At 49.7% G+C, this 46,108-nt stretch carries 44 protein-coding genes and 1 riboswitch; of the genes, 17 read left to right on the forward strand and 27 right to left on the reverse strand.

Translation table 11 applies throughout. The features are described 5' to 3' along the window. Nucleotides 1-28: 28 nt before the first annotated feature. The 4 genes from VJY99_RS00565 to VJY99_RS00580 form a co-directional block, all read right to left on the reverse strand. Nucleotides 29-1,387, reverse strand: a complete 1,359-nt coding sequence (locus VJY99_RS00565) for an 8-oxoguanine deaminase (protein WP_324115326.1) — start codon at nt 1,385-1,387, stop codon at nt 29-31. Between the two features lie 239 nt (nt 1,388-1,626). Then, on the reverse strand, nt 1,627-2,157 hold the full coding sequence (locus tag VJY99_RS00570) for a hypothetical protein (protein WP_324115327.1): 531 nt from the start codon (nt 2,155-2,157) through the stop codon (nt 1,627-1,629). 176 nt (nt 2,158-2,333) lie between these two features. Next, a complete protein-coding gene (locus VJY99_RS00575; RefSeq protein ID WP_324115329.1) occupies nt 2,334-2,894 on the reverse strand; it encodes an NlpC/P60 family protein in 561 nt (186 codons plus the stop codon). Nucleotides 2,895-3,091: 197 nt separating this feature from the next. After that, the gene (locus tag VJY99_RS00580) at nt 3,092-3,595 is read right to left on the reverse strand and encodes an ESA_00282 family adhesion-associated protein (protein WP_324115330.1); all 504 of its coding nucleotides are present in this window, start codon (nt 3,593-3,595) and stop codon (nt 3,092-3,094) included. 102 nt (nt 3,596-3,697) lie between these two features. Between VJY99_RS00580 and VJY99_RS00585 the strand changes: the two genes are divergently transcribed. Both VJY99_RS00585 and VJY99_RS00590 read left to right on the forward strand, forming a co-directional pair. Then, a complete protein-coding gene (locus VJY99_RS00585) occupies nt 3,698-4,096 on the forward strand; it encodes a hypothetical protein (RefSeq protein ID WP_324115332.1) in 399 nt (132 codons plus the stop codon). A 5-nt stretch (nt 4,097-4,101) separates the two neighbouring features. Then, the gene (locus tag VJY99_RS00590; RefSeq protein ID WP_324115334.1) at nt 4,102-4,488 is read left to right on the forward strand and encodes a cytoplasmic protein; all 387 of its coding nucleotides are present in this window, start codon (nt 4,102-4,104) and stop codon (nt 4,486-4,488) included. 4 nt (nt 4,489-4,492) lie between these two features. Here VJY99_RS00590 and fucR read toward each other — a convergent pair whose 3' ends face one another. The 3 genes from fucR to exbB all read right to left on the reverse strand — a co-directional run bounded on the left by fucR (nt 4,493) and on the right by exbB (nt 6,574). Then, nucleotides 4,493-5,224 carry an L-fucose operon activator gene (gene fucR / locus VJY99_RS00595; RefSeq protein ID WP_324115337.1) on the reverse strand — a complete coding sequence of 244 codons (732 nt, stop codon included), beginning with the start codon at nt 5,222-5,224 and terminating at the stop codon, nt 4,493-4,495. Between the two features lie 185 nt (nt 5,225-5,409). Next, nucleotides 5,410-5,835, reverse strand: coding sequence for a TonB system transport protein ExbD (exbD, locus tag VJY99_RS00600; protein ID WP_324115339.1), 426 nt, complete (start codon nt 5,833-5,835; stop codon nt 5,410-5,412). Nucleotides 5,836-5,839: 4 nt separating this feature from the next. Next, nucleotides 5,840-6,574 carry a tol-pal system-associated acyl-CoA thioesterase gene (gene exbB / locus VJY99_RS00605; RefSeq protein ID WP_324115341.1) on the reverse strand — a complete coding sequence of 245 codons (735 nt, stop codon included), beginning with the start codon at nt 6,572-6,574 and terminating at the stop codon, nt 5,840-5,842. 188 nt (nt 6,575-6,762) lie between these two features. On the opposite strand from exbB, the gene metC reads away from it, so the two are divergent. After that, nucleotides 6,763-7,950 carry a cystathionine beta-lyase gene (gene metC, locus VJY99_RS00610; protein WP_324115343.1) on the forward strand — a complete coding sequence of 396 codons (1,188 nt, stop codon included), beginning with the start codon at nt 6,763-6,765 and terminating at the stop codon, nt 7,948-7,950. A 199-nt stretch (nt 7,951-8,149) separates the two neighbouring features. Further along, nucleotides 8,150-8,809, forward strand: coding sequence for a DedA family protein (locus VJY99_RS00615; RefSeq protein ID WP_324115346.1), 660 nt, complete (start codon nt 8,150-8,152; stop codon nt 8,807-8,809). A 46-nt stretch (nt 8,810-8,855) separates the two neighbouring features. On the opposite strand, the gene VJY99_RS00620 is transcribed toward VJY99_RS00615, so the two are convergent. Then, nucleotides 8,856-9,746, reverse strand: a complete 891-nt coding sequence (locus tag VJY99_RS00620) for an AraC family transcriptional regulator (protein ID WP_324115348.1) — start codon at nt 9,744-9,746, stop codon at nt 8,856-8,858. 191 nt (nt 9,747-9,937) lie between these two features. Here VJY99_RS00620 and yqhD point away from each other — a divergent pair, with 191 nt between their 5' ends. Both yqhD and dkgA read left to right on the forward strand, forming a co-directional pair. Continuing rightward, nucleotides 9,938-11,101, forward strand: a complete 1,164-nt coding sequence (gene yqhD, locus VJY99_RS00625) for an alcohol dehydrogenase (RefSeq protein WP_324115349.1) — start codon at nt 9,938-9,940, stop codon at nt 11,099-11,101. A gap of 129 nt (nt 11,102-11,230) precedes the next feature. Continuing rightward, the gene (dkgA, locus tag VJY99_RS00630) at nt 11,231-12,058 is read left to right on the forward strand and encodes a 2,5-didehydrogluconate reductase DkgA (RefSeq protein ID WP_324115351.1); all 828 of its coding nucleotides are present in this window, start codon (nt 11,231-11,233) and stop codon (nt 12,056-12,058) included. A 102-nt stretch (nt 12,059-12,160) separates the two neighbouring features. On the opposite strand, the gene VJY99_RS00635 is transcribed toward dkgA, so the two are convergent. From VJY99_RS00635 to VJY99_RS00655, 5 genes are all read right to left on the reverse strand, one after another. Then, the gene (locus tag VJY99_RS00635) at nt 12,161-14,452 is read right to left on the reverse strand and encodes a YgiQ family radical SAM protein (RefSeq protein ID WP_414641549.1); all 2,292 of its coding nucleotides are present in this window, start codon (nt 14,450-14,452) and stop codon (nt 12,161-12,163) included. Between the two features lie 259 nt (nt 14,453-14,711). Beyond that, complete coding sequence (gene ftsP, locus VJY99_RS00640) at nt 14,712-16,124, reverse strand: cell division protein FtsP (RefSeq protein ID WP_324115353.1); 1,413 nt, start codon at nt 16,122-16,124, stop codon at nt 14,712-14,714. A gap of 120 nt (nt 16,125-16,244) precedes the next feature. Further along, entirely contained in the window at nt 16,245-17,000 is a 756-nt protein-coding gene (locus tag VJY99_RS00645) for a 1-acylglycerol-3-phosphate O-acyltransferase (protein ID WP_324115355.1), read from the reverse strand. A gap of 83 nt (nt 17,001-17,083) precedes the next feature. Continuing rightward, entirely contained in the window at nt 17,084-19,354 is a 2,271-nt protein-coding gene (parC, locus tag VJY99_RS00650) for a DNA topoisomerase IV subunit A (protein ID WP_324115357.1), read from the reverse strand. 284 nt (nt 19,355-19,638) lie between these two features. After that, on the reverse strand, nt 19,639-20,049 hold the full coding sequence (locus VJY99_RS00655) for a YgiW/YdeI family stress tolerance OB fold protein (RefSeq protein WP_324115359.1): 411 nt from the start codon (nt 20,047-20,049) through the stop codon (nt 19,639-19,641). Between the two features lie 193 nt (nt 20,050-20,242). Between VJY99_RS00655 and qseB the strand changes: the two genes are divergently transcribed. The 4 genes from qseB to VJY99_RS00675 all read left to right on the forward strand — a co-directional run bounded on the left by qseB (nt 20,243) and on the right by VJY99_RS00675 (nt 23,302). Further along, a complete protein-coding gene (gene qseB / locus VJY99_RS00660; protein WP_324115360.1) occupies nt 20,243-20,902 on the forward strand; it encodes a quorum sensing response regulator transcription factor QseB in 660 nt (219 codons plus the stop codon). Continuing rightward, complete coding sequence (qseC, locus tag VJY99_RS00665; protein WP_324115362.1) at nt 20,899-22,254, forward strand: quorum sensing histidine kinase QseC; 1,356 nt, start codon at nt 20,899-20,901, stop codon at nt 22,252-22,254. Before qseB ends, qseC begins: the two co-directional genes overlap by 4 nt. Nucleotides 22,255-22,372: 118 nt before the next feature. Next, nucleotides 22,373-22,954, forward strand: coding sequence for an NAD(P)H-dependent oxidoreductase (locus tag VJY99_RS00670; protein ID WP_324115364.1), 582 nt, complete (start codon nt 22,373-22,375; stop codon nt 22,952-22,954). Between the two features lie 30 nt (nt 22,955-22,984). Continuing rightward, nucleotides 22,985-23,302: a putative quinol monooxygenase gene (locus VJY99_RS00675; protein WP_324115366.1), complete on the forward strand. Its 318-nt coding sequence runs from the start codon at nt 22,985-22,987 to the stop codon at nt 23,300-23,302. A 100-nt stretch (nt 23,303-23,402) separates the two neighbouring features. On the opposite strand, the gene VJY99_RS00680 is transcribed toward VJY99_RS00675, so the two are convergent. The 8 genes from VJY99_RS00680 to nudF form a co-directional block, all read right to left on the reverse strand. Next, complete coding sequence (locus VJY99_RS00680; protein ID WP_324115368.1) at nt 23,403-23,687, reverse strand: heavy-metal-associated domain-containing protein; 285 nt, start codon at nt 23,685-23,687, stop codon at nt 23,403-23,405. After that, nucleotides 23,684-24,046: a mercuric transporter MerT family protein gene (locus VJY99_RS00685; protein ID WP_324115370.1), complete on the reverse strand. Its 363-nt coding sequence runs from the start codon at nt 24,044-24,046 to the stop codon at nt 23,684-23,686. Before VJY99_RS00685 ends, VJY99_RS00680 begins: the two co-directional genes overlap by 4 nt. After that, entirely contained in the window at nt 24,018-25,163 is a 1,146-nt protein-coding gene (locus VJY99_RS00690; protein ID WP_324115372.1) for a transglutaminase family protein, read from the reverse strand. The genes VJY99_RS00685 and VJY99_RS00690 overlap by 29 nt, the downstream gene beginning before the upstream one ends. A gap of 316 nt (nt 25,164-25,479) precedes the next feature. Next, nucleotides 25,480-27,375, reverse strand: a complete 1,896-nt coding sequence (parE, locus tag VJY99_RS00695) for a DNA topoisomerase IV subunit B (protein WP_324115373.1) — start codon at nt 27,373-27,375, stop codon at nt 25,480-25,482. Between the two features lie 44 nt (nt 27,376-27,419). Then, entirely contained in the window at nt 27,420-27,995 is a 576-nt protein-coding gene (gene yqiA, locus VJY99_RS00700) for an esterase YqiA (protein WP_324115375.1), read from the reverse strand. Further along, nucleotides 27,995-28,822: a 3',5'-cyclic-AMP phosphodiesterase gene (gene cpdA / locus VJY99_RS00705; protein WP_324115376.1), complete on the reverse strand. Its 828-nt coding sequence runs from the start codon at nt 28,820-28,822 to the stop codon at nt 27,995-27,997. Before cpdA ends, yqiA begins: the two co-directional genes overlap by 1 nt. 25 nt (nt 28,823-28,847) lie before the next feature. Next, nucleotides 28,848-29,270, reverse strand: a complete 423-nt coding sequence (locus tag VJY99_RS00710) for a DUF1249 family protein (RefSeq protein ID WP_324115378.1) — start codon at nt 29,268-29,270, stop codon at nt 28,848-28,850. Between the two features lie 2 nt (nt 29,271-29,272). Then, a complete protein-coding gene (nudF, locus tag VJY99_RS00715; RefSeq protein ID WP_324115379.1) occupies nt 29,273-29,905 on the reverse strand; it encodes an ADP-ribose diphosphatase in 633 nt (210 codons plus the stop codon). A gap of 205 nt (nt 29,906-30,110) precedes the next feature. Here nudF and tolC point away from each other — a divergent pair, with 205 nt between their 5' ends. The 3 genes from tolC to VJY99_RS00730 all read left to right on the forward strand — a co-directional run bounded on the left by tolC (nt 30,111) and on the right by VJY99_RS00730 (nt 33,645). Continuing rightward, nucleotides 30,111-31,619 (forward strand): outer membrane channel protein TolC, encoded by a 1,509-nt coding sequence (gene tolC, locus VJY99_RS00720; protein ID WP_324115380.1) that lies wholly within the window; start codon nt 30,111-30,113, stop codon nt 31,617-31,619. A gap of 169 nt (nt 31,620-31,788) precedes the next feature. Continuing rightward, complete coding sequence (locus tag VJY99_RS00725) at nt 31,789-32,478, forward strand: DUF1190 family protein (RefSeq protein ID WP_324115381.1); 690 nt, start codon at nt 31,789-31,791, stop codon at nt 32,476-32,478. A gap of 6 nt (nt 32,479-32,484) precedes the next feature. Next, nucleotides 32,485-33,645, forward strand: a complete 1,161-nt coding sequence (locus VJY99_RS00730) for a glutathionylspermidine synthase family protein (RefSeq protein WP_324115382.1) — start codon at nt 32,485-32,487, stop codon at nt 33,643-33,645. Between the two features lie 158 nt (nt 33,646-33,803). Here VJY99_RS00730 and ygiD read toward each other — a convergent pair whose 3' ends face one another. Continuing rightward, nucleotides 33,804-34,592, reverse strand: a complete 789-nt coding sequence (gene ygiD, locus VJY99_RS00735; protein ID WP_324115384.1) for a 4,5-DOPA dioxygenase extradiol — start codon at nt 34,590-34,592, stop codon at nt 33,804-33,806. 198 nt (nt 34,593-34,790) lie between these two features. Between ygiD and zupT the strand changes: the two genes are divergently transcribed. Then, nucleotides 34,791-35,558, forward strand: coding sequence for a zinc transporter ZupT (gene zupT, locus VJY99_RS00740; RefSeq protein WP_324115386.1), 768 nt, complete (start codon nt 34,791-34,793; stop codon nt 35,556-35,558). Between the two features lie 112 nt (nt 35,559-35,670). On the opposite strand, the gene ribB is transcribed toward zupT, so the two are convergent. Then, nucleotides 35,671-36,324, reverse strand: a complete 654-nt coding sequence (gene ribB / locus VJY99_RS00745) for a 3,4-dihydroxy-2-butanone-4-phosphate synthase (protein WP_324115388.1) — start codon at nt 36,322-36,324, stop codon at nt 35,671-35,673. Nucleotides 36,325-36,422: 98 nt separating this feature from the next. Then, a riboswitch (FMN riboswitch) is annotated at nt 36,423-36,570 on the reverse strand. Between the two features lie 134 nt (nt 36,571-36,704). On the opposite strand from ribB, the gene ubiK reads away from it, so the two are divergent. Further along, a complete protein-coding gene (ubiK, locus tag VJY99_RS00750; RefSeq protein WP_183272705.1) occupies nt 36,705-36,989 on the forward strand; it encodes a ubiquinone biosynthesis accessory factor UbiK in 285 nt (94 codons plus the stop codon). A gap of 62 nt (nt 36,990-37,051) precedes the next feature. Here ubiK and hldE read toward each other — a convergent pair whose 3' ends face one another. The 3 genes from hldE to VJY99_RS00765 are packed head-to-tail and all read right to left on the reverse strand — an operon-like array spanning nt 37,052 to nt 42,713. Further along, nucleotides 37,052-38,482: a bifunctional D-glycero-beta-D-manno-heptose-7-phosphate kinase/D-glycero-beta-D-manno-heptose 1-phosphate adenylyltransferase HldE gene (gene hldE, locus VJY99_RS00755; protein WP_324115392.1), complete on the reverse strand. Its 1,431-nt coding sequence runs from the start codon at nt 38,480-38,482 to the stop codon at nt 37,052-37,054. A gap of 55 nt (nt 38,483-38,537) precedes the next feature. Next, on the reverse strand, nt 38,538-41,387 hold the full coding sequence (glnE, locus tag VJY99_RS00760; RefSeq protein WP_324115402.1) for a bifunctional [glutamate--ammonia ligase]-adenylyl-L-tyrosine phosphorylase/[glutamate--ammonia-ligase] adenylyltransferase: 2,850 nt from the start codon (nt 41,385-41,387) through the stop codon (nt 38,538-38,540). A gap of 27 nt (nt 41,388-41,414) precedes the next feature. After that, the gene (locus VJY99_RS00765) at nt 41,415-42,713 is read right to left on the reverse strand and encodes an inorganic triphosphatase (RefSeq protein WP_324115394.1); all 1,299 of its coding nucleotides are present in this window, start codon (nt 42,711-42,713) and stop codon (nt 41,415-41,417) included. A gap of 243 nt (nt 42,714-42,956) precedes the next feature. On the opposite strand from VJY99_RS00765, the gene VJY99_RS00770 reads away from it, so the two are divergent. Beyond that, nucleotides 42,957-43,577: a TIGR04211 family SH3 domain-containing protein gene (locus VJY99_RS00770; RefSeq protein WP_324115396.1), complete on the forward strand. Its 621-nt coding sequence runs from the start codon at nt 42,957-42,959 to the stop codon at nt 43,575-43,577. Nucleotides 43,578-43,644: 67 nt separating this feature from the next. After that, nucleotides 43,645-44,907 carry a multifunctional CCA addition/repair protein gene (locus VJY99_RS00775; RefSeq protein ID WP_324115398.1) on the forward strand — a complete coding sequence of 421 codons (1,263 nt, stop codon included), beginning with the start codon at nt 43,645-43,647 and terminating at the stop codon, nt 44,905-44,907. A 63-nt stretch (nt 44,908-44,970) separates the two neighbouring features. Here the strand turns inward: VJY99_RS00775 and VJY99_RS00780 are convergent. Next, nucleotides 44,971-46,108, reverse strand: a 1,138-nt coding sequence (locus VJY99_RS00780; RefSeq protein WP_324115400.1) for a glycosyl hydrolase family 18 protein, incomplete at its 5' end; no start/stop codon positions are given.

Raw genomic sequence — 46,108 nt, forward strand, 5'->3', positions numbered from 1 at the left:
GCGGCGAGGAAGTTACTGAGGATTAATATTAAACATCAGCGACTAATTTCTTCGCCGCACGGCGATGGCGGGAGATCAGATCCGGCACATCCAGCCCGACGATGTTACCGTCGGACACTCGCCACTTACCACCAACCATCACATGCTCAGCCTTTTCCGCACCGCATAACAGCAAGGCTGAAATCGCATCGTGGCTGCCACTAAAGCGGAGCTCGTCCTGGGCAAACAGCGCTAAATCGGCCTGTTTTCCAACGGCAATTTCGCCAATATCGCTACGCCCAATCAGTTTTGCCGAGCCACGTGTCGCCCAGCCCAATACGCGTTGTGGCGTAATCGCTTCAGCGCCATATCGCAGACGTTGCAGATACAGTGCTTGCCGTGCTTCGTACATGATGTTTGACGCATCGTTAGATGCAGAGCCATCAACGCCAAGACCCACTGGTGCGCCCGCATTTTCCAAATCAACCGTTGGGCACATACCTGATGCAAGGCGCATGTTTGAAACCGGACAATGACAGACACCAACGCCCGCACTGCCCAAGCGCTGAATTTCACTCTCATTAAAATGGATACCGTGGGCAAGCCAGGTTCGGTCGTTTAACCAGCCAACACTTTCCAGATAATCCACGGTTCGCAAGCCAAAGCGTTGCAGACAGAAGTTTTCTTCATCAATCGTTTCAGCCAGATGCGTATGCAGCCGCACGTCTTCTTGCTCCGCAAGCAACGCGCTATCGCGCATGATTTCAGTGGTCACAGAAAACGGAGAACACGGAGCAAGCGCTATTTGTAACCACGCCCCATCGCCGCGCTGGTGATAACGTTTAATCAACCGCTCACTGTCACGCAAAATTGTCTCGGCCTTCTGTACGGTGTGGCGTGGAGGTAACCCACCTTCATCTTCACCCAGGCTCATCGAACCACGCGTTAATACGGCACGCATACCGATTTCGCTTACCACATCCACTTGCACATCAATAGCCTCTTCCATGCCCTGCGGGAAAAGGTAGTGATGGTCCGTGGTGGTGGTGCAACCGGAAAGTAGCAATTCGGCCATCGCCACTTTGCTGGCCAAGGCTAATGCTTCTGCATCAAGCCGTGCCCAAACGGGATATAACGTTTTTAACCATGGGAAGAGAGGCACGTTAACCACGGGTGCCCATGCGCGCGTCAAAGTTTGGTAGAAGTGATGATGGGTGTTGATAAGGCCGGGTAACAAGACCAGTTCGCGGGCATCAAACACCTGGTCGCAAGGGATAGTGGGTTCGCCCCCTGCGGGAATTAATTCGCGAATCACCGCACCTTCAATCACCACTCCACCGGTGGCATCCTGGGCATTAGCAGTAAAAACAGCGCGGGGATTTTTGATCCATAAACGTTTTGCAGACATGACTGGCTCCTGTCAAAGAAGATAATAGAAAGCCAGCTCAGTTATGGCCTGTCTGCTGATCCAGGCATTACAAGGGGATAATTTAGCCATTCTACCCAACAATAAAAATGCCCATCATCACGTTTTCTTATGATGTTTTGTTGGGGCTGCAGTTTGGGGGCACAGTAATGAGCATCGCGCTTGTTCAAGCGAAGCTCATCACTGTGGTGAGATTATTGAGATGCCGGTTTCTCAGCCGCTTATTTCGCCGGTTTGGCACTCACTTTAGTGGTAATTTCTGGCAGTTTGCCAAAATCCAGTTTTTCCGTTTTCAATTTAGCGATCAAATCAGCGCTGACATCCAGTTCCGGATCAATAGATAACGCGGTTTGCGTTGGCATGAGGACATCAATTTTCTTCTCAATACGGTAAGAGTCTGACGCTTTTTTCAGTGTATTGAGCACAACATTACGTGCGGCCTGCTGCTGCGCTTTCCATTGTTTTGTAAGTAAATTTTTGTCTGCGATTCGCGCGGCTTCGACTTTATCTGCGGGTAGGCTGGTATAGCTTTTTTCAGCCATTTGCATACCTTTCTGCAACTGTTGGTTGACGGCCATGAGATAATCTTGCTCTTGTTTTACCAGACCGGCATCCACTAAAACCTTTTCTACATTGACAAATTTCATTGTTGTATCTCCTTTCTGTTTATTGTCACAACCTACGAGCATGCTACCCGCAGCCACTACAATCAATACTGCACCCGCCAGATGACGAATAAAATTATGTTTCATATAAAACATTCCTGCCAGGTATAAGAATAGATATTCTTTAGTCAATTAATAATTTAAGAGTATGTATTCCCATTACCACATTAATAAAATATATAAATACAGATGGATATTTCAAAATCGTTCGACACAGTATGGTAAAAGTAGTTCAAACAACAGAACTAAAAACTGAATTATATTTACCCCATCACTTCAAGACGTCGAGCCGTTTCGTAATGTTCAACCCAATAATGATTCGCAAGGGATGACATCGTCACACCGACACTACTTGAAGCATGAATAAACTTATTATCACCTACGTAAACACCCACGTGGCGCATTCCTGGGGAGGTTTTAAAAAACACTAAATCACCAGGCTTGAGCTTTTCTTTGCTGACCTGCTGGCCATCCAGGATTTGTTGTGTCGTGGTTCTGGGCAGTGACTTGCCAAACGAGGCACTGAAAATTTTCTGCATCAACGCTGAACAATCCACCCCTTTGTGCGTTGTTCCGCCGAGATGATAACGCGTTCCTTTCCAGTTGGAATATTGCGACAATATCGCAGAACGAATATTACCAACATCACTACTATTAATTTTGCTTATATCATTTCCTTTATCAGAAAATAAACTTTTATGGGAAATAGATTTCGTTCCCAATGATGCAAATTCCTTTGGCATATTAAAAGCAAAGGAATTGGCACTAATAATTAAAGGTGCCACAAAAAACACCAGAGCTACGAGATTTTTAAAACGAGGCATAAGTAATATCTTTCAGATTTGGGCAAACAGACCATTACCTGATTTATGGTAACGAGGAAGAACAACTCCTTTTTGGTGAGCAAATAATAACCACTGGGTAAATTTTATCCAACCTTAATTGTGTCCACTAATAGACATGCATTTTTTTAATCCTTAAAAACAGCTTGATAGGGATTCAAACTGCATGTGAAAAGTGCTTACACGTTAGCCAGGTCAACCTCGGGACACTGATAATGCGGCCATACCAAAGCGACCAGTTCCGGGTAAGCGTGATGACTGAACTCATTAAAGCACTGACGTAAATTCAGCACTTCAATATCTGCAAACGGCACTTTTTCACCTTCAGCACAGCGTTTGCGCAGATTATCGTAATAACGATAAATGGCGGAGTTTAAGTCACTGCAACGCCGCTGAGCATTAAACAGTTCACGGTTCGCACTAAGCTCATCAATGCTCATATGCTTTATCGTGGTATAGGCGAAATCGACATATTCATGACTGACTCGCCAATAATAGTCGGGGGTAATTTTTGAAATTAACTTCGCAAAGTAATCTTCACGTTCATCAATGTCAGATAAATTTAATTTAGGGGAAGCTTGCGGAATGGGATTCACTGTGGAATGGGATTTTTCACGCATTAGCACTAATATGCCGCACAGCAACAACAGTATTAATACAATTGAATAAAAAACGCTTTGCATGGGAACTCCTGTTTTTTTTATAGTAATTTTGAGGCAAAATATTGTCAACATCATACTTGGTTACGATGAACTTCATTCTGTTGATATAAAAGGACATCTCTAATGCTACCCACCAACCTGGTGCCTGTACCCCTTCCTGCTCTGCAGGTTGCAATGGCTCCATCAACAGACGATAGCGCTCTAACTCTGAATCTTCAGGATAATCTTTTTGATCTAGAGAAAATGATTCTCAGCACCAATCATTACGCTGGGCAGGCAAAAAATACATTGCTTGAAGAAAACGATCGCCATTTGAAAGACCGTTTATTTTGTGCCGTAAAAATTGAAGCCATAGTGACCGTATTAAATGAACTAATAGAACAAGAAAAAATCAGTTCTGCCGATTTGAAAATGCTAATAGAAGATAAAAAATTGCAGATAAGTCGAGATTTGCAAGAAGTCTGGGTCAATCAGTTAACCCAGGAAAAAAGCTGGCCGATGTTTTATTCCCTGGATGAGTAATCTCAATGTCAGATCTACAACAACACCTTCCGCAAGATGCCGTTTCTACCCATGAAACGGCCCCTGATAGCACGTTATTATGTGAGAATATTGCCGCCCTGGTGCTAATAAAAAATGAAAATATTGCTCGTTTCACACAAGGGAAAATTAACATTACCTCGGCGCTGGTTGAGCAAAAATGGCATAACCGCCATCAAATTTATCCTTACCGCGTGAAAGAAGAAATTTACGGGGCGGTGTTCAATGAAATTCTCGCCCACCAGCCGCAGATGAAAAGCGCGATCCTTGCCCGGCTTGAAGCGGTTTATCAGCAACTCAGAAACGAGGAAACACAAACGCTGTCGCGGACTCGTGCGCTGATGGAAAATACCTACAAAACGCCTTATTTATAAGGCGTTACACTTTGCTCGTAGCGACTGAAAAAGCCTCGCCTTCGGTAATAATTTCAGTGATATCAACCCGTTCACCGATCCGCACTTCGCTCACTCGATCAAATTTGCTCTTGTCGATCAACAATAACGACTGGGCTGAACGCTTAAGCAGCATGGTTTTATATTCGGCATTCCAGCTGCGCGTGTCCCATAGCGTCCCGTTGCTATCAACCCCTTCGCAGGAAAACATAAACAGATCGATCTCCAGGGATTTGAGGTGTACTGCAAGCGGGGCTTTGATATAGCAGGCATCTTTGCGTTGCAGCACCCCGCCAGTACTGATGAGCTGAATATGCTCGCGCTTCGCAAGCTCATGGCAAATACGTTCGCTATTGGTAAAAATGGTCAGGGGTATATCGGGGAGCAACCGTGCCAGATACCAGCAGGTTGAGCTGGCATCCAAAGCAATCACCATTCCCGGCACAATCCAGGCCAGCGCACGGTGGGCGATATCCGCTTTACTATTGAGATGGCTTCTCAGGCGTGCAGTAAACGGGTCACCGCTTTCATCTGCCCCCCGATTAATGCGCTTCGCCCTTCCATGCTGACGAACAATTTTTCCCTGCTTTTGTAGCATGCGCAGATCGCGCCGTACCGTTTCCTGGCTCACGTCTAACAATTGAGCCAGTTGCTGTGTCGTCAGGTCGTTGTACTGTTCGACAAGTTGAACCAGTTCCTGATGGCGTTCGACTTTCATGATTGAGTCCCCCGGCAATGCCAGGATATTAGGATGTGATGCTCTTGTTTAACAAGATGATACCTCACTTCGCTCGCTCTCTGTGATGACGATCGCAGAAGTCTACGGGTAGGGAGTATAAAAAAGCGGCCTGCTAGTTTGACTAGCAGGCCGCTCAAAATGGAGTAGATGGGTAAAAGTAAAGCTTATTGGGTCTTCGTGACTTCTTGCCCAACCAGGCCAATCTTCAAATACCCTGCCTGATGCAGCGTATCCATCACGTTCATCATCGTTTCGTAATCAACCGATTTGTCTGCGCGGAAGAAAATCGTGGTGTCTTTCTTACCTTCTGTCGCTGCCATCAGAGTGTTAATCATGTTCTCTTTGGTCACGGCATCGTTACCAATAAACATGGTTTTGTCAGCTTTGACAGAAAGATAAACCGGTTTTTCCGGGCGCGGCTGTGGCTGGCTTGAAGACGCAGGAAGATTAACCTTCACATCGACCGTCGCAAGCGGAGCTGCCACCATGAAGATAATCAGCAGTACCAACATGACATCGATAAACGGTGTCACGTTGATTTCATGCATCTCACCATTATCGTCGAGATTTTCGTTAAGACGTAAAGCCATGGGATCAACCTACACGCAGTTTCTGAGCCGTACGTACCGGACGAGCTTGAGAACTGGCTTCTAAGTCCAGGTCACGGCTTTGCAGCAGTAAAACCTGAGCAGCAACGTCACCCAGAGAAGCTTTTTGACCGCCAATCACGCGAGCAAACACGTTGTAGATAACAACCGCAGGAATGGCTGCAATCAGGCCGATAGCCGTTGCCAACAATGCTTCGGCAATACCCGGTGCCACAACAGCAAGGTTAGTGGTTTGCGATTGCGCAATACCAATAAAGCTGTTCATGATGCCCCAGACGGTGCCAAACAAACCAATAAATGGCGAAATCGCACCGATAGTCGCAAGAAAGCCATTACCGCGCCCCATATGACGCCCCACCGCCGCTACGCGACGCTCAAGGCGGAAACCGGTACGTTCTTTAATGCCTTCGTTATCGTCGCTGCCTGTGGAAAGCTCGAGCTCATTCTGCGCTTCATTGATAAGCATCGTGCTCAGGCTTTTCGCATCAAATGCTTCAGCCATTTCACTGGCTTCGTCCAGAGAGCGGGCATTAGCCAGTTGTTGTTGCTCACGCTTAAGACGGCGCTTTTGCGACATCAGCTCAACACTTTTGCTAAAGAAGATTGCCCAAGTGACGACAGAGGCCAGAATCAGGCCGATCATCACAATTTTTACCACGATGTCAGCATGCTGATACATGCCCAAGACAGAGAGGTCTGTCTGCATCAAATTATTTGTCACTCTTACTCTCCACCACGAAATAATACAAAAACTGTGCGCAATAATATCAAAACGACATCGAATTGATAGTAGTTCTCATTAGTATTTAAAGAGTGCCTTAAATTGTCCATGGATTCCTTGCGCTTACGCAGCAAAAGCATGATAAGTTAGATTTGGACATCCAGATGGGTAAATGGGGTAAAGTGAACATGACTGAAAAGCACATTGAAACGGCGCTGGTTAATGCTGGGCGCGATAAGAAATTCACCCAAGGCTCGGTTAACAGCGTCATTCAACGCGCTTCATCTTTGGTTTTTGAAACTGTCGAAGCCAAGAAGCAAGCGACCGCCAACCGCGCGAAAGGCGAGCTGTTTTATGGCCGCCGTGGCACCCTCACCCATTTCTCGTTACAAGAAGCCATGTGTGAATTGGAAGGTGGAGCGGGTTGCGCACTTTATCCTTGTGGTGCCGCAGCCGTTGCCAATGCGATTCTGGCATTCGTCGGGCATGGCGATAATGTGCTGATGACCGGCAGTGCTTATGAACCAAGCCAGGATTTCTGTACCAAGATCCTCGCAAAACTCGGCGTCACCACCACCTGGTTTGACCCAATGATTGGCGCAGGTATTGCTGAACTTGTGCAACCCAATACTAAAGTTGTATTTCTGGAATCGCCTGGCTCCATCACAATGGAAGTACATGACGTTCCAGCCATTGTTAAGGCAGTACGCAGCGTCGCCCCCGATGCCATCATCATGATCGACAATACTTGGTCGGCGGGTATTTTGTTTAAAGCACTGGATTTCGGCATTGATATTTCGATTCAGGCGGGCACCAAATACTTGATTGGCCATTCGGATGCGATGGTCGGGACGGCGGTGTCGAACGCCCGTTGCTGGGATCAATTGCGTGAGAACTCGTACCTGATGGGGCAAATGTTGGATGCGGATACCGCTTACATGACCAGCCGTGGTTTACGCACATTAGGTGTACGTTTGCGTCAACACCATGAAAGCAGCCTAAAAGTTGCCGAATGGCTGGCACAACATCCACAGGTTGAACGCGTCAATCACCCTGCACTGCCCGGCAGCAAAGGCCATGAGTTTTGGAAACGAGACTTTACAGGTAGCAGCGGTTTGTTCTCGTTCGTGCTTAAAAAACGCTTAAATAACGATCAGTATCAGCATTACCTGGACCATTTTCGTTATTTTAGTATGGCCTATTCCTGGGGCGGCTATGAGTCACTTATCCTTGCCAACCAGCCTGAAGAACTGGCTGAGATTCGCCCTGCGGGGGGAATTGACTTCTCCGGTACGTTAGTTCGCGTTCATATTGGTCTGGAGAATGTCGACGATCTGATTGCCGATCTCGATGCAGGTTTCCAGCGTATTGCCTGAATTTGCCAGATATGGATGCCTGAAAGGACAGTTTTTCTCAATTCAAGATGATTAGTTGAGCCTGTGATCAAGGTCTCGCAGGCCATTTAGCGTTACACTAAGACTCTCAAAAAAAGGCACGCCACTTAAATTAAGGTGTACCTAATCTAACAACTATAGAATTAGACACGCCTAATAAAGCGGTTCCACAGGATTTGCCATGGCTGTTATACATAATATCGTTCAGGCGCTTTGGCAACATGACTTTGCTGCACTCGCGGACCCTCATGTTGTTGGAGTGGTTTATTGCGTCATGTTTGCGACGCTGTTTCTCGAAAATGGATTACTGCCAGCCTCTTTTTTGCCGGGCGACAGTCTGCTGTTACTTGCGGGAGCGTTAGTGGCAAAAGGGGTCATGAGTTTTGTCCCTACAGTTCTTATTCTCACTACAGCAGCAAGTCTCGGTTGCTGGTTAAGCTATGCACAAGGGCGCTGGCTCGGTAATACCAAAACAGTTAAATGTTGGCTGCAACAGTTGCCGCCGCAATATCACCAACGTGCGACGCATATGTTTGACCGACACGGGTTATTCGCATTGCTGGCTGGGCGTTTTTTAGCCTTTGTCCGCACGCTTCTACCAACCATGGCGGGTATTTCAGGCCTCAGCAATCGTCGCTTCCAGGTGTTTAACTGGTTAAGTGGGCTGTTATGGGTGGGGAGTGTGGCCAGTCTGGGTTATGCCTTGAGTATGATTCCGTTTGTAAAACGCCACGAAGATCAGGTCATGACTTGCCTGATGGTGCTGCCAATGGTGCTTCTGGTGGCAGGCTTACTCGGAACGTTGTTCGTTGTCATCAAGAAAAGATTTACCCCGGCATAAAATTTTACCGGGTGGATAACGTGAAATTATCCACCCTGTTAATCCGTTAAATTACCCGCATCCGCGCGGCATCTTCCCCAGGTGTTACGCCAAAGTAACGCTTAAACTCACGGCTAAACTGCGAAGCACTTTCATACCCGACTTGAATGGCCGCGGTACTGGCTTTAATCCCATCGTGCAAAATCAGCATCCGCGCTTTATGCAAACGGTAGCTCTTGAGATATTGCAGCGGCGAGGTGCTGGTCACCGACTTAAAGTTGTGGTGAAACGCCGAGACACTCATGTTCGCTTCTGCGGCGAGTTGGTCTACTGACAGGTTTTCGGTGTATTGCGTTTCGATGCGCCTGAGCACGCGGCTTATCAGGCTGAAATGTGTTTGCCGGCTCACCAGTGCTAACAGTGCGGCACCGCATGACCCCACCAGAATGTGATAGAGGATCTCGCGGATAATTTGTTTACCCAAAATACGCGCATCGAGCGGGTTTTCCAGCACATCCAGCAAACGCTCAGCAGCACAGAGGATCTCTTCGGATAGTTCGGCGGAGTTAATTCCCGTTGAGCAGGTTTGCGGGTGCGATAAATCATCTTCGCCGATATCCATCAGCAAATCCTGAAGCTGTAAAATATCGATATTAATGCGTAGTCCGGCCAACGGTACTTCAGGTGTGGCGAAGGTTTCACATTCAAAAGGTAACGGAACGGTCAGCAATAAGTATTCGTTGGCATCGTAGCGAAACACGCGATCGTTCAGATAACCCGTTTTATGACCGGAAAAGAGAATAATGATCCCCGGTTCATACATGACTGGTGTACGCGCATAGGGTTTGGTGCCATACAGCAAACTGACGTTAGGCAATGTTCTTAATCCACTATTTTCTTTTTGTATCAGATAATTAATCTTGTTCGTTAACTGCTGACAAATCGCTTTCCGCTTCATTTTCCTGCACTCCGCATGGCTTTCCTGACGATGTCAGTGTGCAACTATTCCTTCCATTTCTCCAGCCCACTGGAGAAATAGGCAAGATATAGGCAGGAATAAGCATTGAGAGATAACCACCTGAGGCCGACAATGGCTTCCATCAAATTCGTGAAGCTTTATCTTCAACCAATCCATACGGGAACCTCATAATGAACAACTTTAACCTCCATACCCCGACGCGCATCCTGTTTGGTAAAGGTGCCATTTCCGAACTACGTGCTCAAATCCCAGCAGATGCTCGCGTACTGATTACCTACGGCGGCGGCAGCGTGAAGAAAAATGGCGTGCTGGATCAGGTTTATGCAGCACTCGAAGGTCTGGATGTTCTGGAGTTTAGCGGTATTGAACCGAACCCAACTTACGAAACGCTGATGAAAGCGGTCGAAGTGGTTCGCCAGCAGAAAGTGACTTTCCTGCTAGCTGTTGGTGGTGGTTCAGTGCTCGATGGAACTAAGTTCATCGCAGCAGCAGCTCACTACCCAGTTGATATCGACCCATGGAATATCTTGCTCACTTACGGTAACGACGTGAAAAGCGCCGTGCCAATGGGCTCTGTTCTGACTCTGCCAGCAACCGGTTCTGAATCTAACAAAGGTGCTGTCGTTTCTCGTCGTTCAACCGGTGACAAACAGGCGTTTATGTCTGAGCACGTTCAGCCTGTGTTTGCTGTTCTTGATCCTGTTTACACCTACACATTGCCACCACGTCAGGTAGCAAACGGGGTTGTGGATGCATTTGTGCATACCGTTGAGCAATACATTACTTATCCGGTGAACGCCAAAGTCCAGGACCGTTTTGCCGAAGGTATTCTGTTAACGCTGGTTGAAGACGGCCCAATAGCGTTGAAAGAACCAGAAAACTATGACGTTCGTGCCAACGTAATGTGGGCAGCGACCATGGCGTTAAACGGCCTGATCGGGGCTGGTGTACCGCAAGATTGGGCAACGCACATGTTGGGCCATGAACTGACCGCAATGCACAGCCTGGATCACGCTCAAACTCTGGCGGTGGTACTGCCAGCTTTACTGAACGAAAAACGTAACGAGAAACACGGCAAACTGCTGCAATACGCAGAGCGCGTGTGGAATATCACCAGCGGTAGCGAAGAAGAACGTATTGATGCCGCAATCGTTGCGACTCGTAATTTCTTCGAGCAAATGGGTGCGCCAACTCGCCTTTCGGCCTATGGTCTGGATGGCAGTTCTATCCCGGCATTACTGGTGAAACTGGAAGAGAAAGGCATGACACAATTGGGTGAACACAAAGACATTACTTTAGAGGTTAGCCGTCGTATTTACGAAGCAGCACGCTAAGTAATTTAGTCATTTGGTTCTCGTTTTTGCGTATTTGGTCCAGACTTAAACCCTAAATTATTCAAGTTGCAGGCAAGCCAGCGCCCCTGCAACTTGAAATATGCAGGTTTAATCATTAAGGAGGAATACATGACAGCTCCAACTGTAATCAAGCTCCAGGATGGGAATGTGATGCCGCAATTGGGCCTCGGTGTCTGGCAAGCCAGCAACGATCAGGTCCTGATTGCAATCGATAAAGCGCTGGAAGTCGGCTATCGATCCATTGATACCGCCGCTGCGTATAAAAATGAAGACGGTGTAGGCAGTGCGCTAAAACAAGCAGGTATTCCACGTGAAGAGCTGTTTATCACCACCAAACTGTGGAACGAGGATCAGCAACGTCCACGTCAGGCACTGGAAGACAGCCTCGAAAAGCTCCAACTGGATTATGTTGATCTCTATCTAATGCACTGGCCCGTGCCGAGCAAAGATCATTATGTTGAAGCCTGGAAAGGCATGATTGAGCTGCAAAAACTGGGTCTGGTTAAAAGTATCGGCGTGTGTAATTTCCAGCTCAACCACCTTCAGCGTTTGATTGATGAAACGGGTATCTCACCGGTTATCAACCAGATTGAACTCCATCCGTTACTGCAACAACGCCAACTTCATTCATGGAATGCCACACACAAGATCCAGACCGAATCCTGGAGCCCGTTGGCTCAGGGTGGTGCTGGTGTGTTCGATAAAAAAATCATCCACGAGCTGGCTGATAAATACAGCAAAACTCCGGCGCAAATTGTGATTCGCTGGCATCTGGACAGCGGCCTGGTGGTTATCCCTAAATCGGTGACACCAACGCGTATTGCTGAGAACTTTGACGTGTTTGATTTCCGTCTTGATAAAGACGAGTTAAGCGAGATTTCGAAGTTAGATAGCAGTAAGCGTCTGGGGCCAGACCCGGATGTGTTTGGTGGGTAAGATTGTTTGATAGTGTCGGATGGCGCTTGCGCTTATCCGACCTACTAGAGAATTGTAAGGTGGATAAACGCAAGCGTCATCCACCTTTTTTATACCAATGATTTAAGCCGAGCGTTGTTTCTTAGCGGCCGGTTTCCCAGCCCCTTTCGGTGCGGCTTTCGCTACTGCCGCGGGCTTGGATGCAACTTTAGGCGTGGGTTTGGTTCCCGCAGCAGGTTTCCCAGCGGCTTTCGGCGCGACTTTCGCACCAGCAGCCGCAGCAGGAGCACGACGCTGATGGGTCATGTCGGTGTGCTTAGTCAGTGCCGGACGAGACCCACGATTGTAGCGACGCGCTTCACGCATCTCCTCAAGCGTTGGTGAAGGCACCAGACATTCACGACGACCACCAATCAGGTGCTTTTTACCCATCTCTTCCAGCGCTTCACGAATCATCGGCCAGTTAGCTGGATCGTGGTAACGCAGCAACGCTTTGTGCAGACGACGCTGGCGATCACCTTTCGGCACCACGACATCTTCACTCTTATAGCTAATCTTACCCAGCGGGTTTTTGCCGGTGTAATACATGGTGGTGGAGTTCGCGAGTGGCGATGGATAGAAGTTTTGCACCTGATCCAAACGGAAGCGGTTTTTCTTCAGCCACAGTGCCAGATTCACCATGTCTTCATCACGCGTACCAGGGTGCGCGGAGATGAAATATGGAATTAGGTACTGCTCTTTTCCAGCCTGTTTAGAGTAGGTATCAAACAGCTCTTTGAAGCGCTGATAGCTGCCCATCCCCGGCTTCATCATCTTAGAAAGTGGCCCTTCTTCGGTATGCTCAGGGGCAATCTTCAGATAACCACCAACGTGATGCGTCGCCAGCTCTTTGATATAACGAGGATCTTCTACTGCGATGTCGTAACGAACACCGGATGCAATAAGGATCTTCTTCACACCTTTAATCTCACGGGCGCGACGATACAAGTTGATCGTCGGCTCGTGGTTGGTATCCATGTGCGGGCAAATGTCCGGGTAAACGCAAGACAGGCGGCGACAGGTTTGTTCTGCACGTGGCGATTTGCAGCGCAGCATATACATGTTGGCAGTCGGGCCACCCAGATCCGAAACCACGCCAGTAAAGCCTGGAACGGTGTCGCGCATCGCTTCAATTTCGCTGATGATCGAGTCTTCTGAACGGCTCTGAATAATGCGGCCTTCGTGTTCGGTAATAGAACAGAACGAACAGCCACCAAAGCAGCCACGCATGATGTTCACCGAGAAACGAATCATCTCGTAAGCAGGAATACGCGCCTTGCCATACGCAGGATGCGGAACGCGCTTATAAGGCAGAGCAAACACGCTGTCCATCTCTTCGGTGGAAAGCGGGATGGCTGGCGGGTTGATCCAAATGTAACGATCGCCGTGTTTTTGCATTAATGCACGAGCACAACCTGGGTTGGTTTCGTGGTGCAGAATACGTGATGCGTGGGCGTAGAGTACTTTGTCGTTTTTAACTTTTTCATACGACGGCAGCAACACGTAGGTTTTTTCCCACGGCTTCATTGGCGCAGGTTTCACGACGATAGCTTGCGCTTCGTTGATTGGCTTTTCTGGTTTACCAGTTTCTGCACATGGTAAATCTTCACCATATGGATGCGGAATTGGGTCGATACGGCCAGGCATATCCAGACGCGTAGAGTCCACACCAGACCAGCCCGGCATCGCTTCTTTACGCATCATCGCGGTGTTACGCACATCGCTAATTTCGTCGATTTTCTCGCCCATTGCCAGGCGATGAGCCACTTCCACCAGCGGACGTTCACCGTTGCCGAAAATCAGCATGTCAGCTTTCGCGTCTACCAGAATGGAGCGACGGACGGTATCAGACCAGTAATCGTAGTGCGCAGTACGGCGCAAGCTCGCTTCAATACCGCCAATAATAACTGGCACATCACGCCAGGCTTCTTTACAGCGTTGGGTATAGGCAAGCGAGGCACGATCAGGGCGTTTACCCGCGACGTTATCTGGGGTGTACGCATCGTCATGGCGCAGTTTGCGGTCAGCGGTATAACGGTTGATCATTGAATCCATGTTACCCGCAGTCACACCGAAGAACAGATTCGGTTTACCCAGGCGCATGAAGTCTTCTTTACTGTTCCAGTCTGGCTGGGCAATGATCCCCACGCGGAAACCTTGAGCTTCCAGCATACGGCCACAAATCGCCATACCGAAACTTGGATGGTCAACGTAAGCATCTCCGGTAACCAGAATGATGTCACAGCTATCCCAGCCTAACTCGTCCATTTCCTTGCGTGACATGGGTAAAAACGGTGCCGGGCCAAAACAGGCTGCCCAGTATTGAGGCCACGAAAAGAGTTCGCGATCGGGCTGGATCAAGCTAATAGAGCTCATAATGCTTCCGAAAAATGAATAAAAAGTGATTTAAAAATAACCAAAGCGGGCGATTATACGCTGATATGGGGTCAAAAATGAAGTGTTATTGCAATGTTAAAATTCAAGGCCCTTTTTAGGATAAAAGGGCGCATACCCAAAATAATTCGAATTGCATAAAGGCGGCAACGCAGTAAATCCCCAGGAGCTTACTTGAGTCAGTGACCAGGGTGAGCAGGGCCGCCAACGCACATGCAATTTGAAGTATGACGGGTAGGGTTTACGGTGCAGGCTGCACTAACAGCTGTCCAATCGAACCACGGTCCGCCATTTCCAGCGTTTGGCTAGAATAGAGGAACGGGAAATGTTCCCAGGAAGGTTGACCAAAGTAAACGAGCAACTCGACTTGTCCATCAACCCAAACTGTATCTTTCCAGCCGCGGTCTTCACCAAACGGTGCCGCGCCATTGACGTTCTTAATCAGGAAACTCACACCTTCAATATGGAAAGATTGCGGCATATCAGCTCGCACCGTCCAGCGTTCCCAGGTGCCTTGCTGTGTTTGAATATCAAGGCGTTTCATATCCCAGAGTTGGCCGTTAATCCCTGGTTCATCGCCAAGTGAAATTTCACGACTGCGCGACGGGTTACCGTTGATAATCTCATCCGGTAACAGGCGCATGGGTAGCGTATCAGTCACCAAAGGCAGCAAGCCGGTGGCCCGAAGCGTGAGTACCAGCGTGGAAACAAGAATGCTCGAAGGTTCAAAGAAGCCACGGATCCGGTCCATGATACCGGCGGCTTCACCGCAGGTAATCGACACTTCTTTGCCGTCTGTCATATCAACCAGGATCTCGCGACGTTCACCCGGTGCCAATGAAAGTTGCTTCACAGAAACAGGTGCCGGGAGAAAACCCTGGTCGCTTGAAATCACGTGCATCGCACGGCCATCGCTCATTTGCAGCAAATAGCGGCGCGAATTTGAGGCATTAAGCAAACGCAAACGCACCCAGCCGCGAGAAACCTCGACATACGGCCCCTGAACACCATTTACCAACAGCGTATCGCCTACAAAGCCACCGCTTCCCGGTTCTTCATATTCCGGCGTACCGAAGTTATCCAGGCGCTTATCCTGAATGATGACCGGGAAGTCATCGACACCATAATGGTTTGGGATCGGTAACGATTTACTGACTTCATCTTCGATAAGCCACATACCGGCGAGGCCATTGTAGAGCTGTTTCGCAGTGCGGTTTGGCGTGTTGGCGTGATACCACAACGTTGCAGCCTGTTGGCGAATCGGCAGAACCGGAGCCCAGTCTACATTTGGCGACATCATACGTGCAGCCCCCCCCATTAGCGGGCCTGGTACTTGCAAACCAGCAATCGTCATGGAGATGTTTTCTTGCAGACGGTTGCTGTAAATCATCTTCACGTCATCGCCGCTCCATACGCGGATGGTCGGCCCAAGATAACGTCCGTTCAAGCCCCAAACGGGTGCCTTTGCACCGCCAGTAAATGCCCAATGCGCCCGTTGTAACGTCAGAAACAAAGGCTGGCCACGGCGCGATTCCAATAAAGGGGGAACCGGTAAAGGTTGCTGCATTCCTGCCGCATTTGCCCTCAGTGGCACTGAGCCTGCACAAAGTGCGACTCCTGATGCCTGGATAAACTGACGCCGACTGAGTGACATAATAACTCCATGTAAACTGACTTACGTTGGGCGATACAAAACGTACCGCCAAAATATCCCCGTCATACTTCAAATTGCAGGGGGTTGGCTGCACTCGAATGATTTAGGGTTTAAAAGCGATTAGTTCGCTTGCTTGCTTTGCACTCGGCCGGAAGCTTCGCGCTCCGCGACTTCTTTATTGAGTTCGTCGATTTTTGCCATCATAATTTCACGGCAATCGGTGGCAAGTTTGCGCACCTGGTCTTTGCCGTAGTGACTGATGTCAATTGGCGGTAACATTTCTATAATGACTAAACCGTTATTCAGACGGTTTAGTTTTATTTTATTACTGGTGTTAGAAACGCATACCGGAATAATGGGGACGCCCGCAGCAATTGCGGCATGGAATGCACCTGTTTTAAATGGCAGCAGGCCACGGCCACGGCTGCGAGTCCCTTCCGGGAACATCCAGACCGACACATTGCGTTTCTGAATTTGTGCCACCACCTGGGAAATCGTGCTGAGCGCTTTGGAACGATTATCACGATCGATAAGCATATTCCCGGTTAGCCAATAAATTTGGCCAAAGAACGGGATCCATAGCAGGCTTTTTTTCCCGACAGTCACCGTTGGCGGCTGCACAATACCCGCAGCAGTTACCATGTCGAAGTTATTCTGGTGGTTACAGATATAAATCGCTGTTGGATGATTTTCGACACCCGCCGGTAAACGGTTTTCAACTTTCAAACCAAAAACGGGAGCAAGACGCCCAAAAAGATGACCAAACGTAGCAACATGGCGTGGGTTACGTGGGCTGAACAAACAATAAATGCAGCCAAAAATGCACACCAGCAGGCAATAAATTATAACGATTATAAAACGTACGATGGATAGCATAACAACCTCAAAAGCCAAAATCGCTGACAAGTATACCCTAAATAATTGCCGGAACCGGCGGCCTCGCAACCGCCAGAACTCGTTTACTCTTCGCTGTCACCCGCACTGGCACGGAGCGGTGAATCCACTTCAACACGATCAATGCGTTGTAAGCCACGCATCAGTGTGCCGCGACGACCGCGCTCACCGGTAATTTTTTGCAGCTCTTCCGGGCGGAGTTTAATTTTGCGTTTGCCAACATGCAAAGTGACGGTGCTTTGTGGCGGCAAGACAAATAAATGCGCCAGTTTGTCTTCGCCTTTTGCCGCTTCAGCAGAAGGAATCGAGATGATTTTATTCCCTTTCCCTTTGGACAGTTGCGGTAAATCAGCGACCGGGAACATCAACATGCGACCTGCCGCGGTAATCGCCAGCAGTACATCGTCAGCACTTGAGATTTCCATCGGTGGCATGACTTTCGCGTTTTCCGGCAATGAAATAAGCGTTTTGCCCGCACGATTACGCGCAACTAAATCATTGAAGGTACAAACAAAACCGTAGCCCGCATCAGAAGCCATCAGCAGTTTTTGGTCGTCTGGCGCCATTAATACGTGCTCAACAATGGCACCCGGCGGCGGCGTGAGTTTGCCAGTCAGCGGCTCGCCCTGCCCACGCGCCGATGGCAACGTAATGGGGTCAAGCGCGTAGCTGCGCCCAGTAGAGTCGATAAACGCCACTGGCTGGTTGCTCTTACCTTTAGCTGAACCCAGGTAGCTATCGCCCGCTTTGTAGTTAAGCCCTTGCGCATCAATATCATGGCCTTTGGCGCTACGCACCCAGCCCATTTGCGAGAGCACAATGGTGACCGGTTCTGACGGGGTCATATCATGTTCGCTCATGGCTTTCGCTTCGCCACGCTCACGCAATGGTGAACGGCGATCGTCGCCATAAGCATCTGAATCAGCCTGCAATTCTTTCTTCAGCAAGGTATTCATTTTGCGCTCGGACGCCAAAATACCCTGTAAGTGGTCACGCTCTTTTTCCAGTTCGCCTTGCTCACCGCGAATTTTCATCTCTTCGAGTTTCGCGAGGTGGCGTAATTTCAGCTCAAGGATGGATTCAGCCTGAGTTTCGCTTAATTCGAAACGCGACATTAGCACCGGCTTCGGCTCATCCTCGGTACGAATGATATGAATCACTTCGTCAATGTTGAGGAACGCCACCAGCAAACCTTCGAGGATATGCAGGCGTTTAAGCACTTTCTCCAGACGATAGCTCAGGCGGCGGCGCACCGTTTCGCGGCGATAAACCAGCCATTCAGTCAGGATTTCCAGCAGGTTTTTCACCGACGGGCGGTGATCCAGACCAATCATATTGAGGTTGATACGATAGCTTTTCTCAAGATCGGTGGTAGCAAACAGGTGATTCATTACCTGTTCTACGTCGATACGGTTGGAACGTGGAACAATCACCAGGCGCGTCGGGTTTTCGTGGTTCGATTCATCGCGCAAGTCTTCAACCATTGGCAGCTTTTTAGCACGCATTTGGTTGGCGATTTGTTCAAGCACGCGAGCACCGGAAACTTGATGAGGCAACGCGGTAATCACCACATCGCCATCTTCTTTTTTCCATACCGCACGCATGCGCACAGAGCCACGGCCATTCTGGTAGATTTTACGAATCTCAGCACGCGGGGTAATGATTTCGGCTTCGGTTGGATAGTCCGGCCCCTGCACAATATCCAGCAGCTCATCGAGCGTGGTTTTCGGCTGGTCAATCAAGGTGATTGCGGCTTTCGCTACTTCACGCAAGTTATGTGGTGGGATGTCTGTAGCCATCCCGACCGCGATACCGGTGGTGCCGTTGAGCAGAATGTTAGGCAGACGCGCAGGCAGCATTTTCGGCTCCTGCATGGTGCCGTCAAAGTTCGGCACGTAGTCGACCGTCCCCTGCCCTATTTCACCCAGCAGCACTTCAGCGTATTTTGACAGACGCGACTCGGTATAACGCATCGCAGCAAAGGATTTCGGATCATCCGGTGCACCCCAGTTCCCCTGCCCGTCAACTAACGGATAGCGGTAAGAGAACGGCTGCGCCATCAGAACCATCGCTTCATAACAGGCACTGTCGCCGTGCGGATGGTATTTACCCAGCACGTCACCAACGGTACGGGCTGATTTTTTGAATTTAGCGCTGGCGCTTAATCCCAACTCTGACATCGCATAGACGATGCGACGCTGTACGGGCTTTAACCCATCACCAATAAACGGCAAAGCGCGGTCCATAATGACGTACATGGAATAGTTGAGATACGCATTTTCCGTGAATTCGTGCAGCGCAAGGCGTTCTGCACCATCATGAGTTAAATCACTCATTAATTATTCATCCTCAAACTGACGAGCCGAGTGTGGCCACATACCCTAAATAACTCGAGTTGCAGGCAGGCGGCAAACTCAGGGATCCCAGGAGCTTACTTGAGTAAGTGACTGGGGTGAGTGAATGCAGCCAACGCACATGCAGCTTGAAATATGACGGGTATAAACGGCGTAATTGGTGCCGATAGTACCCTATCTGGCAGTCGTAGTCACAGTGGAGTGCGTATCTTTGAGAGAAGTGAGTGATATGAAATGAGCCGCGAAATGCGGCTCATGGAGGGGAATTATTTAACTTTAGTAATTTGTTTTACGTCGATTTCAACGGAGTTCCAGTCCTTGTCCACTTCCCCTTGAATTTCAACAGTATCCTGTGGGGTTATGGTCTGGCCATTCCAGCGTTTATGGTCGATATCAGCGTTAATCGTGCCGGTTGTGTCGCGGAAGATGTAATGATCACCGCCAATGCGTGATTCAATCTTGCCGTGCAAAGTGACCCACGTATCATCAGATAGTGATTTTGCCTGGGCTGCGGTGGTGTTGCTACCACTTGGGCCAACAAACCCACCAGCAGTTTGGTTTTGAGTTGTGGTTTGGGGTGCTGGGGCGTTTGGATCAGAGAATCCACCCTGTTGTGCAGCGATGGCAGGTGCAACGCTGATGGCGAGAATAGTCAGAATAGCGGCTATTTTTTTCATTGTTTATTTTCCCTATATGAATGAATTTCTTGATGCTATTTAACCCGACAGATCTTAACGCGATCTTAATTCCCCCTTCTAAAATCGTTTTTTTTAGAAAATTATGCACATTGCTGAAGCATCGTATTTTTTCCCTGTACACGCCTGCACAAAAGTTATTAACTTCCGGTAAATATACCGTTAGGGACAACGCATGCGCATTTTACTCATTGAAGACGATAAGCTCATTGGCGATGGATTAAATGCAGGGCTAACCAAAATGGGCTTTACCGTCGACTGGTTTATCGATGGCCCCCAGGGTCAATCGGCGCTAGCTCTAGCTCCTTACGATGCGGTGGTACTGGATTTAAGTCTACCGGGAATCGACGGGCTGGATATCCTAAAAACCTGGCGTCGTCACGGTCGAACCGAACCCGTGCTCATTTTAACTGCGCGCGACGCGTTAGAACAACGGGTCGAAGGGTTGCAACTCGGTGCCGATGATTACTTGTGTAAACCTTTTGCGTTAATAGAAGTTGCCACTCGGCTTCAGGTTTTAATTCGCCGTAATCATGGACAAGTTCAATCGACACTTAATCACGCGGGTGTCGAACTTGACCCGATTAAATTAACCGTCAATCGCGAAGGTGAAGCATTGCAGTTAAAGCCCAAAGAGTTTGCCTTGCTGGAATTATTTATGCGTAACCCCGGGCGCGTATTACCGCGCGCGCTTATCGAAGAAAAACTTTATAACTGGGATAACGATGTTTCCAGAAACGCGCTGGAAGTTCATATCCACCATTTACGCCGCAAACTCGGCAGCGGGTTTATTCGAACGGTGCACGGAATTGGTTATACGTTGGGCGAAGAATGATAAAAACAGTGACTCAGAGTTTACGCGCCAGATTAATTGCCGGGTATATTTTGCTGACTCTGTTGGCATGGTTTGGCGCAAGCACCGCCGCCTGGCATCAAACCAGCAAAACACTCAACAAATTGTTTGATACCCAGCAGGTGTTGTTTGCCAAGCGTTTGAGTGCGTTAACGCTGGATAATATGCAGGGTGAAGCACAACTTCCGCGTACCAAAAGCATGATTTCCCATCATCGCGGCAAACAGGACGACGACACGCTGGCTTTCGCCATTTACACAACCGATGGGTTGCTGTTACTCAATGATGGCGACAATGGGCGCAACCTCACCTGGCGTTACCAACGTGACGGATTCGTAGATGGCACGCTGGCAGGCGACGACGATAAGTGGCGCATGGTGTGGGTCACCACACCAGACGGGAAATACCGTATTGTGGTGGGTCAGGAATGGGAATACCGGGAAGATCTGGCGCTGGATATTGTGTTGTCGCAGCTCACACCATGGCTTATCGCATTACCGCTGATTTTGCTTCTACTGGTGTGGTTGGTGAGCCGCTCCCTCGCCCCGCTTCATAAACTGGCGAATCAACTGCATACCCGCAAGCCTGACGATGACAGCGAACTCCCGACTCAAACTCTGCCACAAGAAGTGCGTCCACTGGTTATTGCGCTCAATCAGCTATTTTCACGCACCAGGGAATTAATGCAGCGCGAGCGGCGTTTTACCTCCGATGCAGCACACGAACTACGCAGCCCGCTTGCCGCATTAAAAGTGCAGGCCGAAGTCGCGCAACTTGCGCAAGACGACGAGCCGGTACGAGATCATGCCCTCACTAATCTCAGTTTGGGAATTGATCGTGCCACGCGTCTTGTCGATCAGTTACTGACGTTATCACGCCTGGATTCTTTAGCGGGTCTGGACGATGTGCAAGAAGTCGAACTTCAATTATTGCTGCAAAATGCAGTGATGGACGCATGGCACCAGGCCGTGCGCGAAGGCATCGATATCCGTCTTGATATCCAGGACACGAACGTGAAACGGCAGGGGCAACTGCTGTTAATGAGTTTGATGGTGAGAAATGTACTGGATAATGCAGTACGTTATTGCCCGCGTGGCAGCGTGGTGGAGGTTGTTTTACAACGCCGCGAAATAACGATTACCGACAACGGACCTGGGGTCAGCCCAGAGTTTTTAACTTCCCTGGGTGAGCGATTTTTCCGCCCCCCAGGACAGGAGAAAACGGGCAGCGGGCTAGGGTTGTCCATCGTGCGGCGCATTGCTGCTTTACATGGTATGCAGGCCCTATTTTTGAATACCGACAGTGGCGGTTTCCAGGTAAGGATTCGTTGGTAAAAACCGTCCCCCCTCGGATTATTGCGTTTTAAGCAAAAGTCTTTGCCATGCATAGCATTTAATCGTGATGGGTTTCACATTAAACTACGCCCCAGACGCAATAATTCGAGAACTAACTATGAGCAATATCCTGATTATCAATGGTGCGAAAAAATTCGCGCACTCTAATGGCCAACTCAATGACACCCTGACCGACGTCGCGGAAAGCTTTTTACGCGACCTCGGGCATGATGTTGTGGTTACCCGCACCGACAGCGAGTACGACCTAAAAGAAGAAGTCGAAAAATACCTGTGGGCCGACACCGTGATTTACCAAATGCCAGGTTGGTGGATGGGCGCGCCGTGGACCATGAAGAAATACATCGATGATGTGTTCACTGAAGGTCATGGTTCGCTGTATGCCAGCGATGGCCGTACCCGTTCTGATGCTGAGAAAAAGTATGGTTCCGGCGGCCTGATTCAAGGCAAAACCTATATGCTTTCCCTGACATGGAACGCCCCGCTGCAAGCCTTTGAAGACAAAGAACAGTTCTTCCATGGCGTGGGTGTTGATGGCGTTTATCTGCCATTCCACAAAGCTAACCAGTTCCTTGGCATGGAAGGTCTGCCGACATTTATTGCTAACGATGTCATGAAAGTACCTGATGTGCCGCGTTTTATCGCAGAATACCGCGAGCATCTCGGTCAAATTTTTGCTTAACTGTTGAGTAAACTTATACAGGAGTAGGTCATGCTAACAGTGATAGCTGAAATTCGTACCCGCCCAGGCGTTCATCATCGCCAGGCGGTTTTAGATGCCTTTGCAAAAATTATTCCTACCGTGCTGGAAGAAGAAGGCTGCCATGGTTATGCACCATTGGTTGACCATAACGCGCAAGTGGCTTTCCAGACTACGGCACCCGCTTCCGTATTTATGCTGGAAAAATGGGAGAGCGTTGCTCATCTCGAAGCACATCTGCAAACCCAGCATATGAAAGATCACAGCGTCGCCGTCAAAGACGATGTGCTGGATGTTCATATCCATATTCTGGAAGACGCGATTAAGTAATCGGCTGACTGAAAAATAACGGGAGCGGTGTTTACACCTGCTCCCTTTTTTTTGGCTGTAAGTTGCACCTGCGATGGGGCGTCGGTAGGAAGGGTGGAGATTATTGCACGTCAGTACTCGAGTGGATTTGGCCAGTGAACCCTGTTTTGGCAATCGCCGTCAGCAACTGTTGGTTATCAAAACTTTGCGGGACAATAACTTCCGCCTGATGCGTTTTTAAGGATGCTTTCGCTTTGATAACCCCATCAGTGCTACGCAAAGCCTGGTTTATAGAGATAACACAGAGTGGGCAGTTCATTTGGCTGATATCAACAGTGACCATTTTATTAGTAGCCCAACTCAGAGGTGCAAACAGCAGCAGCCCCAGACAAACAAATATCTTCATTCCAAACTCTCCCATATCCAAGGTAAAACATACGGATAAGTGGTCAGGAACAGTACCAGTGGCACTGACAACCAGTATAAGCAGACGAGTGTCCGACGGCTGACAACATGAGTGCATACCGGTTTAGGGGACAAATACAACCGCCAGAATCCTCGAGCCATCAGCCCCAAAGCCACTGTGACCATCGGGACTTGTAACCATGGAAGCGTTGGGATCCCTGTCAGCCCTGCTGCGGAAATACCGAACAGCAGATACAACAAAGGTCCAACACAGCACAGTGTGGATGCGCCAGCGGCAATTAATGCCGCCAGCAAAGTGATTAAACTCCCCTTAATGCTGTTCTGTGCTGATGTATTCATAACTGAATGCCGCTGGATCGTAGAAGTTTAAAGGATCTCCATCTACCTCGGCATACGGATAACCCAGATTGTTGATATCACCTTGTTCCGCTGCCGGGAAGAGCGCGAAATCGCGGGCATGATTAAAGCCCACCCAGTTCATTTCCCAGTTACCAAACAGGTAATCGTTAACCGCTTTCACGGCCGGGTCTGCGTTCTCTTTCTTTTCAGTCAGACGCATTTTAGTGACATCCGCTGGATCAGCGGGTATCCAGCCAAACCCTGCCAGCCAGAACATCGCGCGACAATGCTGACCACCGCTTATTTTAGCGATGCCCTGTTCATCTGCGCTACCGAAGGCTTTCTTTGAATACTGCCCCAGTTTACGACTGGCACCGAGGCGAATACCGAACATTTCACGGGCCGGGATCCCGACGGCACGACATAACGCGACAAAGACTGAGTTAATGTCGGTGCATTTGCCACCCAATTTGCCCGATTTAAGTATTTCGCCCACATCTCCAGTGCCACAGCCGATGACTGCATCATCGCGATGCATATTCGTGCTGACCCAGTCGTGAATCAACCGTGCCTGTTTGATGGGTGATTTTTCACCTGCGACAATTTTCAGAGCAGTTTCTTTTACTACACCGTCGACTGGAATATGAGGGGTAGCCAGCAGGAAAGGTTTAATCTCGTCCGGGATGATAGCGTCGTGTTCAGGAAGCAGCCAGTTGGCCAACGTATTGTCTTTAAGGACTTCCCAATCACGAGTTTCAATCGTCATCTCCACTTTAATTTCCAGCGCACCTGCGGAGTCTGGCCAGGTAACGAAAATCATTCTGGCACCATAAGGGTTATTGGCCGTCAGGCTAGCTTGCTGGTAGTTGCCGTTGAAGGAAAGGTTGAGTAATGTCTGAAAGGTGGTGTCTTCCGGTATGGGGATCCACAGATTAACTTTACCTTTGGAGCCTGCAGGTGCTTTCAGATTATACGTTTGTGTCACCACAAAGCGGCGGGGAGTATCGGAAGAACTCAATGCAGATTTATCAATATGCTGAGTTGCTGAAAACGATGGGCGAACCAGACCAATAGTTGACAGTGCTGCAACACTTTTCAGGAAGTTTCGTCTTTCCATAGAAATATACCTTCAGTTGCCAGAAAAGCTGGCGCTTAACCCCGCAACTGCGGAGGTGGATTGTTATTTTGCAGTAAGAAAAGCTGACCAATAATAAACTGGATCAAAATCTTTACGGTTTCTGGGTGTAAGCGTACACGGGTGGGATTTGTTTTTCTTTTTAATGTGACCCTGGCCCGAAAGATGAACCAGACATCATCAGGAATAGCCAACCTCACCAGAGCTTCCTTGCTCAAAACTCAGCCAACCGGGCAAATTATGCTTCTTTTATGAGCATATTTTGCTTTCTATTGATCAAGTTATCCTTTCAAAGACACTAGACTTCAATATCCGCCATATCGCCTTTATCTTGCAGCCAATTGCGACGATCTTCAGAACGTTTTTTCGCAAGCAACATATCCATAATTGCCATGGTTTTATCGTTATCTTCATCGTCAATCGTGAGCTGCACCAGGCGACGAGTGTTTGGATCAAGCGTGGTTTCACGTAATTGCAGTGGGTTCATCTCGCCCAGCCCTTTAAAGCGCTGCACGTTCGGTTTCCCTTTCTTACGTTTAAGTTGCTCAAGCACACCCGCTTTCTCTTCTTCATCTAGCGCGTAATAAACTTCTTTGCCCAGATCGATACGGTACAACGGCGGCATCGCGACATAAACGTGGCCACCACGAACCAGTGAGCGGAAGTGGCGCACGAACAATGCACACAACAAAGTCGCGATGTGTAGTCCATCGGAGTCCGCATCCGCAAGGATACAAACCTTGCCGTAGCGCAACTGGCTCAGATCTTCACTGTCCGGATCGATACCGATCGCCACCGAAATGTCATGCACTTCTTGCGACGCGAGCACTTCATCGGAGGAAACTTCCCACGTATTGAGGATCTTACCTTTCAGCGGCATGATCGCCTGATATTCGCGATCGCGAGCTTGTTTAGCAGAACCGCCCGCGGAATCCCCTTCTACAAGGAACAGTTCAGTACGACTCAAATCTTGCGCGGAACAGTCTGCCAATTTTCCTGGTAACGCCGGGCCGCTGGTCAGCTTTTTACGCACCACTTTTTTGGCGGCACGCATGCGACGTTGCGCACTGGAAATCGCCAGTTCTGCGAGTTGTTCCGCAATTTGGATGTTCTGGTTCAGCCACAAGCTGAAGGCATCTTTGACGACACCCGAAACAAAGGCTGCGCACTGGCGTGATGACAGGCGTTCTTTAGTTTGCCCAGCAAACTGCGGATCCTGCATTTTCACCGACAGCACGTAGGCACAACGTTCCCAGATATCTTCCGCTGAGAGTTTTACACCGCGTGGCAGAATGTTGCGGTATTCGCAAAATTCGCGCATCGCATCAAGTAAACCCTGACGCAGACCGTTGACGTGAGTCCCGCCCTGCATGGTCGGGATCAGGTTGACGTAGCTTTCAGTCAGCAGTTCGCCACCTTCTGGTAGCCATAACAGTGCCCAGTCGACTTGCTCTACGTCGCCTGCAAAGTTGCCGACAAACGGTGAGTCCGGAAGCGTAGGTAAACCGTTTACCGCTTCGCTCAGATAATCTTTCAGGCCGTCCAGATAACACCAGCGCTGCTCGGTATTGTTCACTTTGTCAGTAAAAGTGATTTCAACACCTGGGCATAAAACCGCTTTGGCTTTCAGCAAATGGCTTAAACGAGAAACAGAAAAACGAGGGCTGTCGAAGAACGAGGCGTCTGGCCAGAAGTGAACGCTGGTACCGGTATTGCGTTTGCCGCAAGTCCCGACGACGGCCAGTTCCTGAACCTTATCACCGTTTTCAAAAGCGATACTGTAAACCTGCGCATCGCGACGTACCGTGACTTCGACGCGCTTTGATAAGGCGTTAACGACCGAAATACCTACGCCGTGCAAACCACCAGAGAACTGGTAGTTTTTGTTGGAGAATTTACCGCCTGCGTGCAGACGACAAAGAATGAGCTCTACAGCCGGAACGCCTTCTTCCGGATGGATATCAACCGGCATGCCGCGCCCGTCATCAATGACTTCTAATGACTGATCGGCATGGAGAATAACATCAACACGCTTCGCATGCCCTGCCAGCGCCTCATCCACGCTGTTATCAATGACTTCCTGACCCAAATGGTTTGGACGGGTGGTGTCGGTGTACATCCCGGGGCGGCGGCGAACAGGCTCAAGCCCGGTGAGTACCTCAATGGCATCGGCGTTATAACTGGATTGCGTCATGGTTTATTCGTTCAGATTGCGAAACAGGAATTCGACATCAGGCCTTAATGCAGGCCAAGGAAGTCGACGATCTGGGTGAAATAATCTTCGAAGCCCACAAAGGCGTGATTGCCACCGGATTCTACCGTCTGACGGCAGGGGGTGTAGTACGCCACTGCCTGGCGGTAATCAAGCACTTCGTCACCCGTTTGTTGTAACAACCAGATGAGATCTGGTGATTCTAACGGGTCAACTTGCATGACTTTAAGATCGTAAATATGGCGTGACTCTAGCACATATTGCTGCCCGGTGTAGGGGTTCTCGTTAGTGCCAAGATAATCCACGAGCAATTCAAAAGGCCGCACCGCTGGGTTTACAACTACCGCTGGCAGCGTAAAACATTGCGACAACCAGGTCGCGTAATAGCCCCCTAAAGAGGAGCCGACTACTCCCAACGATTCACCGCCATGCTTGAGTACCAGGGACTCCAGCAACTCTGCCGCATCGGCAGGATAGGGTGGGAGTTCCGGGATAATCATATTGATGTGCGGATGATTCTGCGCAAGCCAAGCCTGCAGGCTGGTCGCCTTAGCTGAACGCGGCGAACTGTTGAAACCGTGTAAATAAAGTAGCGTAGACATCAATACCCTTCTGATGCGGTATCTGGGTTGAACACCGCACCTTTCAGGCGGCAAACCTCAGTGGTCACTTCGCCGTTTGGATGGAGTTCCAGCCAACGCCAGCCCGGTTCAATGGTGTCGAGAGTGAAGTTGGAGCAATGCGGCTTAAATTGCACGCAAGTTGACGGTGTTGCGAGCATTCGTCTTCCGTTCCAGTCCAGATCTAACTCTTGGTGAATATGGCCGCACACCAGTGTTTTCACTTTTGGGAATTTTTGCAGCACGTCATCAAGTTCTGCAGCATTGCGCAGGCTATGTTGATCCAGCCAGCTACAACCCGCGGGAACCGGATGATGATGCAACAGTAATAGCGTATGACGCTCAGGCGCACCGGCGAGCTTACGCTCTAGCCAGTCGAGCTGAAAGTCGCTCAGTTCGCCATGTGGGACGCCAAAGACCTGGCTGTCGAGCAGCAATATTTGCCAATGGTCGCCAAGAAAAACTTGTTTTGCAGGGGAGATCCCCGCTTCCAGCAACGAGCTAAACATCGCAGGTTGGAAATCATGATTGCCAGGCAGCCAAACGCAGGGCGCAGGAATCTCCGCAATGCCTTCAACAAAATGTTGGTATGCCTGCGCACTGTGATCCTGGGCTAAATCCCCAGTTGCAACAATAAGGTCGTAATGACGCTGCTCAGCGAGAATAGCTGAAATAACAGCCTGATAACTCATCCAGGTATTGATGCCCAACAGCGTTTCGTTCTTTCCAGAGAACAGGTGGGTATCTGTAATTTGCAAAATCCTGATCTGGCCCCCACCGGCCACAGGAAGATTTAACAGGCTTTCCAAATGGTGTCCTTAGGTTTCACCCTCACTAACAAACCGGAACCGCCATCGCTCCATGCGCTAAACAATAACGCAGCCAATCAGCTAGAAACTGATTAATTTGATGCTTTTCGTCGCGTTGATGCAACTTTTTATTAGGATAATCATACCGTGCTTTGAAACGAAAGATCTGCTGACTTGAACACACTTCCGCGACCATCGCGTCATGATAAAGCCTGACCGACATCGACGGTAGGCTCCAGTAGCTTATCGCCGGGACTGTTTGTTCGATTTGTACAAGTGTCGTGTAACGGGTCGACTCAAGGATAGAGAGTCGATATTGAGCGCTACTAACCTGATAAGTGACTTTTTCACCCACCTCATCATTACGAGGAAGCAAGCGTCGTAGTTGTGCGAAATTGGTTTCGCACAGGCGCATCATTTCAGGGAAGTCAGGTGTATAGCGCTTCATGTTTATCGATTCCACTCTTCTCTTAATTTCTCATGATGCAATTGCAGCCAAAGCAGTGCGATGACTGAAGCCGCGTTGTCGATTTTCCCTTCTTCTACTAACTGATAAGCCTGTTCCCGGCTCACGACATGAACACGAATGTCTTCGTTTTCATCTGCCAGACCATGTATGCCCTTCGCAGTCGTTGCGTCGACTTCCCCAACAAGGATTGATAAACGCTCGCTGGTTCCACCAGGGCTTGCCAGGTAGTTGATGACCGGTTTAGTGCGACCGACAATCACCCCAGCTTCTTCAACTGCTTCACGACGAGCGACATCCTCGACGCTTTCACCTTCTTCAATCATCCCGGCAACCAGTTCGAGCAACCACGGGCTGGTGCTGGTGTCATATGCGGCAATCCGAATCTGTTCAATTAAGACAACTTCGTCCCGCACAGGGTCATAGGGTAGCAGTACTGCAGCGTGCCCGCGTTCTAAAATTTCACGACAAACTTCGCCACTCATTTCGCCATTAAACAAGCGATGGCGGAAACGATACAGATCCAACGAAAAAAAACCGCTATAAAGTGTTTCCCGTGCAATAATTTCAACATCGTTTTTGGCTAATGTGACGAGTTGATCGTTTTGCTTAGTCATTATGATTTCCTGATTTAAATGGTTATGAAATGGGTAATTTCAAGCCAGTTTGACTGCCGTTTCATTTCCTATGTGATAGATTGATGAAAATTAAGGGTCAATGGCACATTACGCCAAGCGCCCCTGCTGGCAGACTCTGCTAAAATCGGTGATCATTTCCGGCTCTTGTCAGCGCTAACAAATAATTTCTGCTTCACAACAAGGAATGCAAATGAAGAAACTGCTCCCAATTCTTATCGGTCTGAGCCTAACGGGTTTCAGTGCCATGAGCCAAGCAGAAAACCTGATGCAGGTTTATCAGCAGGCACGTTTAAGCAACCCGGACTTGCGCAAATCCGCTGCTGACCGTGATGCCGCATTCGAAAAAATTAACGAAGCGCGCAGCCCGTTGCTGCCACAGCTTGGCCTTGGTGCTGATTATGAATACACCAATGGGTTTAGTGATGCCAATGGCATCGACTCCAGGGCGGGCAGTGCCTCTTTGCAGTTGACGCAAACCATTTTTGATATGTCGAAATGGCGTGCTCTGACCCTGCAAGAAAAATCAGCGGGTATTCAAGATGTCACTTATCAGACTGACCAACAAACTCTGATTCTGAATACTGCAACAGCCTATTTTAATGTGTTGAGTGCCATTGATGCACTGTCCTTCACAGGAGCACAGAAACAGGCTATTTATCGTCAGTTGGATCAAACCACTCAGCGCTTTAACGTAGGCTTGGTAGCCATTACCGACGTACAGAACGCCCGTGCACAATACGATAACGTATTAGCGAACGAAGTGACTGCACGAAACAATCTGGATAACGCGGTAGAAACGCTGCGCCAGGTAACCGGTAATTATTACCCGTCTTTGGCATCGCTGAATGTTGACGGCTTCAAAACCAACAAGCCTGATGGTGTGAATAATCTGCTGAAAGAAGCGGAAAAACGTAACCTGGCATTGTTGCAAGCACGCCTGTCTCAAGACCTGGCTCGCGAGCAAATTCGCTACGCAGAAACCGGCCACATGCCAACCGTGGGCTTGACTGCATCGACGGGTGTTTCCAACACCACCTACAGCGGTTCTAAAACAAATAGTACGCAGTACGATGACAGCGATATGGGCCAGAATAAAATCGGCCTGAACTTCTCCTTGCCGCTGTACACCGGGGGTTCCGTAAACTCTCAGGTGAAACAAGCGCAATACAACTTCGTAGGCGCGAGCGAGCAACTTGAAAGCGCGCATCGTAGCGTAGTGCAAACCGTTCGCTCTTCGTTTAACAACGTTAATGCGTCTATCAGTACTATCAACGCTTACAAACAAGCGGTTGTGTCTGCACAAAGCTCTTTAGATGCAATGGAAGCCGGTTATTCCGTAGGGACTCGTACCATCGTTGATGTGTTGGATGCGACCACTACGCTGTATAACGCAAAACAACAGCTTTCCAGCGCTCGTTATAACTACCTGATCAACCAGCTGAATATTAAGTCAGCACTGGGTACGCTTAACGAACAGGATCTTGTTGCGTTAAACGGAACATTAGGTAAACCAGTACCAACGACTCCAGAAAATGTTGCTCCAGAAACGCCAGACCAGAATGCTCTCGCAGATGGTTATTCAGCGGACACCGCAGCAACGACTGACACGGCAACACCTGACATTGCAACACCTGCAAAAGCGACTCCAGTTTCAACAACCAGTACCAAATCAACTAACCCATTCGGTAACTGATGACGTTATTTGGGGGCGTGGCTATACGCCCCCATCACAACTTGCGACATTGAACGTAAGGCAAAGTAAAGATCGCCCTCCTAATGCCCGTCATCGCTTTAATTTCAACCATTCATCCCCTATTCTAAGCACAATATTAGCTTCACCCCTTTGGGCTCAGGACAGATAAATGAAACGGACAAAAATCATAAACCACGCATCGTTCCGCAAAAGCTGGGGCGCTCGCCATTTAACGCCGGTTGCATTGGCGGTTACCGCTGTGTTTATGCTTGCCGGTTGCGAGCAAAATGACGAAACAGTCTCCATGTATCAAAATGCGGATGACTGCTCTCAAGCTAATCCTGGCAAAAGTGCCGAATGTACAACTTCCTTCAATAACGCGCTAAAAGAAGCAGAACGTACTGCACCTAAATATAAATCGCGTGAAGAATGTATCGCTGAGTTTGGTGAAGGCCAATGCCAACAAGCTCCTGCGCAAGCTAGCCTGGCGGGTGAACAAGCTCAGGCACAACCACAGCAAAGCGGCAGCTTCTGGATGCCATTGATGGCCGGTTACATGATGGGTCGTCTAATGGGCGGCGGTGCGGGCTTTGCGCAGCAACCACTGTTTACCTCAAAGAACCCAGCAAGCCCTGCTTACGGTAAATATGCCGACGCCAGTGGTAAGAACTACGGTGCCGCCACTCCTGGCCGTACGACAACTGTACCGAAAACTGCGATGGCACCTAAACCTGCCACCACCAGCACGGTGACACGCGGCGGGTTCGGTGATTCAGTCGCTAAACAATCGACTATGCAGCGCAGCAGCAGCGCAACAGGCACCCGAGCAACTGGCACTTCTCGTTCCATGGGTGGCTAAGAAATTATGGAAAGAATTGCGATTACTGAGCGCCCGGATTGGCGCGAGAAAGCCACAGAATACGGTTTCAACTTTCACACTATGTATGGCGAACCGTACTGGTGTGAAGATGCTTATTACAAGCTGACGCTTGCCCAGGTTGATCGCCTGGAAGACGTGACGGCTCAATTGCATCAGATGTGCCTGAAGGTTGTCGAGAAAGTGGTGAGCAGCGATGAGCTGTTAGCTAAATTTCGCATTCCTAAGCACACTTGGGAATTTGTGCGTCAGTCATGGCGTACCCAGCAACCGTCACTTTACTCACGCCTGGATATTGCATGGGATGGCGTTGGCGAACCAAAGTTGCTGGAAAACAATGCTGATACACCAACCTCTTTATATGAAGCGGCGTTCTTCCAGTGGATTTGGCTCGAAGATCAGATCCAGGCTGGGAATCTGCCAGCTGAAAGCGATCAGTTCAACAGCCTGCAAGAGAAGATCATTGAACGTTTTGCCGAACTGAAGCAGCAACACGGTTTCAACCTGGTCCATTTCGCTTGTTGTCAGGATACGGTTGAAGATCGCGGTACGGTTCAGTACCTGCAAGATTGTGCCGCAGAAGCAGAAGTGGCCAGCGAGTTCGTGTACATGGAAGATATCGGCCTGGGCGAGAAAGGCCAGTTTACCGATCTGCAGGATCAGGTGATTAGTAACCTGTTCAAACTGTACCCATGGGAATTCATGCTGCGTGAGATGTTCTCCACCAAGCTCGAAGATGCTGGGGTACGTTGGCTGGAACCGGCCTGGAAGAGTATTATCTCCAACAAAGCATTGCTGCCAATGCTGTGGGAAATGTTCCCGGATCATCCAAACCTGCTGCCTGCTTATTTCGCCGAAGATAGCTATCCGGCGATGGATAAGTATGTGGTGAAGCCCATCTTCTCCCGCGAAGGTGCGAATGTGAAGATCATCGAAAACGGCGAAGAAATTGCTCGTGTCGATGGCCCTTACGGTGAAGAAGGCATGATCGTCCAGCAGTTCTATCCATTGCCGAAATTCGGTGACAGCTATGTGCTGATCGGAAGTTGGCTAATCAACGATCAACCTGCGGGGATCGGCATTCGTGAAGATCGCGAGTTAATTACTCAGGATCTTTCACGTTTCTATCCGCATGTGTTTGTAGAGTAAGAATAAAAAACGCGAATATCGCATCGTATTCTTACCCTAAATAATTCAATTTGCAGGCAGGCGGCAAGCGAACGAAGTCCCCGGGAGCTGACATCAGTAAGTGACTGGGGTGCGTGAGCGCAGCCACCCCCCCTGCAAGTTGAAGTATGACGGGTAAATTAGCCGATTTGCACCGACAGCATACTCAGCGACCCCATCTCTATACCGTCTACAGGTAATGTAATCGGCTCTTTGCTATCCCACGCCCCCAGAACATACAGCAATGGCAGGTAGTGATCCGGCGTTGGATTAGATAACGATCCGCCTTCGTGTTGTAAATAGTTCACCAACGGGTGCTCGGTGACCGGCCCAAGCCATGTGAGATTGTCTTTAACGTATTGGTTAAACGACTCAGCCCATGGGTAGGGTGTGTTTTCACCGTGCCAGCGTGCGGTGCGTAGGTTATGGACCACATTGCCACTGGCAATCAACATGACTCCTTGATCACGTAGTGCAGCAAGCTTGCGACCCATTTCGAAGTGCCAGGCTGCCGGTTTGGTACTGTCGATACTGAGCTGTACCATTGGGATATCGGCATTGGGGTACATCTTGATCAAAACGCCCCAGGAACCATGGTCAAACCCCCATGCTTCTTTATCTTGCATAACCGGAATAGGTGCCAGCAGCTCAACCAATTGCTGAGCCAGTTCAGGCGAACCTGGAGCCGGGTAATGGGTATCGTATAACGCCTGTGGGAAACCACCGAAGTCATGGATAGTTTTTGGTGTTTCCATCGCCGTGACACCCGTGCCTTTAGTGAACCAGTGCGCAGATACCACCACAATGGCTTTTGGTCGCGGTAAGGTCTCTCCCAAATGACGCCAGGCTTGGGTATAGTGATTGTCTTCTAGCACGTTCATTGGGCTACCGTGTCCGAGGAACAGCGCAGGCATTCGTTGAGTTGTCATGGTGGTGTCCTTTATCGGGATATTCATTCTATGTACACCACAATACGCGGTTTTGCAGCATGAAGAACTCAGATAAGCATGATGAAGATCATCAGGAAATTTGAATGTAAGCGATGTGTAAAGTTGCTCATCTTGCTCTCGATTTTTATCACGTCGCCCATTAACATAAATGATAATCATTATCAAAAGGAGCGGTAAATGTCAGTACCCTTGATTCTGACCCTGTTTGCAGGGGGAGCCACTTTTATTGGTGCCTTTCTTGGCGTTATCGGCCAGAAGCCTTCAAACCGTGTGCTGGCATTTTCTCTCGGTTTTGCAGCGGGAATTATGCTGCTTATCTCGTTGATGGAGATGCTACCTGCGGCACTTCACACCGTAGGGATGTCGCCAGTATTAGGTTACGGTATGTTCATGTTGGGTTTGTTGGGCTATTTCGCACTCGACCGCGCCCTGCCCCATGCACATCCGCAAGACTTGATGGACAGCAAACCACAACCTCGTAATTTACGCCGTACCGCGTTACTGCTGACTCTAGGTATTAGTCTGCACAACTTCCCGGAAGGGGTGGCAACCTATGTGACAGCTAGCAGTAATCTGGAATTAGGGATGGGGATTGCACTCGCCGTCGCACTGCACAACATTCCGGAAGGATTAGCGGTTGCAGGCCCGGTGTACGCAGCAACAGGTTCTAAACGCAAAGCCATTTTCTGGGCAGGGATTTCTGGTCTCGCAGAAATTCTTGGGGGTGTGCTGGCCTGGTTGATTCTTGGCTCTATGGTTTCGCCGGTTGTCATGGCTGCGATTATGGCTGCCGTCGCGGGGATTATGGTGGCGTTGTCTGTCGATGAACTGATGCCGCTGGCCAAAGAAATTGATCCCCATAACAACCCGAGTTATGGCGTACTTTGCGGTATGGCTGTAATGGGGTTTAGTCTGACGTTACTGCAAACCAACGGGATTGGTTGATAAACTCATTATCATTCAAATTGCAGGGGTGTTGGCTGCAACTCGAATTATCTCGAATTTTAGTTGAGTGAAATGATGAGAAGCCCGGTATAGAAACCGGGCTTTTTGCATCTTAGCTGGCTTTGCGTTCGTGAGTCTGGCGATATGCCACCAGATCTTCAATCGTCACGACCGCCATGTTGTGTTCACGTGCAAAGGTGATGCACTCAGGCGCGCGAGCCATGCTGCCATCATCGTTGGTCAATTCACACAACACACCCGCAGGTTTGAAGCCCGCAAGTGATACCAAATCAATAGTTGCTTCGGTGTGGCCACCACGGGTAAGTACGCCACCGGGTTGAGCACGCAACGGGAAGACGTGGCCCGGGCGGTTCAGGTCACTTGGTTTTGCGCCATCAGCAATTGCAGCACGCACCGTGGTAATACGGTCTGCGGCAGAAACGCCGGTCGTTACGCCATTTGCAGCTTCAATAGTGACAGTAAAACCGGTGCCATAAGCACTGGTGTTGTTCTCAACCATCATTGGCAAATCAAGTTGTTTACGGCGATCTTCGGTCAGGCACAGGCAAACAATACCGCTACCGTGGCGAATGGTCAGAGCCATTTGCTCAACGGTCATGGTTTCCGCAGGGAAAATCATGTCACCTTCGTTCTCACGATCTTCATCGTCAAGAACCATTACCCCACGGCCTTCACGTAGTGCTTCAAGAGCATGTTCCACGCGCTGAGTCGGGGTGCCAAATGCAGAAAGGAGCGTCTGATTCATGGTAAAAAAACCTCATTAAAATTATGGTTACCAGAATCAGGGCAGTCTTAGGAGCTAAAAAAATAACGTGTGCAAGCTTACTAAAGCTTGAGCTTAGTCGTTACTCTCTCCCATCCGGACTATAACCGTCGGCTCCGGAATTACACCGGATCTGCTGACCTCCAGATTGCTCTGGAGCGCTCGCGGGCTTTCAGCGTTCGCTGATTTACCGCCGGTGGGGAGTTACACCCCGCCCTGAGAATAAGCAGACTTACTATAACGCCGATGATTTTCTCTGGCAACGCCAAAGCTTAGAACATTTCAGGTTTCTAAGCGGCGTCACAGGCATTACACTTAGTGTTAATCGCGTAAGACAATCCCGTAAGATTATGGAAGCCACTATGATTGACCCGAAAAAAATTGAACAGATCGCACGCCAGGTCCACGAGTCAATGCCGAAAGGGATTCGTGAGTTCGGGGACGATGTTGAGAAAAAAGTACGCCAGGTTTTGCAGGCTCAGTTAACCCGTCTGGATCTGGTTAGCCGTGAAGAGTTTGATGTGCAGACTCAAGTGCTATTACGCACCCGCGAGAAATTGGCTTTACTGGAACAGCGTTTAACCGAGTTGGAAAATCGTAACGCTCAGGCACCTGAAGTCACGCCACCGACAGAACCACAAATGTAAAAAAACGCCCCAAAATTGGACTGCAGCCCAAAAGTTGGGGCGTTTTTTATTAGCCCATCAGCTTATGCGTCGTAGCTTTGAATCTTCTTAATGATATTGGTGGTTGAACAACCATCTTCAAAGTTGAGCACCATCACTTCACCGCCGTTGGCCCAGACTTCTTTGCTCCCGGCAATATCATCCGGTTTGTAATCGCCACCTTTGACCAGCAGATCAGGCAGGATTTCGCCAATTAAGCGTTGTGGCGTGTCTTCTTCAAACAACACCACCCAATCCACAGCTTCCAGTGCACCTAGTACGATCATACGTTGATCGTGCGGATTCACAGGGCGAGTTTCCCCTTTCAGGCGTTTGGTTGAAGCATCACTGTTTACCGCAACGATTAGACGGTCGCCCAACTTGCGCGCATTGGCCAGATAAGAAACATGGCCTGCATGAAGAATGTCGAACACGCCGTTGGTCATGACGACTTTCTCACCGCGTTTGCGAGCGGCCGCTACAGCGACTTTTAACTCAGCTTCGGTCATTACACCAAAACCTGAATCGGCACGGCCACGCACCGCGTTTTCCAGCTCGATAGGTGAAACGGTTGACGTACCCAGTTTACCGACCACAACCCCTGCCGCTGCATTTGCAAAGTAGCACGCTTCTTCAAGAGTGTTGCCCGCCGCAAGTGTGGCTGCCAGTACACCAATCACCGTATCGCCAGCACCGGTCACGTCATACACTTCTTGTGCCAGAGTGGGTAAATGGAACGGTTTAATGCCAGGTTGTAACAGCGTCATACCGTGTTCAGAACGGGTAATCAACAACGCGGAAAGTTCGTATTCAGCAATAAGCTTCATCCCGCGCTCTACCAGTTCTTCGTCGTTCTTACACTTACCGACAATCGCTTCAAACTCTGACAGATTTGGCGTCAGCAGCGTCGCGCCACGGTAGCGACTAAAGTCAGTACCCTTCGGGTCAATCAGCACCGGTACATTGGCCGCACGCGCAAGGCTAATCATATGCTGAACGCTCGCCAGTGCACCTTTTGCGTAGTCAGAAAGCACCAGTGCGCCAATGTGTGGCAGCGCCTGGCTAATGCGTTCATGAATTGGCTCTGGATCAACGCCTTCGAAACCTTCTTCGAAATCGAGGCGAATCAGTTGTTGATTGCGGGAAAGTACACGCAGTTTGGTGATTGTCGGGTGCGTCGGTACCGAGACAAAATCGCATTTAACGTTCACGCCAGCCAGCGCTTGGCTGAGCGCACGCGCCGCATCATCAATACCCGTCAGACCCACCAGCCGCGAATTCGCCCCCAACGAAGCAATGTTCATTGCCACGTTTGCAGCGCCACCAGGGCGTTCTTCAATGGTATCAACTTTCACCACCGGCACCGGAGCTTCCGGGGAAATGCGGCTTGTAGGGCCATACCAGTAGCGATCCAGCATCACATCACCAACTACCATGACGCCTGCACGGCTGTATTCGGGCAGCGTTACTTTCATTCCTGACTCTCCAGAGAGGGATAAAATTTTGTCGCGAATAATATCACAATTAATCTTATGCGCGTGTTTGCGGGTCAATCAGCCACGTTTGCCAGCTTCTCAATACCTGCTCGCGCTCTTGAGTGAAAGTATCCATTGCCACATTCCCGGGCAGTTCCTGCAATGCAAGATGATGAAGTTCATCACGTAATGTGACATAAGCATGCGTCAATGCTTTCGCTTCGTCATCACTCATAATGTCGTTCTGCGCCATTAATTCCAGAATGCGCACATTGTCAGACCAACGCGTCAGTTTTGGAGCCTGCGTCGCATAACGTAAAACCAGGTACTGAGTGATAAACTCAATATCGGTAATACCGCCTTCATCGGCTTTAATATCAAAGCGTTCACGATTTTTTCCACCCAAATGCGAACGCATTTTTTCCCGCATTTCTCGCACTTCAGTTTGTAGTTTTTCACCTTCACGAGGAATGCACAAAATGTTACGGCGGATGGCATCAAACTCCTGCTTCAATTGCGGGCTGCCATACACAATACGTGCACGAACCAGGGCTTGATGCTCCCAGGTCCAGGCTTCATTCTGTTGATAATCGGCAAACGCTTCGGTGGTCGTGACCAACATGCCCGCTGCACCTGAGGGGCGTAAACGCACATCCACTTCGTACAAAATGCCCGATGACGTCCGGGTACTAAACAGGTGCATTACACGCTGCGCGAGGCGCAAGTAGAACTGGCGACCATCGATTTCACGCTCGCCATCGGTCATGACATCTGACGGGCAATCGTGCAAGAAAACGAGATCCAAATCAGAGCTATAACCCAACTCCCAACCACCAAGCTTACCGTAACCTACCACTGCAAAACCGCGCCCTTCCCGGTTCTGTAGGTGTTTCGGCTGCCCATAACGCACCACCATTTGCGCCCAGGCTTGCTGGACCACCGCGTCAATCATCGCTTCAGCAAGCCAGGTAAGATGGTCACTCACTTTCATCACAGGCAATGTACCGGTGATATCCGCGGCCGCAACACGTAACAGCTGTGCTTGCTTAAACTGGCGCAATGCTTCCAATTGCTGCTCTTCATCGTCATCAGGCACACGCAGCAAATACTGGCGAAGCTCGTCACGATAGGCATCGGTGGCAGTGGGTTGGTAGAGCGTATTCGGGTCGAGCAACTCATCAAGTAGCAATGGGTAACTCGCCAGTTGGCTGGCAATCATCGGTGATGCAGCACACAACGTTATCAGGTGCTTTAATGCGCCCGGATATTCCGTGAGCAGCTCAAGATAGGTCGTCCGCGTGACGATGCCGAGCAGCAACGGCGTAAGGCGAGATAATGGCAATGGCGCGTCGTTGCGCGAACAGGCTTCACACAGCAAACGCGGCATGAGCTGATCCAACACCTGGCGGCCACGCGGGCCGATAGTGCGTTTATCGGTATCCTGGCGGAAATCGCTCACCAGGCGTAACACTTCACTACGTGCTTCTGGCGTTAAATGTTCCAGAACAGGCGTGTTGGCATCTGCATCCAGCGCGTCTTGCCACAGTTCGCGCCACGCTTGGGCGAGCTTATCTTCACCCGGTTCTGGTTCATCGTCGCCGATCAAGTCGTTAAACACCTGGCGTACGGCATTCATATGCTGTTGCAGGGTTTCTTGCAGGGAATCCCAATTCTGCGCGTTCATCGCCCACGCCAGGCGCGCACGGTTTAGCTCATCGCCAGGAAGTGTTTGAGTCTGCTCGTCATTGATGCTCTGTAATAGATTTTCGAGGCGGCGCAGATATAAATAGGCCGCATTCAATGTCGCAGCATCAGATTCCGGCAGCAGATGTAATTGCTCGATGGCTTCAAGGGTTGGCAGTAACGAGCGGGACTGCAAAACAGGCTCACGGCCACCGCGAATCAGCTGGAATACCTGGACGATAAACTCGGTTTCACGGATCCCGCCCGCGCCCAGTTTAATGTTATCGGTCAGCCCTCTGCGGCGCACTTCCCGGGCAATCATCCCTTTCATGTTTCGCAGCGACTGAATGACGCTGAAATCGATATAGCGACGGTAGATAAATGGCCGCAACATGTTGCGCAGTTCCTGGCTCCACGCATCGTTGTTGTCACCCATAATCCGGGCTTTGACCATCGCGTAGCGTTCCCAGTCGCGGCCCTGCTCCTGGTAATATTCTTCTAACGCGGCATAGCTCAGCACCAATGGGCCGCTGTCACCAAACGGGCGCAGGCGCATATCGACGCGATAAACAAAGCCGTCTTGTGTCGGTTGGTCGAGGACTTTAATCAGCCGTTGACCTAAACGGGTAAAGAATTGCGCGTTATCGAGCTCACGCCGCCCGCCCTGCGTCGAGCCGTTTTCCGGCCAGGCAAAAATCAGGTCGATATCGGAGGAGAAATTAAGTTCTCCACCACCGAGTTTACCCATGCCAAGAATCATCAATGGTTGCGCGACGCCGTTTTGATTGCACGGTGTGCCCCACTCGCGGCAGCATGCGGTATACAGCCAGTCACGGGCAGCAATAATTAACGTTTCGGCCAGCACACTGAGCTGTTGCAGAGAGCTTTGAGTGGACACCTTTTGCAGCGTTTGCGCCCAGGCAATTCTCACCATCATGCGGCGACGGAACAGGCGCAATGCGGCCATTAACGCGGGTTCGCTATCCACACCCTGCAATTCTTCCTGCAACCAGGTGGCATAGTTTTGCCATTCGTCGGCAAGTGGAGGGGACTGTTCGATTTCCACAATCCATGCGGGATAAACCGCCATGCTGTCACAAACAAAATCACTAAACGCCAGCACGGCTTGAGCCTCGGGGCTCAGCGTCTGATGGTCAATCTCTTGTGGCAGACGCGCCAGCGCCGCCTGCAAATGCTGTTGTAAAAGTGGCGCTTGCGACATCATGGTCGTATCCCTTAGTAACGATAGTTATTTCCCGCTGTGCAGCCAGAAAGGAGCCTGCGAGATGGCTTCATTGCGATAATGTTCAATTTCAACCTGTTGGCGAGTCACGATGGCATGACGTAACCCTTGCCAGTTATCCAGCCAGGGTTGCGTTTTCGTATCGTCGTAAACACCCGCCAACAAGCGGATAGAACCGGTTTCTCGTGCCAAACGCGGCAGTTGATCGGCATAACTATCGCCCAACGGGCGCTGGAAAGTCTCTTTCAGTTCAGCCGCGTGACGGGAGAGATGGGTATCGGCAAAACGCTTGAACGAACCCGCCAGTTTCACGTTGGCTTTTTCGTCGGTAAATTTCTGCCACTGACGTCCGACCAACCATTCTGTCAGTGCCAGTTTTGCCTGGCTGCTTTGCGCGCTGAAAGCAAGTTCCGGTGCTTTCAGATCTTGCGGCAGCATCGTTTCATATGTTGCCAACAGTTCACGCATCTCAGTGCTCGCTTTACGCGGAATGATGCCGCCGAACAGTGCCAGCGCGTGGCGTACGAGGCCAACCGCTTCCAGTACCTGAGCTTTCGCTTTACCGTTACCACGCAGCCACAGTTCTTCGTGGTACTGCCAATGGGATAGAGCCAGTTCAAGCGCACCTTCCAGTCCTTGCTCAACCGTTGCTTTCGCAGGTATGCGCAAAACCGTTAACGGTTTAATTTCTCGTTCCTTGTTCCCCTGCGCCAGATGATAACCCCGCGCCGCTTTGCTCAGGCTACCCTGGCGTAACCCCGGTAGTGCAACCAGTTGTTTGGCAAAGGCCAGAACATCCGCTGTCTCACCTTCCAACAATTCAAGTTCCAGCTCACACAACGGCTCACTCAGTTCACCTGCTTTAACTTCACCGAGATCCAACGCCAGCTCGATACGGCTTAAAGCGTGCGTCACCACCCATTTTTCACGCGCAAAATCGGTGCTAAATAAAGGGTTCAGTTGAGTCTGCAATGCGTCGGCGCAGAGGCCTTCCGGCCATACATCTTGCGGGAGCAACGACAATGCCAGTTCCGGCCCGCTCAGCTCAACATTGTATTCCGGACGCTGATGTAGCCCACCAGTGACGCGGCCTGCGATTTTCATCGTCATTTCGTAACGGCCATTATCGCCACGGATACGCAGCCCCATATCATGACGGCGCAGTTGATTGTCGGCGGTTTCATAATAGATATTAAGCAACTGGCGAGGTTCGCTGTGCTGGCTTTCTAGCGAATGTAATGTGTTACGAAGAGAATCCAGTTCAGCTGGATTAACAATAAATTTGAGTTCGATTTCTTGAGTCATCGTCATTTTGCTTTTAGTTGTGTCACATCGAGCTAACGCCCGGCGAACTTAATCGTTTAATGGTGGTCAGTAGATAATATTTTTCACCAAATTACCATTAGTGGCGCGCATTTCGGCGGGCCATAAATCGCGAGTCAGTGGTCAAATTCACACCAGGATGATTCTCATTCAGGTTTGCGGATTGCGTCGTCAGACTGATGCCACTACTATCGTTCCACTATTTATGACAATAACGACGAAATCATGCACAAATTCCGCCTAATTTGCCTTACTTTGCTCTGTCTTAACGTTTCAGTTGTGGCTCATGCCAACGAAAAACGTTATGTATCTGATGAACTCAACACTTGGGTGCGTAGTGGTCCTGGGGATAATTATCGCTTGCTCGGCACCGTGAATGCCGGGGAAGAAGTCACGCTGTTACAAAGCAATGAAGAATCCAAATATGGTCAGGTGCGCGACAGCAACGGTCGCACCTCATGGATCCCTTTGGCGCAGTTGAGCACTTCGCCAAGCTTGCGTATTCGTGTTCCAGACCTGGAAAACCAGGTTAAAACACTGACTGATAAGCTGACTAATATCGACACAACCTGGAATCAGCGCACTGCTGATATGCAACAAAAAGTCGCACAAAGCGACAGTGTCATCACCGGCCTAAAAGATGAGAATCAAGAGCTTAAAAACCAATTGATCGTCGCGAAGAAAAAAGTTGAAGCCGCGAATGTTCAGTTGGATGACAAGCAACGCGCCATCATCATGCAGTGGTTTATGTATGGCGGTGGCGTTGCTGGTTTCGGTCTGCTGCTTGGCCTGTTACTGCCACACATGATCCCAAGTCGTAAGAAGAAAGATCGCTGGATGAACTGATCGCCGACCCTGTATCCTACACTTACGTATTATCGTAATTGGTTAACAGATGCAGGGGCATTAAAGCGTGAAGATTTATCTGGTCGGTGGTGCAGTACGTGATGGGTTGTTGAAATTACCGGTCAAAGATAAAGATTGGGTGGTGGTGGGTGCCACACCACAAGAAATGCTCGATGCTGGCTTCCAGCAAGTTGGGAAGGATTTCCCGGTATTTCTGCATCCTAAATCGCGGGAAGAGTACGCATTAGCGCGAACCGAGCGTAAGTCAGGCCCGGGATATACAGGTTTTACCTGCTATGCCGCGCCTGATGTCACGCTTGAACAAGACTTGTTGCGTCGCGATCTGACCATTAACGCCATTGCGCAGGACGAACACGGCGAGTTTATCGACCCGTATAATGGGCGTGCCGATATCGAAAAACGCCTGTTGCGCCATGTGTCCCCTGCTTTCAATGAAGATCCGCTTCGTGTTTTACGCGTCGCGCGTTTTGCTGCACGTTATGCCCATCTCAATTTTCAAATTGCCCCTGAAACTATGGCGCTGATGACCGCAATGGCGGCCAACGGTGAGTTGGCGCATCTGACGCCAGAACGCGTATGGAAAGAAACTGAAAACGCCCTCACCAGTCATAATCCACAGATTTACTTCGATGTTCTGCGCAAATGCGGTGCGTTGGCAGTGTTATTCCCGGAAATCGACGCGCTGTTTGGTGTCCCTGCGCCAGAAAAATGGCATCCGGAAATCGACACTGGTATTCACGCGCTGATGACGCTGGCAATTGCCGCGCAACTCAGCCCGGATGTTGACGTCCGTTTTGCCACACTATGCCACGATTTAGGTAAGGGATTGACACCAAAAGAGTTCTGGCCGCGTCATCATGGGCATGGTCCAGCCGGAGTAAAACTGGTGGAGCAAATGTGCCAGCGGATGCGCGTACCTAATGACATTCGTGACCTTGCCAAACTGGTCGCCGAATACCACGACCTGATTCACACCTTCGCTATTTTACAGCCGAAAACCATCATCAAATTATTCGACGCAATCGACGCGTGGCGTAAACCACAGCGCGTTGAACAAGTGGCTTTGGCCAGTGAAGCGGATGCGCGTGGGCGTACCGGTTTTGAAGCCAATGATTATCCTCAGGGCAGACTATTGCGTGCCGCATGGGCTGTGGCGCAAAGTGTCACCAACAAAGAGGTGATTGATGCTGGATTTAGCGGACCTGCGATTCGCGATGAGTTAACGCGTCGCCGTATTGCCGCCGTGAATACCTGGAAGCTCGAGAAAGGGCTGAACAGCGAACCAGTTGCGAAAACCCTGGAAAAGTAAAAAGGGGCTGAATGTTCAGCCCCTGTTATGACATTTCACCTTAATAAAAGGGATATTGCGTCGTTATCTACGGATGACGGTTCCTGAAGGTATCACGACGCCTCCTGTATTCGTCGGCTCTGGCTGCGGTTCTGGATCAAAGCTGGTGACGACAATTTTGGCGACAGTCGCTGGATTCGGAGAAATACGCTCAATGACAACGGTTTCACCGATAGAGATATCTCTCTCATCCGACTTGAGGTGGGTAAGAGAGCCATCTTCAGTCACGGTGCTGGCTACACATTTGCCATTATCGCAATTGAAAATATAGTTACCCTTCTTCTTATCGTCATTAATCACTTTACCGACATAAGAAGAACCGTCCGCGCTGTGAAGCATCCCTTTATGAAAATCAACGAACACATACGGCACGTTATTGACTTTCGACACGCTGATAGACTTCACGCTGCCATCAGAGACAACTGGGTTATTACCGTCGAGCATATCTTGCGTAACGGTTAATTGGCCCAGAACACCCTTATTCGGATAATTGCGCGTCACTTTGATTACAGTACCCACTTTCAGGCGGCTGGTGGCATCAACGTTGGAACGCAATGAAACCTCTTTTCCAAGTTTGCTGACGGCGCTGTCGTGAACACTAGAGCCTTCGGTACTGAACAGATAATTCCCGTCGGTAGAAACAGTGAAACCGTAGCCACTCTGCAGTTTGGTTGCATCAAGGTTAACAACAACTTTAGTTTGACCATCTTGCAGGTTGACCAGAATAGCTTTCAGGTCGGTCTGATCAACAACCGGGCCTACGTCTGGTGGTACCGGCACATCGGAATCATCCGGCAGCGGCGTGTTTTTCACTTCTTTAACGATATTACCCAGTTCGTGTTCCGGAGTATCGCCACTAATATCCCACAGGATCGCGCCACCAAAGCCTTGCGCATTGATATAGTCAACTTTTTCCTTAATAGACTGCGGATCGTCATAGGTCAGGAATTCTTGCTTGGTTTTGCTATAAAGATACGGAACGTGTGACTCAGAGTCCCAGTAGCGCGTGTATTCGCCGCTAGCCAGTTTCTGCTTGAGCACATACCACGGGTTGGTACCGGTAAGCTGACCCGCATCGTCCCACGCGCCTTTAACGGTTGCCGCGCCGGTGTTAAACATGCCCGGTAAACCAGGAATCAGCTCGGTTCCGGGAACATGACCC

The sequence above is a fragment of the Buttiauxella sp. genome (assembly GCF_035271705.1).
GTDB lineage: Bacteria > Pseudomonadota > Gammaproteobacteria > Enterobacterales > Enterobacteriaceae > Buttiauxella.

Excerpts from the sequence above, each read along its gene's own strand:
- dkgA (WP_324115351.1), top strand. The coding sequence starts at position 11,231 with ATGACAGCTCCAACTGTAATCAAGCTCCAGGATGGGAATGTGATGCCG.
- glnE (WP_324115402.1), bottom strand. The coding sequence starts at position 41,387 with ATGTCGCAAGCGCCACTTTTACAACAGCATTTGCAGGCGGCGCTGGCG.
- zupT (WP_324115386.1), top strand. The coding sequence starts at position 34,791 with ATGTCAGTACCCTTGATTCTGACCCTGTTTGCAGGGGGAGCCACTTTT.
- qseC (WP_324115362.1), top strand. The coding sequence starts at position 20,899 with ATGATAAAAACAGTGACTCAGAGTTTACGCGCCAGATTAATTGCCGGG.
- VJY99_RS00670 (WP_324115364.1), top strand. The coding sequence starts at position 22,373 with ATGAGCAATATCCTGATTATCAATGGTGCGAAAAAATTCGCGCACTCT.
- VJY99_RS00565 (WP_324115326.1), bottom strand. The coding sequence starts at position 1,387 with ATGTCTGCAAAACGTTTATGGATCAAAAATCCCCGCGCTGTTTTTACT.
- VJY99_RS00585 (WP_324115332.1), top strand. The coding sequence starts at position 3,698 with ATGCTACCCACCAACCTGGTGCCTGTACCCCTTCCTGCTCTGCAGGTT.
- tolC (WP_324115380.1), top strand. The coding sequence starts at position 30,111 with ATGCAAATGAAGAAACTGCTCCCAATTCTTATCGGTCTGAGCCTAACG.
- hldE (WP_324115392.1), bottom strand. The coding sequence starts at position 38,482 with ATGAAAGTAACGCTGCCCGAATACAGCCGTGCAGGCGTCATGGTAGTT.
- VJY99_RS00615 (WP_324115346.1), top strand. The coding sequence starts at position 8,150 with ATGGCTGTTATACATAATATCGTTCAGGCGCTTTGGCAACATGACTTT.
- VJY99_RS00725 (WP_324115381.1), top strand. The coding sequence starts at position 31,789 with ATGAAACGGACAAAAATCATAAACCACGCATCGTTCCGCAAAAGCTGG.
- VJY99_RS00590 (WP_324115334.1), top strand. The coding sequence starts at position 4,102 with ATGTCAGATCTACAACAACACCTTCCGCAAGATGCCGTTTCTACCCAT.
- VJY99_RS00645 (WP_324115355.1), bottom strand. The coding sequence starts at position 17,000 with ATGCTATCCATCGTACGTTTTATAATCGTTATAATTTATTGCCTGCTG.
- VJY99_RS00675 (WP_324115366.1), top strand. The coding sequence starts at position 22,985 with ATGCTAACAGTGATAGCTGAAATTCGTACCCGCCCAGGCGTTCATCAT.
- nudF (WP_324115379.1), bottom strand. The coding sequence starts at position 29,905 with ATGACTAAGCAAAACGATCAACTCGTCACATTAGCCAAAAACGATGTT.
- fucR (WP_324115337.1), bottom strand. The coding sequence starts at position 5,224 with ATGAAAGTCGAACGCCATCAGGAACTGGTTCAACTTGTCGAACAGTAC.
- ygiD (WP_324115384.1), bottom strand. The coding sequence starts at position 34,592 with ATGACAACTCAACGAATGCCTGCGCTGTTCCTCGGACACGGTAGCCCA.
- VJY99_RS00685 (WP_324115370.1), bottom strand. The coding sequence starts at position 24,046 with ATGAATACATCAGCACAGAACAGCATTAAGGGGAGTTTAATCACTTTG.
- VJY99_RS00710 (WP_324115378.1), bottom strand. The coding sequence starts at position 29,270 with ATGAAGCGCTATACACCTGACTTCCCTGAAATGATGCGCCTGTGCGAA.
- ftsP (WP_324115353.1), bottom strand. The coding sequence starts at position 16,124 with ATGTCACTCAGTCGGCGTCAGTTTATCCAGGCATCAGGAGTCGCACTT.
- VJY99_RS00620 (WP_324115348.1), bottom strand. The coding sequence starts at position 9,746 with ATGAAGCGGAAAGCGATTTGTCAGCAGTTAACGAACAAGATTAATTAT.
- ubiK (WP_183272705.1), top strand. The coding sequence starts at position 36,705 with ATGATTGACCCGAAAAAAATTGAACAGATCGCACGCCAGGTCCACGAG.
- VJY99_RS00770 (WP_324115396.1), top strand. The coding sequence starts at position 42,957 with ATGCACAAATTCCGCCTAATTTGCCTTACTTTGCTCTGTCTTAACGTT.
- VJY99_RS00690 (WP_324115372.1), bottom strand. The coding sequence starts at position 25,163 with ATGGAAAGACGAAACTTCCTGAAAAGTGTTGCAGCACTGTCAACTATT.
- VJY99_RS00765 (WP_324115394.1), bottom strand. The coding sequence starts at position 42,713 with ATGACTCAAGAAATCGAACTCAAATTTATTGTTAATCCAGCTGAACTG.
- VJY99_RS00580 (WP_324115330.1), bottom strand. The coding sequence starts at position 3,595 with ATGCAAAGCGTTTTTTATTCAATTGTATTAATACTGTTGTTGCTGTGC.
- ribB (WP_324115388.1), bottom strand. The coding sequence starts at position 36,324 with ATGAATCAGACGCTCCTTTCTGCATTTGGCACCCCGACTCAGCGCGTG.
- yqhD (WP_324115349.1), top strand. The coding sequence starts at position 9,938 with ATGAACAACTTTAACCTCCATACCCCGACGCGCATCCTGTTTGGTAAA.
- VJY99_RS00570 (WP_324115327.1), bottom strand. The coding sequence starts at position 2,157 with ATGAAACATAATTTTATTCGTCATCTGGCGGGTGCAGTATTGATTGTA.
- yqiA (WP_324115375.1), bottom strand. The coding sequence starts at position 27,995 with ATGTCTACGCTACTTTATTTACACGGTTTCAACAGTTCGCCGCGTTCA.
- metC (WP_324115343.1), top strand. The coding sequence starts at position 6,763 with ATGACTGAAAAGCACATTGAAACGGCGCTGGTTAATGCTGGGCGCGAT.
- qseB (WP_324115360.1), top strand. The coding sequence starts at position 20,243 with ATGCGCATTTTACTCATTGAAGACGATAAGCTCATTGGCGATGGATTA.
- VJY99_RS00635 (WP_414641549.1), bottom strand. The coding sequence starts at position 14,452 with ATGAGCTCTATTAGCTTGATCCAGCCCGATCGCGAACTCTTTTCGTGG.
- parC (WP_324115357.1), bottom strand. The coding sequence starts at position 19,354 with ATGAGTGATTTAACTCATGATGGTGCAGAACGCCTTGCGCTGCACGAA.
- VJY99_RS00575 (WP_324115329.1), bottom strand. The coding sequence starts at position 2,894 with ATGCCTCGTTTTAAAAATCTCGTAGCTCTGGTGTTTTTTGTGGCACCT.
- parE (WP_324115373.1), bottom strand. The coding sequence starts at position 27,375 with ATGACGCAATCCAGTTATAACGCCGATGCCATTGAGGTACTCACCGGG.
- VJY99_RS00680 (WP_324115368.1), bottom strand. The coding sequence starts at position 23,687 with ATGAAGATATTTGTTTGTCTGGGGCTGCTGCTGTTTGCACCTCTGAGT.
- VJY99_RS00730 (WP_324115382.1), top strand. The coding sequence starts at position 32,485 with ATGGAAAGAATTGCGATTACTGAGCGCCCGGATTGGCGCGAGAAAGCC.
- exbD (WP_324115339.1), bottom strand. The coding sequence starts at position 5,835 with ATGGCTTTACGTCTTAACGAAAATCTCGACGATAATGGTGAGATGCAT.
- VJY99_RS00655 (WP_324115359.1), bottom strand. The coding sequence starts at position 20,049 with ATGAAAAAAATAGCCGCTATTCTGACTATTCTCGCCATCAGCGTTGCA.